Annotated in this window: 45 protein-coding genes; 36 read left to right on the top strand and 9 right to left on the bottom strand. The window is 43.8% G+C overall.

Annotated elements, in window-relative coordinates; all coding sequences use genetic code 11:
* The coding region (locus V7D18_RS23650) for a doubled motif LPXTG anchor domain-containing protein (protein WP_426158080.1) at positions 1 to 1,497 on the top strand (1,497 nt) is incomplete at its 5' end.
* Between the two features lie 138 nt (positions 1,498 to 1,635).
* Here V7D18_RS23650 and V7D18_RS23645 read toward each other — a convergent pair.
* Positions 1,636 to 3,114, bottom strand: coding sequence for a DUF1846 domain-containing protein (locus V7D18_RS23645; RefSeq protein WP_426158078.1), 1,479 nt, complete (start codon positions 3,112 to 3,114; stop codon positions 1,636 to 1,638).
* Positions 3,115 to 3,268: 154 nt separating this feature from the next.
* On the opposite strand from V7D18_RS23645, the gene V7D18_RS23640 reads away from it, so the two are divergent.
* The 13 genes from V7D18_RS23640 to pfkA all read left to right on the top strand — a co-directional run bounded on the left by V7D18_RS23640 (position 3,269) and on the right by pfkA (position 18,221).
* The gene (locus V7D18_RS23640) at positions 3,269 to 4,141 is read left to right on the top strand and encodes a methionyl aminopeptidase (RefSeq protein WP_426158076.1); all 873 of its coding nucleotides are present in this window, start codon (positions 3,269 to 3,271) and stop codon (positions 4,139 to 4,141) included.
* Positions 4,141 to 4,698: a DNA-3-methyladenine glycosylase I gene (locus V7D18_RS23635; RefSeq protein ID WP_426158074.1), complete on the top strand. Its 558-nt coding sequence runs from the start codon at positions 4,141 to 4,143 to the stop codon at positions 4,696 to 4,698. The genes V7D18_RS23640 and V7D18_RS23635 overlap by 1 nt, the downstream gene beginning before the upstream one ends.
* A 15-nt stretch (positions 4,699 to 4,713) precedes the next feature.
* Positions 4,714 to 5,484 (top strand): GNAT family N-acetyltransferase, encoded by a 771-nt coding sequence (locus V7D18_RS23630; RefSeq protein ID WP_426158072.1) that lies wholly within the window; start codon positions 4,714 to 4,716, stop codon positions 5,482 to 5,484.
* A 127-nt stretch (positions 5,485 to 5,611) separates the two neighbouring features.
* Complete coding sequence (locus V7D18_RS23625) at positions 5,612 to 7,060, top strand: putative glycoside hydrolase (protein ID WP_426158070.1); 1,449 nt, start codon at positions 5,612 to 5,614, stop codon at positions 7,058 to 7,060.
* Between the two features lie 15 nt (positions 7,061 to 7,075).
* Entirely contained in the window at positions 7,076 to 7,573 is a 498-nt protein-coding gene (locus V7D18_RS23620; protein WP_426158068.1) for a DUF1653 domain-containing protein, read from the top strand.
* Between the two features lie 10 nt (positions 7,574 to 7,583).
* Positions 7,584 to 9,455: an excinuclease ABC subunit UvrC gene (gene uvrC / locus V7D18_RS23615; protein ID WP_426158066.1), complete on the top strand. Its 1,872-nt coding sequence runs from the start codon at positions 7,584 to 7,586 to the stop codon at positions 9,453 to 9,455.
* 70 nt (positions 9,456 to 9,525) lie between these two features.
* Entirely contained in the window at positions 9,526 to 10,458 is a 933-nt protein-coding gene (gene hprK / locus V7D18_RS23610; RefSeq protein WP_426158064.1) for an HPr(Ser) kinase/phosphatase, read from the top strand.
* 8 nt (positions 10,459 to 10,466) lie between these two features.
* Complete coding sequence (murB, locus tag V7D18_RS23605) at positions 10,467 to 11,378, top strand: UDP-N-acetylmuramate dehydrogenase (RefSeq protein ID WP_426158062.1); 912 nt, start codon at positions 10,467 to 10,469, stop codon at positions 11,376 to 11,378.
* Positions 11,379 to 11,397: 19 nt separating this feature from the next.
* Positions 11,398 to 12,279: an RNase adapter RapZ gene (gene rapZ, locus V7D18_RS23600; protein WP_426158060.1), complete on the top strand. Its 882-nt coding sequence runs from the start codon at positions 11,398 to 11,400 to the stop codon at positions 12,277 to 12,279.
* 2 nt (positions 12,280 to 12,281) lie between these two features.
* A complete protein-coding gene (gene whiA, locus V7D18_RS23595; RefSeq protein ID WP_426158058.1) occupies positions 12,282 to 13,268 on the top strand; it encodes a DNA-binding protein WhiA in 987 nt (328 codons plus the stop codon).
* A gap of 11 nt (positions 13,269 to 13,279) precedes the next feature.
* Positions 13,280 to 13,537 (top strand): HPr family phosphocarrier protein, encoded by a 258-nt coding sequence (locus V7D18_RS23590; RefSeq protein ID WP_426158056.1) that lies wholly within the window; start codon positions 13,280 to 13,282, stop codon positions 13,535 to 13,537.
* A 161-nt stretch (positions 13,538 to 13,698) separates the two neighbouring features.
* The gene (locus V7D18_RS23585; protein WP_426158054.1) at positions 13,699 to 17,181 is read left to right on the top strand and encodes a DNA polymerase III subunit alpha; all 3,483 of its coding nucleotides are present in this window, start codon (positions 13,699 to 13,701) and stop codon (positions 17,179 to 17,181) included.
* A gap of 65 nt (positions 17,182 to 17,246) precedes the next feature.
* The gene (gene pfkA / locus V7D18_RS23580; protein WP_426158052.1) at positions 17,247 to 18,221 is read left to right on the top strand and encodes a 6-phosphofructokinase; all 975 of its coding nucleotides are present in this window, start codon (positions 17,247 to 17,249) and stop codon (positions 18,219 to 18,221) included.
* Positions 18,222 to 18,307: 86 nt separating this feature from the next.
* Here the strand turns inward: pfkA and V7D18_RS23575 are convergent, their stop codons facing one another.
* Both V7D18_RS23575 and V7D18_RS23570 read right to left on the bottom strand, forming a co-directional pair.
* Entirely contained in the window at positions 18,308 to 19,123 is an 816-nt protein-coding gene (locus V7D18_RS23575) for an alpha/beta hydrolase (RefSeq protein ID WP_426158082.1), read from the bottom strand.
* A gap of 47 nt (positions 19,124 to 19,170) precedes the next feature.
* A complete protein-coding gene (locus tag V7D18_RS23570) occupies positions 19,171 to 20,544 on the bottom strand; it encodes an ABC transporter substrate-binding protein (RefSeq protein ID WP_426158050.1) in 1,374 nt (457 codons plus the stop codon).
* A gap of 412 nt (positions 20,545 to 20,956) precedes the next feature.
* Here V7D18_RS23570 and V7D18_RS23565 point away from each other — a divergent pair, with 412 nt between their 5' ends.
* Positions 20,957 to 21,970 carry a LacI family DNA-binding transcriptional regulator gene (locus tag V7D18_RS23565; protein ID WP_426158048.1) on the top strand — a complete coding sequence of 338 codons (1,014 nt, stop codon included), beginning with the start codon at positions 20,957 to 20,959 and terminating at the stop codon, positions 21,968 to 21,970.
* A gap of 20 nt (positions 21,971 to 21,990) precedes the next feature.
* Positions 21,991 to 23,127, top strand: a complete 1,137-nt coding sequence (locus V7D18_RS23560) for a glycoside hydrolase family 88/105 protein (RefSeq protein WP_426158046.1) — start codon at positions 21,991 to 21,993, stop codon at positions 23,125 to 23,127.
* 39 nt (positions 23,128 to 23,166) lie between these two features.
* Here the strand turns inward: V7D18_RS23560 and V7D18_RS23555 are convergent, their stop codons facing one another.
* Entirely contained in the window at positions 23,167 to 24,033 is an 867-nt protein-coding gene (locus tag V7D18_RS23555) for a helix-turn-helix domain-containing protein (protein ID WP_426158044.1), read from the bottom strand.
* 232 nt (positions 24,034 to 24,265) lie between these two features.
* Here V7D18_RS23555 and V7D18_RS23550 point away from each other — a divergent pair, with 232 nt between their 5' ends.
* From V7D18_RS23550 to V7D18_RS23520, 7 genes are all read left to right on the top strand, one after another.
* Positions 24,266 to 25,648 carry an ABC transporter substrate-binding protein gene (locus V7D18_RS23550; RefSeq protein ID WP_426158042.1) on the top strand — a complete coding sequence of 461 codons (1,383 nt, stop codon included), beginning with the start codon at positions 24,266 to 24,268 and terminating at the stop codon, positions 25,646 to 25,648.
* 90 nt (positions 25,649 to 25,738) lie between these two features.
* On the top strand, positions 25,739 to 26,407 hold the full coding sequence (locus tag V7D18_RS23545) for a hypothetical protein (RefSeq protein WP_426158040.1): 669 nt from the start codon (positions 25,739 to 25,741) through the stop codon (positions 26,405 to 26,407).
* A gap of 5 nt (positions 26,408 to 26,412) precedes the next feature.
* Positions 26,413 to 27,312, top strand: a complete 900-nt coding sequence (locus tag V7D18_RS23540; RefSeq protein ID WP_426158038.1) for a carbohydrate ABC transporter permease — start codon at positions 26,413 to 26,415, stop codon at positions 27,310 to 27,312.
* A gap of 5 nt (positions 27,313 to 27,317) precedes the next feature.
* Complete coding sequence (locus V7D18_RS23535; RefSeq protein ID WP_426158037.1) at positions 27,318 to 28,169, top strand: carbohydrate ABC transporter permease; 852 nt, start codon at positions 27,318 to 27,320, stop codon at positions 28,167 to 28,169.
* A gap of 95 nt (positions 28,170 to 28,264) precedes the next feature.
* Positions 28,265 to 29,818 (top strand): glycoside hydrolase family 28 protein, encoded by a 1,554-nt coding sequence (locus V7D18_RS23530; protein WP_426158036.1) that lies wholly within the window; start codon positions 28,265 to 28,267, stop codon positions 29,816 to 29,818.
* Between the two features lie 14 nt (positions 29,819 to 29,832).
* Positions 29,833 to 30,666: a sugar phosphate isomerase/epimerase family protein gene (locus tag V7D18_RS23525; protein ID WP_426158034.1), complete on the top strand. Its 834-nt coding sequence runs from the start codon at positions 29,833 to 29,835 to the stop codon at positions 30,664 to 30,666.
* Positions 30,667 to 30,897: 231 nt separating this feature from the next.
* On the top strand, positions 30,898 to 31,701 hold the full coding sequence (locus V7D18_RS23520; RefSeq protein ID WP_426158033.1) for an alpha/beta fold hydrolase: 804 nt from the start codon (positions 30,898 to 30,900) through the stop codon (positions 31,699 to 31,701).
* A 103-nt stretch (positions 31,702 to 31,804) separates the two neighbouring features.
* Here the strand turns inward: V7D18_RS23520 and V7D18_RS23515 are convergent, their stop codons facing one another.
* Both V7D18_RS23515 and V7D18_RS23510 read right to left on the bottom strand, forming a co-directional pair.
* Positions 31,805 to 33,292 (bottom strand): tagaturonate reductase, encoded by a 1,488-nt coding sequence (locus V7D18_RS23515; RefSeq protein ID WP_426158032.1) that lies wholly within the window; start codon positions 33,290 to 33,292, stop codon positions 31,805 to 31,807.
* A 34-nt stretch (positions 33,293 to 33,326) separates the two neighbouring features.
* Positions 33,327 to 34,808, bottom strand: a complete 1,482-nt coding sequence (locus tag V7D18_RS23510; protein ID WP_426158031.1) for a UxaA family hydrolase — start codon at positions 34,806 to 34,808, stop codon at positions 33,327 to 33,329.
* Between the two features lie 357 nt (positions 34,809 to 35,165).
* Between V7D18_RS23510 and V7D18_RS23505 the strand changes: the two genes are divergently transcribed.
* The 5 genes from V7D18_RS23505 (at position 35,166) to lysS (ending at position 39,755) form a co-directional block, all read left to right on the top strand.
* Positions 35,166 to 36,173: a LacI family DNA-binding transcriptional regulator gene (locus V7D18_RS23505; protein ID WP_426158030.1), complete on the top strand. Its 1,008-nt coding sequence runs from the start codon at positions 35,166 to 35,168 to the stop codon at positions 36,171 to 36,173.
* A gap of 102 nt (positions 36,174 to 36,275) precedes the next feature.
* Positions 36,276 to 36,665, top strand: a complete 390-nt coding sequence (locus V7D18_RS23500; RefSeq protein ID WP_426158029.1) for a DUF6145 family protein — start codon at positions 36,276 to 36,278, stop codon at positions 36,663 to 36,665.
* Positions 36,662 to 37,630, top strand: a complete 969-nt coding sequence (dusB, locus tag V7D18_RS23495; RefSeq protein ID WP_426158028.1) for a tRNA dihydrouridine synthase DusB — start codon at positions 36,662 to 36,664, stop codon at positions 37,628 to 37,630. Before V7D18_RS23500 ends, dusB begins: the two co-directional genes overlap by 4 nt.
* 99 nt (positions 37,631 to 37,729) lie before the next feature.
* Positions 37,730 to 38,212: a transcription elongation factor GreA gene (gene greA / locus V7D18_RS23490; RefSeq protein WP_104436990.1), complete on the top strand. Its 483-nt coding sequence runs from the start codon at positions 37,730 to 37,732 to the stop codon at positions 38,210 to 38,212.
* Between the two features lie 40 nt (positions 38,213 to 38,252).
* Positions 38,253 to 39,755, top strand: coding sequence for a lysine--tRNA ligase (gene lysS, locus V7D18_RS23485; RefSeq protein WP_426158027.1), 1,503 nt, complete (start codon positions 38,253 to 38,255; stop codon positions 39,753 to 39,755).
* A gap of 15 nt (positions 39,756 to 39,770) precedes the next feature.
* Here the strand turns inward: lysS and V7D18_RS23480 are convergent, their stop codons facing one another.
* The 3 genes from V7D18_RS23480 to V7D18_RS23470 all read right to left on the bottom strand — a co-directional run bounded on the left by V7D18_RS23480 (position 39,771) and on the right by V7D18_RS23470 (position 42,598).
* The gene (locus V7D18_RS23480) at positions 39,771 to 41,237 is read right to left on the bottom strand and encodes a recombinase family protein (RefSeq protein WP_426158026.1); all 1,467 of its coding nucleotides are present in this window, start codon (positions 41,235 to 41,237) and stop codon (positions 39,771 to 39,773) included.
* 166 nt (positions 41,238 to 41,403) lie between these two features.
* A complete protein-coding gene (locus tag V7D18_RS23475) occupies positions 41,404 to 42,000 on the bottom strand; it encodes an ImmA/IrrE family metallo-endopeptidase (RefSeq protein ID WP_426158025.1) in 597 nt (198 codons plus the stop codon).
* Positions 41,993 to 42,598, bottom strand: a complete 606-nt coding sequence (locus V7D18_RS23470) for a helix-turn-helix transcriptional regulator (RefSeq protein ID WP_426158024.1) — start codon at positions 42,596 to 42,598, stop codon at positions 41,993 to 41,995. Before V7D18_RS23470 ends, V7D18_RS23475 begins: the two co-directional genes overlap by 8 nt.
* A 236-nt stretch (positions 42,599 to 42,834) precedes the next feature.
* Here V7D18_RS23470 and V7D18_RS23465 point away from each other — a divergent pair, with 236 nt between their 5' ends.
* Genes V7D18_RS23465 through V7D18_RS23430 form a run of 8 tightly spaced genes read left to right on the top strand, consistent with a single transcriptional unit; the run spans position 42,835 to position 45,100 of the window.
* A complete protein-coding gene (locus V7D18_RS23465) occupies positions 42,835 to 43,053 on the top strand; it encodes a helix-turn-helix domain-containing protein (protein ID WP_426158023.1) in 219 nt (72 codons plus the stop codon).
* On the top strand, positions 43,034 to 43,909 hold the full coding sequence (locus tag V7D18_RS23460; protein ID WP_426158022.1) for a ParB N-terminal domain-containing protein: 876 nt from the start codon (positions 43,034 to 43,036) through the stop codon (positions 43,907 to 43,909). Before V7D18_RS23465 ends, V7D18_RS23460 begins: the two co-directional genes overlap by 20 nt.
* Positions 43,881 to 44,297 (top strand): hypothetical protein, encoded by a 417-nt coding sequence (locus V7D18_RS23455; RefSeq protein WP_426158021.1) that lies wholly within the window; start codon positions 43,881 to 43,883, stop codon positions 44,295 to 44,297. Before V7D18_RS23460 ends, V7D18_RS23455 begins: the two co-directional genes overlap by 29 nt.
* Positions 44,297 to 44,455 (top strand): BOW99_gp33 family protein, encoded by a 159-nt coding sequence (locus tag V7D18_RS23450; RefSeq protein WP_426158020.1) that lies wholly within the window; start codon positions 44,297 to 44,299, stop codon positions 44,453 to 44,455. Before V7D18_RS23455 ends, V7D18_RS23450 begins: the two co-directional genes overlap by 1 nt.
* A complete protein-coding gene (locus V7D18_RS23445; RefSeq protein ID WP_426158019.1) occupies positions 44,452 to 44,619 on the top strand; it encodes a hypothetical protein in 168 nt (55 codons plus the stop codon). Before V7D18_RS23450 ends, V7D18_RS23445 begins: the two co-directional genes overlap by 4 nt.
* On the top strand, positions 44,603 to 44,752 hold the full coding sequence (locus V7D18_RS23440) for a hypothetical protein (RefSeq protein ID WP_426158018.1): 150 nt from the start codon (positions 44,603 to 44,605) through the stop codon (positions 44,750 to 44,752). Before V7D18_RS23445 ends, V7D18_RS23440 begins: the two co-directional genes overlap by 17 nt.
* A gap of 16 nt (positions 44,753 to 44,768) precedes the next feature.
* Positions 44,769 to 44,900 (top strand): hypothetical protein, encoded by a 132-nt coding sequence (locus tag V7D18_RS23435; protein WP_426152794.1) that lies wholly within the window; start codon positions 44,769 to 44,771, stop codon positions 44,898 to 44,900.
* Positions 44,901 to 44,935: 35 nt separating this feature from the next.
* Complete coding sequence (locus V7D18_RS23430) at positions 44,936 to 45,100, top strand: hypothetical protein (protein WP_426152796.1); 165 nt, start codon at positions 44,936 to 44,938, stop codon at positions 45,098 to 45,100.
* Positions 45,101 to 45,189: the final 89 nt, after the last annotated feature.

Raw genomic sequence — 45,189 nt, 5'->3', positions numbered from 1 at the left:
AATGCGCCAAAGACAACAACCGGCTACAAGCTAATGACCGGGCAGCCGGAAAGCATGATAATCACAGCAGCTGGCCCCAACGAAAAGACTGTGTATTATGAAATAGATGAGGATCAGACACTGAATTATAAAATCAAATATTTCTATAATAACAGTGAAGATGAAAAGGCAGAGGAAAACAGTAAGGTATTGGTAGCTGATCCTACTGTAAATCAAGTGCCGTTAAAAGCAAAGGCTGGCTATAAATTGTCAGATAAACCATACAATCCGGAACTACCGACGGCTATTACCGAGGAAAACAATGTAATAAACGTTTATTATGATCCGGTGCAGGTTAATTATGTTGTAAACTTGTATTATCAGGTAAATGGCGGATATACTGAGGAGCCATCATATTCGTATACCAGAAGAGGTTATACTGATTCTGAGGCCGAGGTGACGGCTGATGACAGGGAAATAAAGAAACCAGGGTATGTGTTTGATGAAGCTGCCAAAGATAACGTATTGGGTGGAACTGTAGCTGGAGATGGAAGCCTGGTGCTTAAGGCATACTTTAAACAGCAGTTCGCAGTAACTTATGCTCCCGGAACCCAGGGGACCTTTCAGATTCAAAAAGCGGAAGGCCTGGACTATAATACAAAAACTCCGGAATTTGAGGGTACGCCAACAGGAAAGCCGGGATATGTATTTGCAGGCTGGAGTCCAAAGCCTGAACCTTCTGTTACAACAGACACCACTTATACAGCGCAATGGATTTCTTCAACCAGCACGAAATATACGGTGGAATTCTACTACGAAAGTAAAGGAAAATATCCGGCACAGCCCAGTAACTCTTCGTTGAGAGCAGGAACAACAGATGCGTTGGCAGCTGTAACTGATTCTGATAAGACAGCATCAACCGGGTATATACTTGATTCAAATGCAGCCAATGTATTTGAGGCGGCAGTAGCTGGCGATGGCGGGATGGTACTCAAGGTATACTTCAAGCAGCAGTTTATGGTAACCTATAATCCCGGCGAGCATGGTTCATTTAAAGAACAGACTAACACAGGACTCAGCTATGGTGATGAGATTCCTGCATTTAACGGGCAGACCACAGCAAACGGTAACTACAGCTTTAAGGGATGGAACAAAGAAATTGCCAGAACAGTAACAGAAAATGTAGTTTATACCGCATTGTGGAGTTACAACGGCAGTGGCAGCAGTGGCAGCAGTGGAGGAAGCAGCGGAAGCAGCTCCGGCGGCCCAAGAACAACTGGTACCCGCGCACCCGGAGGTCCTGGCGACACAACTGTTACCATTGAGCCAGTACCAGTTCCATTAGCAAACCTGCCGGAAAAAACGAATCTCGTTCTCATCGACGACGGCAACATCCCCTTGGCAGGACTTCCCAAAACTGGTGACAGGGCACCTGTACAGGGCGTTGCAGCAATTGTATCGGGAATCTTATTAGCGGCCTATCTGGCAATCAGTCATAAGCGCAGAGATGAAAGGTAAGAGTCGAAGAACAATGTAGAAATAATAAAAAAGGCCAGTGATCAATATCAAAAACGGAGCTGTTGCAAAAGTAGATCATTACTGAAACAGCAGCTCCGTTTTCATGTCCAAAAACAGAAAAGAACACTTCTTTTTGATTTAATGATAAATTTTCTTCTCCTCATAAATTGGCTCGCAGGTTAATCGGATTCCTAATCTTTTAAAGGTTTTCACATCCACATCAGAAAGCAGGACAGACGTGTGTGCATCGGTTCCTTTTAATTTAGGGAGCTGTTCCAGCGCAATCTGTGCATTCACATCTGTGGCGGCAGAAGCAGACAGCGCGATCAGCACCTCGTCTGTGTGAAGTCTGGGATTTTTGCTTCCCAGATACTTAACCTTTAATTTCTGAATCGGTTCAATGGAAGAAGGAGATATCAAATGGACATCGTGAGGAATATTTCCCAGAACCTTCACTGCATTTAGCAAAAGAGCAGCCGAGGCTCCCAGTAAATTAGTGGTTTTTCCTGTCACAACGGTATCGTCACCCAGCGAAAGTGCAGCTGCAGGAGAGCCGTTTTTCTGCGCAAGCTCATTGGCAGCGACTACGGTTTTTCTCATCTCAGTGTTGATCTTAGCCTGCTTCATCACCAGCTCGATTTTATAGACCTCATCTTTGGAACCCATATCCTTAGCCAGCCGGGACAACGCCTGATAATAGCGTCTGATGATCTCCTGACGGGAGGCTTCCCTGCAGATCTCATCATCCACGATACAGTGGCCAGCCATATTCACGCCCATGTCGGTAGGTGATTTGTACGGACATTCCCCATAGATTCCCTCAAATATTGCGCTTAATACCGGGAAAATTTCCACATCCCGGTTATAATTTACCGTAGTTAACCCATAAGCTTCCAAATGGAAGGGATCGATCATATTCACATCATTTAAATCAGCAGTGGCAGCTTCATAAGCCAGATTCACCGGATGCTTTAACGGAATATTCCAGATAGGGAAGGTCTCAAACTTGGCATAACCGGCTTTTACTCCCCGTTTGTTCTCGTGATAGAGCTGGGATAAGCAGGTTGCCATCTTTCCGCTGCCAGGTCCCGGGGCGGTGATGATCACCAGAGGTTTGGAGGTTTCAATATAGTCATTTCTTCCATAACCTTCATCACTGACAATGAACGAAATGTTGGCAGGATAGCCGTCAATGATATAATGTCGGTATACCTTAATTCCCATTGATTCCAGCTTCCCCTTAAATACATCTGCTGCCTTCTGACCGGAGTACTGGGTGATAACAACACTTCCCACATACAGCCCCTTGTCGGTAAAAGACTGAATGAGGCGGAATACATCCACATCATATGTAATGCCAAGGTCGTGGCGGATCTTGTTCTTTTCAATGTCAGCTGCGCTGATGGCAATCACGATCTCTGCCTGATCAGAAAGCTGCATCAGCATACGAAGCTTGCTGTCCGGTTCAAACCCTGGAAGCACTCTGGAAGCGTGGTAGTCGTCAAACAGTTTTCCCCCGAATTCCAGATAGAGCTTGTCCCCGAACTGGCTGATCCTTTCTTTGATGTGTTCTGACTGCATGGTTAAATATTTGTTGTTATCAAATCCTGGTTTCATTTGTCCCTCCGTAACTTGTTCATTTTCACAATACTTAAGATTGTAACATAGAAGCCTTAAAAATGCCATGGCTTTTATCTGTCCATATTTGGCAGAAACTCTTTACAACAGGCTCTAAACGTGTTAAAACGTTGTAGTAAGAAGGAGGAGAAATATGTTTAAAATAGGAAGAAACGACCCGTGCTGGTGCGGCAGCGGAAAGAAATATAAAACCTGTCATTTAGAGTTTGACAGAAAGCTTGAGAACTATGAAATTATGGGAGACGAGGTGCCCGATCACTCCATGATTAAGACACCGGCCCAGATTGAAGGAATACGCCGTGCAGGCGTTGTTAATAATCAGATTCTTGATCTGGTGGGAGAGAATATCCGAATGGGAATCAGTACGGAGGAGTTAAATACCCTGGTCCACGAAACCACCATTCGTCTGGGCGGAATTCCGGCACCCCTTAATTTTGAGGGATATCCCAAAAGCGTCTGCACCTCCATTAATGAGGTGGTCTGCCATGGAATTCCTGATCCGAAACGGATATTAAAAGAAGGGGACATCATTAATGTGGATGTAACCACCATTGTGGACGGTTATTATGCAGATGCCTCCAGAATGTACTGCATGGGAAACGTATCTCCGGAAGCCGAAAAACTGGTCCGCGTCACGAAAGAAAGTGTGGATCTGGCATTAAAAGAAGCCAGAGCGTGGGGACATTTGGGAGATATCGGAGCCGTGATTTCCGAATACATCTATGCCAATGGATTTACAGTTGTGAGAGAAATCGGCGGTCATGGAGTAGGACTGGATTTTCATGAGGAGCCGTGGGTCAGCCATATCGGAACAAGAGGAACGGATATGCTTTTGGTTCCGGGAATGATTTTTACCATTGAACCAATGGTTAACGCCGGAAAGGCTGATGTGGTGCAGGATGATACCGATGGCTGGACGATCTATACAAAAGATGGAAGCCTGTCGGCACAATGGGAATATACCGTATTAATTACAGAGGAAGGGCCGGAGGTGCTTGCCAGATAATGGAGATGAAACGCTGCTTTTGGGTGGATGAATCATCACCCATTTACGTGAAATATCATGATGAGGAGTGGGGAGTCCCTGTTTACGACGATCAGAAGCTGTATGAGATGTTTCTGTTAGAAACCTTTCAGGCAGGGCTTTCCTGGATTACCGTGTTAAAAAAGCGGGAAGCGTTCCGGGAGGCTTTTGACGGATTTAATCCGGAAAAGGTTTCCGCATATAAGGAAGAAAAGTTAAATGAGCTGATGGAGAACCCAGGCATTATCAGAAACAGAAGAAAAGTCGAGGCAGCCGTAAAAAATACCCGCATATTTATGGAGATACAAACGGAATTCGGATCATTTTCAAACTATTTATGGGGATTCACAGACGGGAAGATTATTGTGAACCAGGATGATAATTTTTCGGTAAAAACAGACCTGTCTGATCAGATATCAAAGAATTTGAAAAAAAGAGGCATGTCATTTGTGGGATCTGTAACCATTTATTCCTATCTTCAGGCAGTAGGAGTTGTCAATGACCATGAGCTTAGGTGTATCTGCAGGCAGCAGTTATAAGGAACAGGCGAAAATATGGGAGTCATTGAAATTGAGGACAAATCCATTTTGCAGCCTTTGTTTTCCGGCTGGGAGGAAACTCTCATCTGGTCCTGTCTGCAAAATGTCATGGGAAGGGCCTTTGCTGACAGGGAGAAAGATCCCCGGTCCGCGCAGCTTGTAATCGGAGATTTCTGCTTTTTTTCAGGGAAGCCAGACGCAGAATTAATTGCAAATAAGCCATCAGGAAGACAATCTGATTTTATCATTATGGTGCCCAGAGATGAGGCGTGGTCAGAAGCCATTGAGAAGGTCTGGAAGTCTTCTGCCAGCAGAAGGAGCCGCTTCGCCATAAAGAAAGAGCCGGATGTTTTTGACATAGATTTGTTAAACAGGGCGGTAGAGAGTCTTTCGCCTCCATTTTCCCTTCGTATGATTGACGAGGGGCTCTACAGTCAGGTGATGGAGCAGGACTGGTGCAGAGATTTATGTTCCCAGTTTGCAGACTATAAAGATTACAGGAAAAGGGGAATCGGAGTCGTCGCTCTTCTGGGCGAAGAGGTGGTTTCCGGTGCATCCTCCTATACGGTCTATCATGGCGGAATCGAAATTGAAATCGATACAAAGAAAGAATACAGGCGTCAGGGACTGGCGTTTTCCTGCGGCGCAAAGCTCATCCTGGAGTGCTTAAACAGAGGACTTTATCCCAGCTGGGATGCCCATAATCCGGGCTCTGTGGCACTTGCCGGGAAGCTTGGATATCATTTTGACCGGGAGTATCCGGTTTACGAAATTACTGGTTTTTAAATCGCGCAGCATGATGCTGCATCCGGAATATTAATTTTTATTTGGAAAATTTTACAAAATGTGGTAAAATGTTAAATAATTATTACAATGAGACACTGAAAACCATAAAGAAAGTGAAAGTGAAACGATGAAAAGATGGCTTTTGGCAGTAATTGTATGCTCAATAGTAGCAGCCGGATGCAGCAGATATAAAGGAATTCCCGAGACTACAGACACCGGTCCTTCCAGTGAAGAAGCAGCTGGAGATTCCAGTGAAAGCGCGAATGAGGACAGGCAGGACGAAACTGCGGAGGCATCGGCGCTTCCAAAGAAAGCTCCGGTGAAAGTGAAGGGGATTTATATCTCCGGATATATGGCAGGATCGGCAGGCTTCCAGGACATCCTTGACAAGATTGAGGGTACGGAGATCAATGCAGTGGTAATTGACGTTAAAAATGATGACGGCAGAATTACGTTTGCAATGGACGATGCCCCCACTGTGAAGGAAATCGGAGCGGAAAAAAAGTATATTCAGGATATGCCTGCCATGATGGCGCAGTTAAAGGCAAAAGGAATCTATACCATTGCGCGGGTGGTTGCATTCAGAGATCCCTATCTGGCGGAACAAAAACCGGAATGGAGCTTAAAAAACAAGGATGGAAGTCTGCACAGAGATAATAAGGGACTTGCCTGGGTCAATCCGTACCGGACAGAAGTCTGGGATTATCTGGTGGAGGTAGGAGAAGCTGCCTCTGAGGCAGGCTTTGATGAGGTCCAGTTTGACTACATCCGGTTTGCAACAGACAGCTCCATGAAGCAGGTGGCTTTTGATGAAAAGGATACCCAGGGACGTTCCAAGACAGATATTATTACAGAATTCATTGAATATGCCTATGGGAAGCTATCTGCCCGGAATATTCCGGTTTCAGCCGATGTGTTTGGAACCATCATCGGCAGTAATGTGGATGCCCAGGCAGTGGGACAGGTTTACAGTGATATGGCAAACCATCTTGACTATATCTGCCCGATGATTTATCCGTCCCACTACGGTGACGGCAATTTTGGAATCGACCATCCGGACACCCAGCCTTATGACACGATTCGGGCAGCTCTGAAGCTTTCCATGGCTGATCTGGAAAAGACAAAACAGGAGGGGGCCAGACAGGCAGTTGTCCGTCCGTGGCTTCAGGACTTTACGGCATCTTATCTGGATCACCACATTTCTTATGGGAAGAAAGAAGTAAGAGACCAGATCCAGGCAGTTTACGATGCTGGTTATGATGAGTGGATTCTTTGGAGCGCTTCCAACCGATATACCTGGGATGCGCTGTTGTCTGAGGAAGAGGCAGAAAAGGAAGCGGTCAGGATTGCCCAGCTAAGAGGCACAAAAGAGGAAGAGACAGAAACTGCGGCTGCCAAGACGGAGCCTGCTTCTGTCAAAGAGCAGAGTCAGGCGGAGAAGAGTCTGGAAGAGTCGGTTGCAAAAGAAGAGACAACCGGGCAGGAATCAGAAACCGGTGAAGCTTCAGAAAAAAAAGAAAAAAAGAATAAACCCCCAGTCGTGATTGTAACGACAGGCGGCTCCAGAAATGAATGAAAAGTGAGGTAAGCGATGGAGAGAACACCAAGACCAGGAGAATTTTACAAACATTTTAAGGATAAGATGTATCAGGTGATAGCAGTTGCGATTCATTCCGAAACCAGAGAAAAGATGGTGGTATATCAGGCTCTGTACGGAACCTTTGATGTTTATGTACGTCCTCTCTCCATGTTTACCAGCGAGGTGGATCATGAGAAATATCCGGATGTTCTTCAAAAGTACCGGTTTGAACGGGTGGATTTAAAGGAAACCGTTGTGCAGGACCAGCCGGTCAGCGAATTGAAAGACGGTCCCAATAAAAATCTGCTTGCATTTCTTGACGCGGAGACGTATCATGAGAAACTGGAGGTCTTAAGAACCTGTAAAGACAAATTTACGGCGGAAGAGCTGCTTGCCATCTGCGAGATCATGGAGATTGGTAGGGCGGATTCCGAGCCGGAAGAAAAGTACTATGCAGTGGAGCGTTATCTGGAACTGCAGATCAAATACGACGGAACAAGATTGAGGTGATTCGTACCAGGTGGACCACATCGAATTTAATATAGAAGAAGAATTAAAAAAACTGCCGTCCCAGCCTGGTGTGTATATCATGCACGACAGGCGGGACGAAATTATCTATGTAGGAAAGGCCATCAGCTTAAAAAACCGGGTCAGGCAGTATTTCCAAAGCAGCAGAAATAAAACGGCAAAGATCGAACAGATGGTGTCGAGAATCGCTCGTTTTGAATACATTATAACAGACTCGGAACTGGAAGCACTTGTGCTGGAATGCAATTTAATCAAGGAGCACCGCCCCCGTTATAACACCATGCTAAAGGATGATAAAACCTATCCTTATATTAAGGTTACGATGTACGAGGAATTTCCGCGGGTCCTGTTTTCCAGAGATATGAAAAAAGATAAAAGCAGATATTTTGGCCCCTATACCAGTGCAGGAGCGGTTAAAGATACCATTGAGCTGATCCATAAGCTGTACCAGATCAGAACCTGCAACCGGAATCTGCCAAGAGATATCGGGAAAGAAAGACCCTGCTTAAACTATCATATCAAGCAGTGCCAGGCGCCATGCCAGGGATATATCAGTCAGGAAGATTATGGAAAGTCCATCAGTCAGGTACTTGATTTTCTTGGAGGAAAATATGCGCCGGTCATTGCCATGCTGGAAGAAAAGATGCAGACTGCATCCGACGAGATGGATTATGAAAAGGCCATTGAATACAGAGATTTATTAACCAGTGTAAAACAGATCGCCCAAAAACAGAAGATTACAGACAGCGGTATGGAAGACCGGGATATTATCGCCATGGCAAAAGATGAAAAAGATGCTGTGGTCCAGGTCTTTTTTGTGCGTGAAGGAAAGCTGATCGGAAGAGAGCATTTCCATGTAAATGTGGCGACTGCGGAAGACAACGGTCAGATTTTAACCAGCTTTGTCAAACAGTTTTATTCAGGAACCCCCTTTGTTCCCAGAGAGATATGGGTTCAGACTCAGCTTGAGGAGGGAGAGGTAATCGGAGAGTGGCTGTCTGCCAGACGGGGTCAGAAGGTAAAACTCATCATACCGAAAAAGGGGCAGAAGGAACGCCTCGTGGAGCTGGCGGAACGGAACGCGGCTCTGGTGCTTTCCCAGGATAAGGAAAAGATCAAGCGTGAGGAGCTTCGCACAGTAGGAGCCATGAATGAGGTGGGAAGTCTGCTTGGACTTTCTGATGTAAAACGGATTGAAGCATTTGATATTTCCAATATAAGCGGTTTTGAGTCGGTAGGGTCCATGATCGTTTACGAAAACGGCAGGCCCAAACGAAATGATTACAGGAAATTTAAGATTAAATGGGTAAAGGGTGCCAATGATTACGCTTCCATGAATGAGGTTCTGACCAGAAGGTTTTCCCATGGATTACAGGAAGCGGAAAGCTTAAGGGAAAAGGGTGTAGAAGAAGAACTTGGAAGCTTTACCCGTTTTCCCGATCTGATCATGATGGATGGAGGCAAGGGCCAGGTGAACATCGCTCTGGAGGTTATGGAGCAGCTGGGGCTTGCTATTCCTGTATGCGGAATGGTGAAAGATGACAATCACCGGACCAGGGGGCTGTACTATAACAATGTGGAAATTCCCATTGACCGGCATTCGGAAGGGTTTAAACTGATCACAAGAATTCAGGATGAAGCCCACCGGTTTGCCATTGAGTATCACAGAAGTTTAAGAAGCAAGGGGCAGGTAAAATCCATTCTGGACGATATTCCCAATATCGGACCGGGGCGGAGAAAGGCTTTGATGCGCCGGTTTAAGGGGCTGGAAGCTGTGAAAGAAGCCACTTTAGAGGAGCTGGAAGCCACTGAGGGCATGAATTCCCGTTCTGCAAAAAGCGTATACGATTTCTTTCATAATTAGTGCCCACTGCTTTTCAAAACACCAAATCTGTGTTAGTATGAAAAAAACAGATGAAAAGGAGCATTTCACCATGCATGGAGTAGCAATCACAGATCTGATTGAAAAAATGAATCTCCGGAATATGACGCCGGAGATCGATGCGGAGAAAATTGTGCTCAGCCATCCGGATGTAAACCGTCCGGCTCTTCAGCTGACCGGTTTTTTTGATCACTTTGACAGTGAGCGGGTTCAGATTATCGGATATGTAGAGCAGGAATATATAAACCAGATGAATCATGATAGAAAGATGGAGATGTACGATAAACTGCTCTCCTATCAGATTCCGTGCCTGGTATACAGCCGCAGCCAGAATCCGGATGAGGATATGCTGGCACTTTGCAATCATTACGGAATCCCATGCCTTGTTTCAGATAAAACCACATCTGATTTAATGGCAGAGGTGATCCGCTGGCTGAAGGTAAAACTGGCACCATGTATCAGCATTCACGGCGTTTTAGTTGACGTTTTCGGTGAAGGTGTGCTGATTATGGGAGAGAGCGGAATCGGTAAAAGCGAGGCGGCTCTGGAACTGATTAAGAGAGGACACCGTCTTGTAACCGATGACGTGGTAGAGATCCGCAAGGTGAGTGATGATACCTTAATCGGAAGTGCGCCGGAGATTACGAGACATTTTATTGAATTACGGGGAATAGGAATTATTGATGTGAAGACATTATTTGGTGTGGAGAGCGTAAAGGACACACAGTCCATCGATATGGTGATTAAGCTGGAAGACTGGGATAAGGATAAAGAGTACGACAGACTGGGGATCGAGGACAATTATACGGAGTTTTTAGGCAATCAGGTTGTATGCCATTCCATTCCCGTTCGTCCGGGCCGTAATCTGGCCATTATCGTTGAGTCAGCTGCCGTCAATTACAGACAGAAGAAGATGGGGTACAACGCGGCACAGGAATTATACAACCGCGTCCAGGCAAACTTATCAAGAAAACAGGATGATTGAGGTGTCTGATGACTGGAATTTATGAAAAACTTCTTGGTGCAGCCGATAAAAACCATATAAAAGCAGGGGAAGAGATGCGAAGGCATACCTCCTTTCGGGTCGGGGGACCGGCAGCCTGCTTTGTAACTCCTGGAGATGAGAACGAGCTTGCAGCAGTTATAAAAATCTGTAAGCAGGAAGAAGTGCCTTATTTCATTTTAGGCAATGGAAGCAATCTTCTGGTAGGGGATCAGGGTTTTGATGGGGTGGTTATCTCTATGGACAGCTTTAACAGCTGTGACGTGAATGAGGAGACGGGGATGATAAAAGCCGGAGCAGGAATTTCTCTGGCGAGAATCGCACAGGAAGCATATAAGGCATCACTGACAGGCTTTGAGTTTGCTGCCGGAATTCCGGGAACTCTGGGGGGAGCCGTAGTCATGAATGCCGGTGCATATGGTTCGGAGATGAAAGAGGTACTTCGCAGTGTGAAAGTGGTCACAGGGGATGGAGTCATCACAGAGATTCCCGCAGGCGAGCTTTCCCTGGGGTACCGGACCAGCTGCATTATACCAAAGCAGTATGTTGTGTTTGAGGCTTCCATCCGCTTAAAAGAAGGCGATCCGGTTTCTATCAAAAGCCGTATGGATGAACTTGCACGCAGAAGAAAAGAAAAACAGCCCTTGGAATTTCCAAGTGCAGGAAGTACCTTTAAACGCCCGGAAGGACATTTTGCCGGGAAGCTGATTGAAGACGCAGGGCTTCGGGGATTTTCCGTAGGAGGAGCCCAGGTTTCAGAGAAACACTGCGGATTCGTGATTAATAAGAATCAGGCAACAGCGGCGGATATTATAGCCTTATGTGAAGAGATAAAAAACAGGGTATACGAAAAAACCGGAGTGATGCTTGAGATGGAAGTAAAGACACTGGGTAAGTTTTAACGGTGCAAAGGAGTATACAGTGAGGCTTGTAATTGTGACAGGCATGTCAGGCGCAGGGAAGACCCAGGCGCTCAAGATGTTGGAGGATATGGGATTTTACTGTGTGGATAATCTGCCCATACCGCTGATCGAGACGTTTGCAGAGCTTACCCTTAAAAATCCGGAAGGAATCCGGAACGCTGCTTTGGGAATTGATATCAGAAGCGGGGAAGATTTGTCGGTTTTAGACCGCATCTTTGATGAATGGTCCAGAAAACGGGTGCCCTTTGAGATTCTTTTCCTGGATGCCGGAGATGAAATACTGATTAAGCGGTATAAAGAAACCAGAAGAGCCCATCCTCTCGCAGCAGGCGGCAGAATTGACAGCGGAATCGAAAAAGAGCGTATGAAGCTTGCATTTTTAAAGGAAGAAGCGGATTATATCATCGATACCAGCAAGCTTCTCACAAAGGAACTGAGACAGGAACTGGAGAAGATTTTCATGAATCATGAGTCTTACCGTAATTTATACATTACAGTTCTTTCCTTTGGATTTAAATATGGAATTCCGTCCGATGCTGATCTGGTATTTGATGTGAGATTTCTGCCCAATCCCTACTATGTAGAGGAGCTGCGTAACAGGACGGGAGAAGAAAAAGCAGTGCGGGACTATGTGATGCAGCATGGAACCGCTGATCTGTTTTTGAACAAGCTTTATGATATGCTGGATTTTCTCCTTCCAAACTATGTTCTGGAGGGCAAAAACCAGCTGGTGATCGCCATTGGCTGCACCGGTGGAAAACACCGTTCCGTAACCGTTGCGAAGGCGGTTTACGATAAGTTTAAGTCCAGGGCTGAATTCGGTATAAAAATCGAACACCGGGATATTGATAAGGATAATACAGAAAAAAGGGTGGTCTAGATATGTCATTTTCTTCCAAATTAAAAGAAGAGCTTTCCAGGCAGATCAGTCCGGCAAGACATTGTCAGATCGCGGAAATGGCTGCGATCATCAGCCTTTGCGGTAAGATAATCATATCGGAAGAAGACCGCTATACGATTAAAATTCATACGGAAAATGTAGCAGTTGCAAGAAAGTACTTTACATTATTGAAAAAAACATTTAATATAAGTACTGATGTCTCTATTAGAAGAAACGCCTACTTAAACAGGAACCGTACCTATACGGTGACCATCCGGGAACATGAGGATGCCATTCGCGTGCTTCATGCGACCAAGCTCCTTGACGAGAACGGAGAGGTAGGAGAGAATTTAAATGTAGTGAAGAACGTGGTGATCCAGCAGTCCTGCTGCAGGAGAGCATTTATACGGGGGGCATTCCTCTCATCAGGATCCATCAGTGATCCGGAGAAGTTTTACCATTATGAAATCGTATGTGCCACAGAAGAAAAAGCAGAGCAGTTGAAATCAATTATTGCAACCTTTGAACTTGATGCAAAGATAGTAAAGAGAAAGCGTTATTTTGTTGTCTATATCAAGGAGGGAAGCCAGATTGTTGATATTTTGAATGTCATGGAGGCGCCGGTCACTTTAATGGAGCTTGAGAATATCAGGATATTAAAGGACATGCGCAACAGCGTGAACAGACAGGTCAACTGTGAGACTGCCAATATTAATAAAACGGTATCAGCTGCGGTAAAGCAGATAGAAGATATAGAATATATCAGAGATACAATCGGACTTGATAATCTTCCGGATAATTTAATGGAGATTGCCAGAGAGAGACTGGAAAGGCCGGACGCAACATTAAAAGAGCTTGGAGAAGCTCTGGACCCTCCTGTGGGCAAATCAGGAGTGAACCACCGACTTAGAAAGCTTTGTGATTTAGCAGGGCGGCTGCGCGGGACAGGCGTGGGCAGCGGAACGGAACAGATCCGTTCAGAGGAATGAGGAGGATAATTATGGTAAGAAAAACAGTCACCGTGGAACTTGCATCAGGTTTGGAAGCGAGACCAGTTGCTATGCTGGTTCAGGTTGCCAGCCAGTATGAAAGCAACATTTATGTTGAAATTGAATCAAAAAGAGTGAATGCCAAAAGTATTATGGGTATGATGACTCTCGGCCTTGCAGCTGGAGAGCAGATTACAATTACGGCTGATGGATCAGATGAAGAGCATGCGGTCAATGAGATCGAGAAATACTTGAGCAATCAGGAATAATAACTGGAATATAACGTGTTTTTGAGGCGGAGACTGCCATTGCCTGACAATGGAAGCTCCGCCTCTTATATATCTCCCTTTTTAATTTGGTGCAAATTATTTTCAGGGGCTGTCTTTTTATGCTATAATGGAAGAAATCAGGATAGAAGGAGAAACGACAGATGGCATTTACACATTTGCATGTCCATACAGAATACAGCCTGCTTGATGGGTCCTGCAAGATTAAGGAGCTGACAGCCAGAGCAAAAGAACTGGGGATGGACAGTATGGCAGTCACTGACCATGGCGTTATGTATGGTGTGATTGATTTTTACAGAGCCGCGAAGGATGCGGGCATCAAACCCATAATCGGCTGTGAGGTGTACGTGACGTCCGGTTCCAGATTTGACAGAGAGCTTGCAGGCGGGGAAGACCGGTACTACCATCTGGTACTTCTTGCTGAGAACAATCAGGGCTATCAGAATTTAATGAAGATTGTTTCCAAAGGATTTGTGGATGGATTTTATTATAAACCAAGAGTGGATTATGAAGTATTGAGAGAATATCATGAGGGCGTGATTGCCCTCAGCGCCTGTCTGGCAGGAGAGGTGCAGCGCTATATCGGCAGAGGCCAGTATGAGCAGGGAAAGGAAGCGGCACTTCGTTATCAGGAGATATTCGGAGAGGGTAATTTCTTCCTTGAGCTTCAGGATCACGGGATCCCCATGCAGAAGACCGTGAATCAGGGCCTGGTGCGTATGAGCGGGGAGACCGGAATTGAACTGGTAGCCACCAATGATATCCACTATACCTATGCGGAGGATGCCACACCCCACGACATTCTTTTGTGCATTCAGACCGGTAAGAAAGTGGCAGATGAGAACCGGATGCGCTATGAGGGCGGACAGTATTACTGCAAATCAGAAGAGGAGATGAAGACTCTCTTTTCCTATGCAACCCAGGCGGTAGAGAACACCCACAGGATTGCAGAGCGGTGTAATGTGGAGATTGAGTTTGGAGTCACAAAGCTTCCGAAGTACGATGTTCCGGAAGGCTTTGATTCCTGGACTTATTTAAATAAACTTTGCACGGAAGGATTTGAGCACCACTATCCGGAGGATGACGGAACATTAAAGGACCGCCTTGCCTATGAACTGGATGTAATACATACCATGGGGTATGTGGACTACTTTCTGATTGTCTGGGATTTCATCCATTACGCCAGATCCAAAGATATCATGGTAGGACCGGGAAGAGGTTCAGCAGCCGGAAGCATCGTTTCCTACTGTCTTGGAATCACGGACATTGATCCCATCCGTTACAACCTTCTTTTTGAACGGTTCTTAAATCCGGAACGTGTATCCATGCCCGATATTGACGTTGACTTTTGCTTCGAACGGCGTCAGGAAGTCATTGACTATGTAGTAGAGAAGTACGGCAAGGATCAGGTGGTTCAGATCGTTACCTTTGGTACCCTGGCAGCCAAGGGTGTGGTGAGAGACGTAGGAAGGGTGCTGGATATGCCTTACGCCCGCTGTGACGCCATTGCCAAGATGATACCGGGTGATCTTGGCATGACATTGGAAAAGGCGCTGAAACAAAGCCCTGACCTGCGCAGCGCGTACAATGACGATCCCGAGGTAAAATACTTAATTGACATGTCCATGCGTCTGGAGGGACTGCCAAGGCACACTTCCATGCACGCGGCGGGAGTTGTAATCAGTCGGACTTCCGTGGATGAATATGTACCGTTGTCCAGAGCTGCGGACGGAACCATTACCACTCAGTTTACCATGACTACACTGGAGGAACTGGGACTTTTAAAGATGGACTTCTTGGGACTTCGGACTCTTACGGTCATTCAGAATGCCGTTGCAGCAGTGGAGAAGAACCGGGATATTCTTCTTGATATGGACCAGATCGATTACAATGATAAGGCAGTGCTTGATTCCATCGGTTCCGGTAAGGATGATGGGGTCTTCCAGCTGGAAAGTTCGGGGATGAAGAGCTTCATGAAGGAATTAAAGCCGGAGAATCTGGAAGATATTATCGCCGGAATTTCCCTTTACCGTCCGGGTCCCATGGATTTTATTCCCAAATACTTAAAAGGCAAGAATGACCGGAATTCCATTACCTATGACTGTCCTCAGCTGGAACACATTTTAGGCCCCACCCACGGATGTATCGTATATCAGGAACAGGTTATGCAGATCGTCCGCGACCTTGCCGGATATACCATGGGCCGAAGCGATCTGGTGCGCCGTGCCATGTCAAAGAAAAAGACCTCAGTCATGGAGAAGGAACGCCAGAACTTCGTATACGGCAACATGGCAGAAGGCGTATCCGGATGTATTTCCAATGGAATTGATGAAAAGACAGCCAATCAAATCTATGATGAGATGATTGATTTTGCAAAATATGCCTTTAATAAATCCCACGCTGCGGCATATGCAGTGGTATCCTATCAGACTGCATTTTTAAAATACTATTATCCCCAGGAGTTTATGGCGGCTTTGCTGACCTCTGTTATGGACAATGTGTCTAAGGTTTCAGAGTATATTCTAAGCTGCAGGCAGATGGGAATATCCATACTCCCGCCGGATATCAATGAGGGAGAAAGCGGATTCTCCGTTTCCGGCAAGTCCATCCGGTACGGGCTTTCCGCCATTAAAAGCGTGGGCAAATCCGTTGTGGAACAGATTGTGGAGGAGCGGACGCGAAACGGTCTTTATCACGATATGGAAGATTTTATTGACCGGATGAGCAACAAGGAGGTTAATAAGCGGACGCTGGAGAATTTCATCAAATCAGGTGCACTTGATACACTTCCCGGCACCAGGAAGCAGAAGCTTTTAATCGCTCCCGAGCTTCTTGACCAGAGAAGCAAGGAGCGAAAAAATACCATGGAAGGGCAGATCACCCTGTTTGATCTTGCCGGTGAGGAAGAGAAAAGCAACTACCAGATCACATTTCCTGAGGTGGGAGAGTTTGAGAAGGAAGACCTTCTGGCCTTTGAAAAAGAAACTCTTGGGATCTACGTAAGCGGCCACCCTCTGGAGGCATATGAGGAGACATGGAGAAATCACATTACGGCAGTCACTGTGGATTTTATTGTTGATGAGGAGACCCAGAAAACCAATGTACAGGACGGGTCTTATGTGACCATTGGTGGTATGATTACAGGTAAAACCGTAAAAACTACCAGAAACAACAAGATGATGGCATTCATAACCCTGGAAGATCTGGTTGGTTCCGTGGAGGTCATTGTATTTCCAAAGGACTATGAGAGTAAAAGAGAGCTGTTTGTAGAAGATTCCAAGGTATTTATCCAGGGAAGGGCATCTATTGGAGATGATCCGGTTGGCAAGCTGATCTGCGAGAGAGTGATCCCATTTTCAGCAGTACCCAAAGAGCTGTGGCTGAAATTCCCTGATAAGGATACGTATGTGAAGTCAGAGCGGGAGATTCTTGAGCTGTTAAGAGAATCCGAAGGCAGCGATTCCGTAATCATCTATCTGGAGAGTGAACGGGCAAAAAAAGTGCTCCCGGCTAACTGGAATGTAAACGCTTCCGATGGACTTATTGATATTTTAACCAAAAAACTTGGTGAAATAAATGTCAGACTTGTAGAAAAAAAACTTGAAAAGATTGGCAAAATGAATTAGAATACAACATGTATGAAATGTAAAACTTACAAATACAGATATCCGTGAATCAGGAGGAAGTTACTATGGCAAAACAAGTGAAAACCATTGGCGTATTAACCAGCGGCGGCGACGCACCAGGTATGAATGCTGCGATCCGTGCCGTTGTCAGAACTGCAATCCATAAGGGATTGGTAGTAAAGGGAATTATGAGGGGATACGCGGGCCTTCTGCAGGAAGAGATTGTCGATATGAACAGCACCAGTGTATCGGACATCATTCATAGGGGCGGTACCATTCTTTATACAGCCAGATGTCAGGAATTTACCACAGCTGCAGGCCAGCAAAAGGGTGCTGAGATCTGTAAGAGACATAACATTGACGGAATCGTAGTAATCGGCGGAGACGGTTCATTCCGCGGTGCCGGTAAGCTTTCTGCACTTGGAATCAATACCATCGGACTTCCTGGAACCATTGATTTGGATATCGCATGTACTGATTACACCATTGGCTTTGATACGGCGGTGAACACTGCCATGGAAGCCATTGATAAAGTCCGGGATACATCCACTTCCCATGAGCGCTGCAGCATTATCGAAGTAATGGGAAGAAATGCCGGATATATTGCACTCTGGTGCGGATTTGCAAACGGAGCAGAGGATATCCTTCTGCCGGAGCGGTATGACGGAGACGAGCAGGCATTGATTAACCGCATTATTGAGAACAGAAAGCGCGGTAAGAAGCATCATATCATCATCAATGCAGAAGGAATTGGTCATTCCTCTTCCATGGCAAAGAGAATTGAAGCAGCTACCGGTATTGAGACAAGAGCTACCATTCTGGGCCACATGCAGAGAGGCGGAGCACCTACCTGTAAAGACCGCGTGTATGCCTCCATCATGGGAGCCAGAGCAGTGGAACTGCTTTGCGAAGGAAAGAGCAACCGTGTTGTAGGCTATAAGCACGGAGAATTTGTTGATTTTGATATTCAGGAAGCATTGGGAATGACCAAGGATATTCCGGAAGATCAGTATCAGATCAGTAAGATGCTGGTTCGTTAATAAGAATCGGAAATTCATAGAACAGGCGGGACCGCCGGAAGTAGAAATACTCCGGCGGCCCCGCCTTTTTTGATAGTTACCTATGTTTACAGATGCTCCAGCCATGTTTTAGCCAGAGAGATCCAGTTCTGGCACTGGGGTACAATACAGCGGCCGTCATCGCCGGAAACTTCACTGTTTGCCAGAGACAGTCCGTGGCAGCCAGTGGGGTAGATGTGCATTTCCACACTGACCCCGTTCTCCGTGAGTGCCTCCGCCAATAAGTAACTGTTTTTCACCGGTACGGCGTCGTCGGTAGAGGTGTGCCACAAAAATACAGGCGGTGTGTGGGATCCGACCTGATGTTCCAGAGAGACCAGGCGGCGCAGGGTTTCGTCTTCTGCGTCTGCACCTAATAAATTAAGGAAGGAACCCTTGTGGCAGAAGGGACCGGAAGTGATCACCGGATACGCCAGAATCATGCCGTCTGGTTTTATATTCTCCGGAGTAAGCTCTAACGGCCCGTATAAAAACTTCTGATTCCAGAATGCTCCCAGGCTGCAGGCAAGGTGGCCTCCTGCAGAGAATCCGCAGACAATAATCTTCTCCGGATCAACCAGCCACTTGGCTGCATGGGAACGGACCAGAGAGACTGCATAAGCCAGTTCCATCTGGGGATAAGGAAACGAATCAGGAGCAATGCTGTATCGGAGAACAAATGCATGGCAGCCCATGGATAAAAACTGCATGGCTATGGGTTCGCTTTCCCTGTCGGATAAGTGCTCATAACCGCCTCCCGGACAGATGATAACAGCCGGACGAAGACGCTTTGGAGCGACGGATACAGGATCTAACAGGTAGGCGTTTAAAGTTGCATTGGCAGCTTTTTTTTCTTTTCCTGCCTGTTTTGCTGTTATGATAATCTGTTTTGTAAACTGATTCACAGACACCACACTCCTTTTTTTGTAGTTTAGTTTTCAAGAACCTCGTTAATTCCATCAAATAAGGTCTTTGCTCCCTCGTCAGAGGTAATTTCCTGCGCACTCAATTTTCCGAATACTTTATAGTATAATCCGTCAGGATTTGCCTTTAATTCGCTGTTGTCAAACTGGGGATCCTGTGTGAATTTGCAGTAGTCAAGAACTTTTGCATTGGCCTCTTTTGTCATTTTATCACCAATGTTTTTTTCATTCAATACTTTTAACGCTGCAGCAGAGCATGGAACACCGCGTTCGGTAGAGCAGATTTCAACACCTTCCGGATCATTTAACAGGAAGTTAACTAACATGGCAGCTTCCTTTGGATGCTGGGTAGATGCCTTTACTGCAAAGTCCATGGAAACCTTTGTGGAACCACCCTGGTAATCACCGAATTTTAAGAATTCGCCTACTACAAATTCCTGACCAGGCTTATTAACACTGCCGTCTAAAGCAGCTTTTACCTTGGAAACACCGGAATCCCACTCCATAAGACCTGCATATTTGCCATCGATCCATTTTGCGTTTTTATCAAGGGAGTCAGCCATATCTCCATTGATAGTCGCAATCGATGGGATTACATGCTCGCTTTCCAGCTTGTTCATGAAATCCAGACCTTCTTTGATTTCGGCTTCTGTATAGTTTAATTTGCCGTCTGTAATCCAGTCCTTTCCGTACTTTGATTCCAGATAGTATACTAAAAAGATAGCGCGGTCATACTCACCCAGAGCCAGAGGATAATAGTCATTGTTGTAAGCCTTGAAAGCTGCACCGGCAGCCAGTAAGGAAGCCTCATCTGTAGGAATGGCACAACCAACTTCATCAAAGGTTGTTTTGTTCCAGTAGTACAGACGTCCGGTTAAGGAAATGGGAATGGCCATCAGCTTTCCGTTTACTTCATTTGCTTTTAATTTATCTTCTGGAAACTGTGTTAAATCAATGATATCAGAATACTGGTTTAAATCAAGATAGGATTCACCGCCTTTGCTGTAATCCGTCACCCAGTTTGATCCGATCTGTATCACGTCAGCACATTCTCCGCTTAAAATCCCCAGAGACTGTTTCTCTTCCCAGCCGGTCCAGGCACCGTATTCTGTTTCAACTTTGATGTTGGGGTATTTTGCCATAAAAGCATCTACAGCTTTTTCTGTTGCAGCATGTCTGGAATCGCCGCCCCACCAGGAAATACGAATGCTTACAGGTTCCCCTGATGCGCCTTCTGAAGCAGCACCTTCTGATTTGGACTCTGAAACAGAAGTGGTATCAGAGGGGGCATTGTTTTTTTGTGCACTGCCGCACGCTGCCAGTGATAAGCCCATGGCAGCTGACAAAGTGAGAGCCATAATTCTGGCAATCTTTTTTTTCATATAATTTCCTCTCTTTCTTTTCTCCCATTGGGAAAATGATAAAAATACATGATGCCGGTAGTTTGGTGTGTAAGCACTTACACACCAGATTATCTTATCATATGTTTAAAAATAAGAAAGATTAATAATTAATAAAAATAGCATATATAAATTAGACATAATATACAATTATAAATAGTTAATTTACATGAAAAAAATAAAGTAATAGCATAATAACTAAAAGTTAATAATATAGTACTGGTATTAGATAAAAAATGTAGTTAAAATATATAAAAATAAAAAACATAATTGCAAACCTTTGCAGTGCAAGGACCGAGGACTTTTAAATCAAACGATCTCAGCAGTGACAAGGAAGAGAAACCATGCTATTATTTAAAATATGGGGTTACTGAGGTAATGGAGGAGAATATATATGGCTGTAACAATAAAAGATATTGCAGCAAGTGCGGGTGTATCTTACTCAATGGTTTCAAGAGCGTTAAACGGTACGGGGGCAGTGGAACAAAAGAAAAAAGAGCAGATCCTTGAAATTGCACGGAGAATGGGATATATGCCAAACCAGGCAGCGGTTACCCTGAAAAAGTCAAAATCAGGTATGATTGGCCTTTGCTTTTCAACAATCAGCAAGTCGACATCGCCTTTCGTGCTCCACGATGTTCTTACAGCAGTATATCAGGAACTGGGAAGTAAGTATCAGGTTGTGGTAAAGGGAATTGATATGCATCAGCCGGGGACTTTGAATCCTTCTTATTTTGACGGACTGCTGATCATGTCTCAGGGAGACTGGGATCAGGAATTTCTGGAGGAGGCCTGGGAAAAAGATATTCCTATGGTGGCTATCAGCAGGAAAGTACCAGTCAATATACCTGCTGTGGTTACAGATGAAATGGGTGGCATGGAACAGGCGATGAACTACCTTTTAAAAAATGGTCATCGAAGAATAGGAGTGATTGAAGGTTCCACCTATTTAGAGGCTACCCTGTTAAGGCGTGAGGGATGGCAGAAGGCGGTAAGGGAGTATGGGCTTAATGCGGAACAGATTCCGGTGGATTACGGCAATTACCGTTTTAACAGCGGAAGACTGGCAGCCGGCAGACTGCTTGATGCCCATAAAGATTTAACTGCTTTGTTATGCTTTAATGATGAGATGGCTTTTGGAGCCAGAAGTGCGGCAGCGGAACGGGGATTAAAGGTTCCGGAAGATATTTCACTGACAGGGTTTGACAACTGGGATCTTTCCAGTTATGCTGATATGAGACTGACAACCGTGGAGCGGAGCGCTGCAAAGATCGCCATGGAAGGAAGCAGGATGCTGCTTGCATGTATGGAGGAAGGAGTACGTCCGGCCGATGTCTGGCTGGAAAACCGCCTGATTGTAAGAGACAGCGTAAAAAATTTAGAATCTGATAAAACAGCAGATAAATGAGTAAAGAGAGGAAACGAAACATGGATGTAATTGAAAGGTATATCAATGAACTGATGGAAAAAAGTACACCGGACCGTCCGGTCTGGAACATTGAGAAGATTCTTCAGGGAGAGAAAGCCGGCTGGAATTACATTGACGGCTGCATGATCAAGGCAATCCTCGAGATGTATTCCATTACAAAGGATTCGAAATATCTGGAATTTGCAGATACGTTTATTGACTACCGTGTAAAGGAAGACGGATCCATTGATGGATATGATGTAGAAGAACTGAACATTGATAATGTGAATGCAGGCAAAACCCTGTTTGAACTTTATGATCTGACCGGTAAGGAAAAGTACAGAAAGGCAATCGATCTGGTTTATAGCCAGATTGAAAAGATGCCCAGAACAAAAGAAGGAAATTTCTGGCATAAAAATATTTACCCCAATCAGGTGTGGCTTGACGGTCTCTATATGTGCCAGCCATTTTATATGGAATACGAAGCCAGGTTTAATGACAGAAAAAACTGCGAAGATATTTACAGCCAGTTTGCCAATATAACAAAGCATATGCGGGATTCTGAAACAGGACTTTACTATCATGCCTATGATTCCTCCAGAGAGATGTTCTGGTGTGATAAAGTGACCGGACTTTCCCAGAATTTCTGGCTGAGGGCACTGGGCTGGTATTCCATGGCGCTTCTTGATACCATGGATAAAGATAATCATAAGGAGCAGGAAGCATTGCATCAGATGAATGATGCATTTCAGTCACTGATTGATGCCATGTTAAAATATCAGGACCCAAGCGGCATGTGGTATCAGGTGGTTAACTTAGGCGGCATGGAGAAGAACTATTTAGAAACCAGCGGCAGCGCGATCTTTTCCTATGCAATCTTAAAAGGCGTGCGCCTCGGCTATCTGCCTGAAGCATATGCAGAATACGGAAAGAAAGCATTTGAAGGAATCTGCAAAACCTATCTTCATATGGAAGAAGGAAATATGAGTTTAGGCGGAATCTGCCTGGTGGCAGGTCTGGGAGGCAAAGACAGAAGAGACGGAACATTCCAGTATTATATGTCCGAGCCGGTGGTAAAAGATGATGCAAAGGGAGTAGGACCGTTCCTTCTTGCATATACAGAGATGAAACGGTGCGGATGGCAGTATCAGTCATAGTAAATAAAAGGGAATGGGGCAGCCTGCCTCATTCCCTTTTTAACTTAAGCTGTTCTGGGCGAATTTCTTCGGTGAAATTCCCGTCTTCTTTGTAAATGCTTTAAAGAAGTTGCTGTAATCATTAAAGCCGCACATGCTGTATACCTCATTCACGCTGTACCCGCCTGCCAGCAGCGTCTGAGCCAGCTCAATTCTTCTGGTTGTAATATAGGAGTTAATGGTGGTTCCCGTTCCTTTTTTAAAAAGCCTGCAAAGGTAGGAGGTGCTTAAATAAAAATGAGCCGCAATCTCCCCGATGCTTAAGGAAGAATCAATGTTATGATGGATATAGGTTATAATATCTGCCACCTTGCTGTTAAAATACTGTCTCTGTTCTTCTGACTGTTCGCCCAGATCTGCTTCCACTGCACACTTCGTTAAAAAAACCATGAATTCTGCAAAGGCCGAACGTTCTTCCACGTCATGTCCAAAACCATCTTCTACAGCCAGCTTATTAAAATAATAAGTAAACCTCCGCTGCTGTCCCTGGCTTAAATGGACCCGGTGGGAAAAATTATCCGGCCGGTGGGTAAAACAGTAGGTCAAATCCGTAAGACCGGTGGAAATGGTCTTTAAATACTCCGGATCAATAAAAACGGCATACCGTTCATGAGGAATTGACGAATCCATCTGAAGGATCTGGTGCTTTTCCCGGGGATTAATCATGAATAAATCGCCAGGTTCTATGCGGTAATTGTTGTCTTCAATTAAAAAAGTACGGCCGCCGCTGATGGAAAAATAAAACTCGCAGCAGCGGTGGCTGTGCATGCTTAAAACACTGCTTTCTTTGTGCAGATGTGCAATCGAAAAATAATGGCTTTCAAAACAGCGGTCAATTCCTTCCGAATATGAAGTAAGTACTTTCATTATTGGCATTCTCCTTGGCTAATACTACTAAAATAATATCATAGGATGTCAAAATATGCAATGTTTTGTGCTGAATTTGAAATGAATTATAAGGTAATAGGTGCTATAATAATAAAAAAGTGTTGTGTAAGCGCTTACGCAAAATACATAATTCTATCTTCAGAATGCGAAAACATTTACACGGAACTTTTAAAGAACTCATTTATGAGGGAGAGAAAAAGGAGAGAAAAAGATGAGAAAAATCAAACAGTGGACAGCAATGGGGTTAGCGACTGTTATGGCAATGTCTCTATCTGCCTGCGGGTCTGGCAAAAGCAATACTGCTGAGACAACCACTGCTGCACCTGCAGAAACTACTACTGCAGCAGCAGAAACCACAGCTGCAGGAGCTACAACTTCCGGAGAGCCGGTAGAACTGAAGTTTTCCTGGTGGGGCGGCGACACAAGACATGCTGCAACAGAAGAAGCAATCAAAGCTTTCCAGGCAAAATACCCGAACATTACTGTAACTCCAGAATATGGTGCATGGACAGGTTGGGAAGAGAAGCAGTCCTTAAATATTTTAGGCGGCAATGCAGCTGATGTTATGCAGATCAACTGGAACTGGATTGATTCCTACAGCCAGGGCGGAAAGTCTTTCGCAAACCTGGAGGATTACTCCGATGTTCTTGATTTAAAACAGTTCACACCAGAGAGCCTTGACCTTTGCAAGGTAGATAATAAATTAATGGCAGTTCCGATTTCCTTAACAGGCCGTCTGTTCTACTGGAACAAGACAGCATTTGATGAGGTTGGTGTTGCACTTCCTACTGATCTTGATTCCTTATACAAAGCAGGAGAGGCATTCAAGGCAAAAGATCCTGATATGTATCCGCTGGCAGTTGGACAATATGACCGTATGATTTTGATGGTATACTATCTGGAATCCAAGTACGGAAAGAACTGGGTAGAGGACGGAACAGTTAACTACACAGAAGAAGAAGTAAAAGATGGTATGGACTTTATCAATAATTTGGAAGAGAAACATGTAATTCCTGCTCAGGCAACAATTGACGGTGATATGGCTGACTCTCTTGATAAGAATGCAAAATGGATCGACGGCAAATATGCTGGTATCTTTGAGTGGGATTCCTCTGCTTCCAAGTTCAAAAAAGCTCTGGAAGGCAGCGTTAACAAACCTGGTCAGGAATTCGTAGTTGGCGAGTTCATTAAGATGGGCGACAACAACGGTGGATTTACAAAGATCTCCATGGCATTTGCAGTTGCTGCAAACTCCAAGCATCCGAAAGAAGCAGCTATGCTGATCAACTTCCTGTTAAATGATGAAGAAGGCGTTAAGATCTGTTCTACTGAAAGAGGTATTCCTTGTTCCGCAGCAGGCTTAAAGATCCTTCAGGATAACAAACTTGGCGATCCTCTTACCATTGAAGCAAATACAAAGGTTATGGATTACAGCAAGTTCACTCTGGACAGCAAATTTGAGCACAATGACTTAAAAGCTAACCCAGACGGTGTTTATTACAAAGTATTTGGTAAGTTAAGCTCAAAAGAACTGGATTCTGCTGCAGCTGCAAAAGAACTGATCAAGGGTGTAACTGATACACTTGAGAACTAATAGTCTTTAAAAAGATAAGATATTCATATTTCATACGAGCCGCCATAGTTCTATGGCGGCTCCCATAAAGAAAAGGGCAGACAAAACGTCATGGAATGCAGAAATGAGACATTAAAACCATACCAGCTTATGGGAGCAGTACAAATGTATGAAGCAACTGGAGAAGATGCGTTTAAAGAGTTTGTAATGGCTCAGTTAAGCAGGAGGGAAGCCCCGGAAGGGACGGCAGGCAGTCTGCCGGCACAGGATTATTCCGCTTATTTTTTCGCTTTGGAACAAACCGGTAATGAGAAATACAGACAAAAGATAGAAGATGTCATGAAAGCCCCGGAGTGGACTTTGGAGCTTATGCCGTTTATAACAGCATATGACACAAAGTATAAAAGTAAAGAGCATTATAATGAGATTGCGGCCATGTTTCGGGAGAAACAGCAGTTTACAGGAGATGATCTGGTGTCACTGATTGATACGATTGCTCAGATGTCAGAAGAGATCTATGAATATTATAGGGAATTAAGGGATTTATTTAAGGTTATAGTCAAGGAGAAGATGAAAGACCTCCCCAATTCTTCTGAAATTATGGAAATTGGTTATTCCATTCTGAAGGCATGCAACACTGGTGTGCTTCAAAAAGAAAAATACGGTAATTTCGGGGAATTTGTATGGAGAACTATTGCGGGGAATGATAATAATACATGTACAGGTTTAAAAGATATGATCTGTGCGCAGCATATAATTTTTAATAAACAGGAGGTATGAGCACTATGAAGTCAAAGGGTATGCGTAAGTTCCTGGCTGACAATGCGGGATTCTTCTTTGTCCTGCCATGGCTGATTGGATTTATACTTTTTAAAGTTTATCCATTCGCCTCTTCATTGTACTATAGCTTTACAAATTACGATCTGTTTAATGGCGTAACGAAAACAGGTATGATGAACTATAATAAGATTTTCACGGATTCTGATATTACAAGAGCATTTCTGGTAACTTTTAAATATGCGATTTTTGACGTTCCTTTAAAGCTGACCTTCGCATTATTTATTGCTTATATTCTGAACTTCAAATTAAAGGGAGTTAATTTTTTCAGAACTGCTTATTACATTCCCTCCATTCTGGGAGGTTCCATCGCCATCGCCATATTGTGGAGAGCTGTATTTAATACAGATGGTCTGATCAATGCTGTTGTTGTTGCGTTTGGCGGAGAAAAAATCAACTGGATGGCATCTGCCAACGGTGCTTTATTCGTTATTATTATGTTAAGAGTATGGCAGTTTGGTTCAGCCATGGTAATTTTCCTTGCAGCTTTAAAAGGTGTATCGGAAGATTTATATGAAGCTGCATCCATTGACGGAGCAGGAAAATGGACCCAGTTCTTTAAAATTACAGTTCCTTTAATTACACCGGTTATTTTCTACAACCTGATCACTCAGTTATGTCAGGCATTTCAGGAATTCAACGGACCATTCCTTGTAACAAAGGGCGGACCAAACGGTGCAACCACACTGATTTCCATTCTTATTTACAACAATGCGTTCCTTCGTCATAAGATGGGTATGGCAAGTGCCCAGGCCTGGATTCTGTTCCTGATTGTCATGACCTTTACGGCAGTCGCATTTGTAAGCCAGAAGAAATGGGTATATTACTCAGATGAAGACGGGAGGTAGATGACATGACGAAAGAGACTAAAAGTAAAATAAGCACAGTGATCCGTTACACCCTTCTCGTCGTAATCGGGTTCATTATGGTATATCCCCTGATCTGGATGGTAGGTGCGACGTTTAAGACCAACTCAGAGATTTTTACCAGCGCATGGTTCTGGCCTAAAAATCCGGTTACTGACGGTTATGCCAATGCCTTCGTAGATTACGGCGGTAAAATCAACCTGATTAAATCGCTTTTAAACACTTATAAAATCGTAGTTCCAAAAGTTATTTTCACTGTAATTTCAGCTACGATTACTGCTTACGGCTTCGGACGGTTTGAGTTCAAGGGAAAAGCAATCCTTTTTTCTCTTATGATTTCCACCCTGTTCCTTCCCCAGGTAGTTTTAAATGCACCTCAGTACATTATGTTCAATAAATGGGGCTGGACAAATTCCTACCTTCCACTTGTAATTCCTTCTTTATTTGCAGGTGACACATACTTCTTATTCATGCTGGTTCAGTTTTTAAGAGGTGTGCCGAGAGAGCTGGAAGAGGCAGCCAAAATCGATGGCTGTAATTCACTTAAAACATTATGGTATGTAATTGTTCCCATGTTAAAGCCGTCACTGGTATCTGTTGCGCTGTTCCAGTTTATGTGGACTACCAATGACTTTATGGGACCCCTTATTTATGTTTCCGACATGCCGAAATATACAAACTCCATTTACTTACGTATGTCAATGGACGGCGATGTAGGATTTCAGTGGAACAGAATTCTGGCGATGTCACTCATCTCCATTATTCCTTCTCTGATTGTATTCTTCTGTGCGCAGGATTCCTTCATTGATGGTATCGCTGCAGGCGGAGTAAAAGGTTAATGATCAAAAAGAGGGCGTGGTATGCAATTGCTGCGCTCTTTTTCAATAGAAAAAACAAATAACACAGGAAAACTTGACAGGTGAGGTTTAACAGTATGGAATTAAGAGTTGCATTTCAGACAGCGCGTTCTGTAACCATAGAGACAATCACGGAAACAATTTATGAATTCGACATTCCGGGCCAGATTCTGGTAAACGGAGAGAGCCGGGGAGAGACAAAGCAGGTTGTGTTTACTTTGTTTGACTTAAAGCCGGATATGGATTATAATATTTCTCTGGAAAGAAATGGAGAAAAGGCAGAAGTAAACTTCCATACGGATTATGAATTTGTCACAATCAATGTCAGGGAAGCTGGTGCTCTTGGAGATGGAATCCAGAACGACACCGCTTTCATTCAGGCTGCGATCATGGCATGTCCAAAAGACGGAAGAGTGCTGATTCCCGCAGGAAAATACAGAATTACCAGTCTCTTTTTAAAGAGCCATATAAAGATTGAACTTTCCGAAGGAGCAGAACTCCTTGCAGTGACTGACCGGTATCAGTTTCCAAAGTTCCCCGGAATGATCGAAAGCTATGATGAAAAAGAAGACTATAATCTGGGAACCTGGGAGGGGAATCCCCTGCCCATGTTTGCAGGTATCATAACCGGCATTGATGTGGAAGATGTTGTAATCTATGGCAGAGGGACCATCAACGGACAGGCTTCCTTTGACAACTGGTGGGACAATGTAAGAGTGATGAAGGGAGCATTCCGCCCCCGCATGGTTTTCCTGGAGAGATGCAGGAAGATCACTCTTCAGGGTTTTTCTTTGAAAAACAGTCCGACCTGGGTTCTTCATCCCTACTTCAGTGAAGACTTAAAGTTTTTAAATTTAAGCATCAGCAATCCGGCAGATTCTCCCAATACAGACGGTCTGGATCCGGAATCCTGTAAGGACGTGGAGATACTTGGACTTCATTTTTCACTGGGTGATGACTGTATTGCCATCAAGTCAGGTAAAATTTATATGGGACGCAGATATAAGAAACCTTCTGAGAACATCACCATTCGTCAGTGCCTGATGGAAAACGGTCACGGAGCTGTTACCATAGGAAGTGAAGTGGGAGCCGGTGTGAAAAACATCCGGGTAGAACGCTGTCTGTTCCGTCACACGGACAGAGGCCTGCGGATCAAGACCAGAAGAGGAAGAGGAAAGGACTCCGTTCTTACGGATATTACCTTTGACCACATTGACATGGATCATGTGATGACTCCCTTTGTAGTCAACGGATTTTATTTCTGTGATCCCGATGGCAAATCAGAATACGTTCAGTGCAGGGAGCCGCTTCCGGTTGACGACAGAACGCCTGAGATCGGCAGATTCAGCTTTACCAATATAAAGGCAGTTAACTGTCACGTAGCAGCATCCTTTCTCTATGGACTTCCAGAAAAGAAGATTGAACGCATTGAGTTTAAGAACGTTGACATCTCCTTTGCAAAAGAGGCGAAGTCAGGAGCTCCCGCCATGTTAAACGGAGTGGGAGAGTGCACCAGAAAAGGCTTTTGTATCAGCAATGTGGACACCCTGATCTGTGAAAATGTTCATATTTCCGGACAGGAAGGGGAAGCATTTGAATTAAGCAATATCAATCATTACGAAATGATCTAAAGGAGAAGAGTATCATGCAGATTGGAATTCGATTACACGATGTGGCACCAGGTACCATAGAGGAACGTATAAAAATAGCCAGCGAACAGGGGTTTTCCTGTGTACACCTGGCACTGACAAAGACAATTAAGGATCATTCGGTGGATAATTCCGCCCTGACACCGGGATTTGCTTCCTATCTGCGCAGCAAATTTGCGGAGTATCATATGGACATCGCTGTTCTGGGCTGCTATTTAAACCTGGCACATCCCGATCCGGAAGAGATTAAGAAGATCCAGGAGCGTTATTTTGCCCACCTTCGTTTTGCCTCCATCTTAGGCTGCAGCGTGGTGGGAACAGAGACAGGCAACCCCAATGCAGAATACCGTTTTGAGCCTGCATCCCACACAGAAGAAGCGCTTCAGACATTTATTACCAATCTTCGTCCGGTAGTGGAATGTGCAGAGAAATTCGGTGTAATCATGGCAATCGAACCGGTATGGAGCCATATCGTATATAATTCCAAACAGGCTCTTAAAGTGTTAAAAGCTATTAATTCCCCGAATTTAAGAATCATTCTTGATCCGGTCAATTTACTGTCTGTGGAGAACAGCAGTGAATATGACAAGGTAATAAAAGAAGCCATTGAGGATCTGGGAGAGTATACCGATGTTCTCCATATGAAGGATTTTGTAATTGAAGGCGATAAGGTGGTTTCCGGAGCACCTGGAACCGGAGTCATGAAATATGATACAATCCTGAATTTTGCAAAGAAAGACAAGCCTTATATTCAGATGACAATCGAGGACAGCACGCCGGATAATGCAGAATGGTCAAGAAAGTTTCTTGAAAATTACAGCTGCAGCTAAGCTGAATTTCCTGATAGAAACGTTATCAACATATTGAAATATAAAAAAGAGCTTTGACTGGTTTTCATGTTGAACCATATCAAAGCTCTTTTATTTTCCCCGATATGAGCGGGCATTAACGGGTGCAAATCATCTCAAACCCTCCATTATCCCACCACTGTTAAAAGTGATGATAAAATGATTTTGTAACAATGCAAAGTAATGATACATCATCATCAGGAGGAGATATTTATGGAAACTAAATTCCTAAACTATATGGATCATAAAATCCATTACGAGATCCGAGGCAGCGCACCCAGGAGTGTGTTTTTGATTCATGGCTGGACTGGCAGCATCCGAACATGGAAATACCAGCTTGACGCTTTTGCTGATTACAAAGTAGTCGCGATTGACTTACCAGGGAATGGGAACAGCAGTAAAGATGAAAAGAAAGACTATTCTATGGAATTATTTGCGGATTGCATTTATCAGGTAATGAAAGAGGAGGAGATTTCGGAAGGATTTTTAGTCGGACATAGTATGGGGTTTGCAATATGTGAAATTTTTATACAAAAATATCCGCATATGTGTACCGGTATTTGCAGTATGGATGGAGCGCATTTTGAATTGCCTGAAGATTTGCAGGAAAAAGAAGACTGGTTAAAATACAATCGGGATTTCGCCCGGAGTATGGATGAAGAGACTGGACGTGAAGCGTTTTTAAATATGCTGTTTCTGTCGGACACACCGCAAATGCTGAAAAATGAAGTATTACAAATCAGCAAAGAGGTACCATTGGCAATTGGAAAATCAATTATATCAAGCGTTGAAAAAGATCAGAAGTATTGGGCAAAAAACCGGCAGACCGCCCTGCCATGTCTGGCAATTTATTCACCTGCCTATCAATTACCGCCTGATTATGAATTAGAATTAAAAAGAATATATCCGGCCATTGAATATCATTCCATTGCAGACGTATGCCACTATTTAATGATGGAGATTCCCTATCGGATTAATCAGATTATCCTGGATTTCCTAACCAAAAACTACAGATGATCAGAATAAGACAACCAGCACACCACTGCCTTGAATCAGCAATGGTATACTGGTTTGTTTTATGAAAGAGAAACAAATTTGCATGCAGGGACAGTTTTCCTGATTATAAACATTCCTTCATGACTTGGTAAGCGCCTTTTTCTTCGATATCTTTTAAATAACCGGATACAGCTTTTTCAAAGCCTGCAATTGCGGTTAAATCTTCGCCCCAGAACTCTGTATTTGTGCAGACAGAGTGGGTGAGAGCAGCAGCGTCCTCATCCTTGTGGTCATAGAAGAACTGAAGAATCTGCCTGTCATCTTTTACTGTATAAGTATCACCGGCAGGGCGCACAGCGGTCAGACCGTCTTCTGTCAGTGCTGTTCCGTGGTAGAATGCAATATAGAATGCAAAGGAAGCGGTAATGCAGCTTGGAAGTGCATGATTCTTCTCTACATATCCCTTTAAAGACGGCATAACACGGGCTTTCCACTTGGAGGTGGAGTTTAAGGAAATAGCTAACAGCGCATGATCAATAAATGGGTTTTTGAAACGCTCTGTCACGGAAGCTGCAAAGCTCTTTAATTCTTCCTCCGGAAGAGTTAAGGTAGGAATAATTTCATCGTAAATGGTCTTATTCATGAATCCGCAGATCACTTCGTCATCCATACAGTTGCGGACAATATCCTGACCAGCCAGATAAGCGCCTAATACAAAAGAGGTATGGGCACCGTTTAAGATACGAACCTTTCTCTGCTTGTATGGCTTGTGATCTCCACAGATAATAACAGGAAGACCTGCTTCTTCAAATGGAAGTTCTTTCTTTAAGCTGTCCGGTCCTTCGATTACCCAGAAGCCAAATACTTCACCGGTATCGATGATGTTATCCTGATATCCTAATTCTTCACAGATCGCAGCAGCTTCATTTCTTGGATATCCGGTTACGATCCGGTCAACCAGTGTGGAGCAGAAGATGTTCTCTGCCTTAATCCAGTTTAAGAACTCGTCGCCTAAATTCCACTGTTTTGCATAGCTTAATACGCATTTTTCCAGTTCTTTTCCGTTGTTGTCAATGAGCTCGCAGGAAAGAATGACAAACCCTTTTCCAGCTTCCTTACCGAACTTTTCAAAACGTCTGTATAAGAACTGAGTCAGCTTTCCAGGATAGCTGTCAGCCGGTACATCTGTAAACTGGCAGGAAGGATCATAGGCAATTCCGGCCTCTGTTGTGTTGCAGGCAATAAACCTGAGATCCGGGTTTTCTGCGCAGGCAAGAACAGTTTCATACTCTTTGTATGGATTTAAACATCTGCTTACGCAGGAAATGACGCGCTTTGCATTCACTTTTTGGCCATTTTCAAAGCCGCGGAGGAAGAGGGTATAAAGACCTTCCTGATCATTGATCATATCGGCAAGACCAGGAGCGATCGGCTGACATAAAACAACCTTGGAATTAAATCCGGTCTTTTCATTAAGAACATCAATAAAATAATCAACAAAAGCTCTTAAGAAGTTTCCTTCGCCGAACTGCAGTACACGTTCCGGTGCTTCTTTTAATAAATATCCGTCATAACCCAGCTTTTCCAGTGTTTGGTAGCTTAACTTTTCCATTCCGTTTGTCTCCTTATATGTTGTCAGAAATATTTTATAATGTTACGCCCTGCTTGAAGATGGCCATGTCGTGGAAACCTGCTTCTTCCGATTTTACCATTTTGCCGGAGGCAACTTCAATTACAAAGTCAAAGAACTGATTCTTTAAAGTGTCCATATCGGTTCCTTCCACTAATACTCCGCAGTTGAAATCAATCCAGTTATTCTTTTTCTGGCTGAGAGCGGAATTGGTGGAAATCTTCATGGTTGGTACGGGACATGCAAATGGAGTTCCCCGTCCGGTTGTAAATAAAACGATATGGGCGCCTGAAGCAGCAAGGGCTGTGGAAGCTACCAGATCGTTGCCCGGAGCGCTTAAAAGGTTCAGTCCCTTATTGCGTACCGGTTCTCCGTATTTTAATACATCGACCACAGGCATTCTGCCGGACTTCTGAACGCACCCCAAAGACTTGTCCTCAAGAGTGGAAATACCGCCTTTTTTATTGCCTGGAGAGGGGTTCTCGTAAATGGTCTGGTTGTGGCTGGTAAAATAATTCTTAAAGTCATTTATTAAATCAACAGTTTTTCCGAAGGTTTCTTCGTTCTGGCACCGGTTCATAAGAAGTGTTTCCGCACCGAACATCTCAGGAACTTCTGTGAGGATGGTAGTTCCTCCCTTTGAAACCAGCATATCTGAAAATTCACCAACAGTAGGATTGGCTGTAATTCCGGATAATCCGTCTGAACCGCCGCACTTCATTCCGATCACCAGCTCGCTGCAGCTGATTGGCTCTCTGTGAAATGTTCCCGCATATTCTGCCAGTTGATCGATTAATTCAAGAGAATCCGATATTTCATCATCTGACTCCTGAGCCACTAAGAATTTCACTCTGCGCTCATCGTAGTCGCCGATATAGCGTTTTAATTCGGTAACATTGCTGTTCTCACAGCCAAGTCCCAGCACCAGAACGCCGCCTGCATTTGGATGATTGATTAAATCTGCCAGAATGGTTCTTGTATATTCCTGATCATCACCCATCTGGGAACAGCCGTAAGGGTGAGGGAAAGCAGCAACCGCATCGATGCTTCCTTTTACATATTTTAAAGACGCACGTTCAATGGCTGTTGCAATTTTATTCACGCAGCCAACGGTTGGAATAATCCAGATTTCGTTGCGCACGCCCACACGTCCGTCGGGTCTGCGGTATCCGTTGAAAAAGCGTTCTTCTGTCGGAGTAACTTCGATTTCCTGTTTGTTGTACGTGTAAGTCAGTAAATCCCCTAAACCTGTTTTTAAATTGTGTGTGTGAATCCAGGCCCCTGTCCCAATATTCTCCTTTGCTATGCCGATGGCACAGCCGTATTTGATGACGGATGAGCCGGCAGGTATATCTGTCAGGGCGAATTTATGACCCTGCGGGATATCTTCCAGAAGAGTAACCGCTGTGCCGTCTACGTCTAAGGCACTGCCGGAAGCAAGCGGCTTTAATGCGACTGCCACGTTGTCTTCGGAATTGATTTTGATAAAGTCCTGCATAAGCTTCCTTTCCTTTCTTAGTACCAGTTTCAATATTCAGATGCAATGTAAGTACTTACATAAAACATACACCATTTTTTTCTCTTAGTCAATAGGGAAACATAAAAGAAACATATTTCTTTTAATTATGGGAACAATACAGAAAAAACATACATGATTTTTCGTGATTCCCTTGCATTAACAGTTGCGCAATACAAAAATATTATGTATAATGAATCGAGATAAGTGTAAGCGCTTACGCTCCCCGCTGTAATAGCTATACAGAGCGGCTGAAAACGCAGACACAGGAAAAGGGGAAACGTCTGTCTGAATCCGTATTCAGGCGGTGAATAATGAAGACGTCAGAGGGACACCAGGATGAACATATATGATATCGCAGAGCTTGCAGGAGTTTCCATTGCTACCGTATCCAGGGTGGTAAACGACAGCCCCCGCGTAAGTGAAAAGACAAAACAGAAAGTCAGGGCAATTATGGAGGAAAACGGTTATACCCCCAACGTGTTTGCCAGGGGATTAGGCCTTGATTCCATGAAAACCATCGGAATTTTATGTCCGGATGTTTCCGATGCCTATATGGCAACTGCAGTTGCCCATTTAGAGAGCCTTATGCATGAGCATGGTTACGACTGTATCCTGTGCTGCAGCGGTTTTGAACAGTCAATAAAGGAGAAGTACGTAAGTCTTCTCTTAGCCAAACGCATTGACGCGTTAATTATGGTTGGTTCCACCTATGCAGGTGCCGAGGGAGAGGAAAGCCGTGTGCAGTATGTATTTGATGCAGCCAGACAGGTCCCACTATTTTTAATTAACGGATATTTAGACGGTGAGAATATATACTGTGCATATGGAGACGATTATCAGGCTACGTATGACGTGACCAGCCAGATGATCGAATCAGGCCGCCGCAGAATCCTTTTTCTGTGCGATTCCCATTCCTACAGTGCCGCAAGGAAGCTTGCCGGTTACGAGTCAGCCTTAAAAAGCCACGGTCTGCCGGTGCTTGGCGACTTAAAGCTGTATGTGAAAAACCGGATTCATACCGTGCGTGATATTCTTCTGGAACGAAGGGATTTACGGTTTGACAGCGTGATTGCCACAGACGACGGTCTTGCAGTAGGTGCGATTAAATATGCAAATGCCAAGCTTTTAAAGATACCGGAGGATTTATGCATTACAGGCTTTAACAATTCCGCCCTGTCAATCTGCAGCGATCCGGAGCTGTCTTCCGTGGATAACCGGGTAGAAGAACTTTGTAATATCACCATCAGCAACATGATGAAGATCCTTCAGGAGAAGGATCCGGATATCAGCCGGAACTGTAAGGTACCCTGCAGGCTGGTAAAACGCTGTACAACTGATTTTTAGGCTATTGTCATTTCTTTTTTTGTATGGTACAATTAGAATCCGATAAACATAACGACATCAGAAAGCATGCTCTGTATCCGAAGGGGGACAGAACATGCTTGAATGCGTGGTCGGGCAGAAAGAACGGTGACAGATATGGAGCTGGCTGAAGAAAAAGTGGTGCTGTGCGGTGCCAATTCTTATGAACAGAAATATTATTTTAATGAACAGTTTAAAAGTCTCCCGGAAAGCATCCGGCAGGAGCTTCAAATCATGTGCGTACTCTACACCGAAGACATTGGCGGAGTTCTGGTTCTGGAGTTTGACGAGGATGGAACCCTGGAATTTAAAGTAACGGCATCCGAAGAGGACTACTTATTTGATGAAATCGGAAGTGTGTTAAAGATAAAGCAGTACCAGCGGGAAAAACGGGAGCTTTTGGAGTCCCTTGAGATGTACTACCGTGTTTTTTATCTGGGAGAAGAATTAGAAGACGGAGAAAAAGACAGTTGAAACTTAGAATAGGAAATGTAACGTTTGACAATAATCTGATACTGGCGCCGATGGCAGGGGTTACGGACCTGCCATTTCGTTTTCTATGCAGGGAGCAGGGCTGCGGACTGTCGGTCACAGAGATGGTCAGTGCCAAAGCCATTTTATATAAGAACAAGAACACCAATGAGCTGTTAAGCATATCTGATCAGGAGGGGCCGGTGAGTGTACAGCTTTTCGGTTCCGATCCGGCGATCATGGCAGATATGGCAGCAGCCATAGAATCCCGGCCATTTGCCCTGATCGATGTGAACATGGGCTGTCCGGTGCCGAAGATTGTAAATAACGGCGAAGGCTCCGCGCTGATGAAGGATATAAAGCTGGCGGAGAAGATCCTGACTGCCATGGTAAAGGCAGTGAAAAAGCCGGTCACTGTAAAATTCAGAAAAGGATTTACACAGGAAGACTGCAATGCAGTGGAATTCGCCCGTATGGCGGAAAGCTGCGGCGTGGCAGCGGTTGCTGTCCACGGCAGAACCAGGGAGCAGTACTATTCCGGGACTGCTGACTGGAATATCATCAGGCAGGTGAAGGAAGCTGTCTCCATTCCTGTCATCGGCAACGGCGATGTTTTTAAGCCGGAAGATGCCAAAGCCTTAATCGATCAGACCGGCTGTGACGGAGTCATGATCGCCCGTGGCGCAAAAGGAAATCCCTGGATCTTTTCCAGGACGCTGCATTACCTGGAAACAGGCGAACTGCAAAAACCGCCGTCTCCGGCTGAGATCAGCGAGATGATTCTGCGTCATGGGACCATGCAGGCGGAGCACAAAGGCGAGACGGTTGCCATGCGTGAGATGAGAAAGCATATGGCATGGTATACTGCCGGACTTCCCCATTCGGCCAAATTGAGAAACGATATCAATCAGGTTGAAACCATGGAAGAATTAAGGCAGTTTGTAAGAGAAAGAATTGGCGCATTGTAACCAGAAAAAGGGACTCGAATCTTGACAATTACAGATGTTTAAGCTATAATATCTGGAATGTGATTTAGCGAGTAAGAAACCAGGAGGAAGTAAAAAACCATGGTAGACAAGAAGAATATTTTAACCTATGAAGGTCTTAAGAGATACGAAGATGAGCTTCAGAACTTAAAAGTAGTGAAAAGAAAAGAAGTTGCCCAGAAAATTAAGGAAGCCAGAGAACAGGGCGACTTATCCGAGAATGCAGAGTACGATGCTGCCAAAGATGAGCAGAGAGACATCGAGCTGCGTATCGAAGAGCTGGAGAAGCTGCTTAAGAATGCAGAAGTAGTCGTAGAAGATGAGATAGACTTAGATAAGATTAATATTGGCTGTAAAGTAAAAGTCTACGATGTGGATGAAGACGAAGAGATGGAATTCAAGATTGTTGGTTCCACCGAAGCAAACAGCCTTCAGAACAAGATTTCCAATGAATCTCCGGTAGGTCAGGCGCTGATTGGCAAAAAAGTGGGAGACGTTGTTGATGTTGAAACACAGTCGGGAGTCATTCAGTATAAGGTACTTGAGATCCAGAGAGTGTCTTAAGAGTACTTCCTTAATATAGTTCACAAAGGAGTGGAAACAAGTGGCAGAACAGCAGAATCAAAACCAGAATCAGGTTGTAGAAGAGGATTTAAACCATTTACTTAAGGTTCGCCGGGAGAAGCTGGCTGAACTTCAGGAATCAGGAAAAGATCCGTTTAAGGTTACAAAGTACGATGTTACCGTACACAGCAGTGAGATCAAAGAAAATTATGAAGTCTGGGAAGGCAAAGAAGTCTCCATCGCAGGACGTCTGATGTCCAAGCGGGTTATGGGAAAGGCCTCTTTTTGTAATGTCCAGGATTTAAAGGGTAATATTCAGTCCTATGTAGCAAGAGACAGCATTGGCGAAGAATCCTATAAAGAATTTAAAAAGCTTGATATCGGTGATATCGTTGGAATCAAGGGAACCGCATTTACAACTAAGACAGGAGAGGTTTCCATCCATGCGGAAAGCGTGGAGCTGCTGACCAAGAGTCTGCAGATTCTGCCTGAGAAGTTCCATGGCCTTACCAATACCGATCTTCGGTACAGACAGAGATATGTTGATTTGATTATGAATCCGGAAGTACGCGATACGTTTGTAAAGCGTTCCCAGATTATAAAAGAGATCCGCAACCATTTGGATGCCCAGGGCTTTATGGAGGTTGAGACTCCTATGCTGGTGGCCAATGCAGGCGGAGCAGCAGCAAGACCTTTTGATACCCATTATAATGCCCTTGATGAGGACGTAAAGCTGCGTATTTCTCTGGAACTTTATTTAAAGAGACTGATTGTCGGCGGTTTAGAGCGGGTTTATGAAATTGGACGTGTTTTCCGTAACGAAGGCGTGGATACCAGACATAATCCTGAATTTACACTGATGGAGCTTTATCAGGCATATACCGATTACCACGGCATGATGGATCTGGTGGAGAATTTATTCCGTGAGGTTGCATTAAAGGTGCTTGGCACAGCGGTTGTGACCTATGATGGAGTGGAGATTGATTTAAGCAAACCATTCGAGCGTATTTCCATGGTTGACGCTCTGAAGAAATATAAGGATATTGATTTTACTACTATTCATACAGATGAAGAAGCGAAAGCTCTTGCAGATCAGTACCACGTAGCTTATGAAGCAAGACATAAAAAGGGTGATATTTTAAGCCTTCTGTTTGAAGAGTTTGTAGAGGAGCATTTGATCCAGCCTACGTTTATTATTGATCATCCGGTTGAGATTTCACCTCTTACAAAGAAAAAGCCGAGTGATCCGGAATATACAGAGCGTTTTGAGCTGTTTATTACAAAGCGTGAGATGGCAAATGCGTATTCAGAATTGAATGATCCGCTGGATCAGATTGAGAGATTTAAGGCTCAGGAAGCACTTCTGGCAGCGGGGGATGATGAAGCGAACTCGATGGATGATGATTTCGTCAATGCGCTGATGATCGGTATGCCTCCTACGGGCGGTATTGGTATTGGGATTGACCGGTTTGTGATGCTGCTTACGGATAGTTATGCGATCAGGGATGTGTTGTTGTTCCCGACGATGAAGAGTCTGGGATAGTTTAAGAACGCATTATTATAAGCAAAAAGTCCAGTGGATTTCTATATTATCATTATCTATAATGATTTTGTTTATGAGTGATCTGACGAGCGCTTGTTGTTCATCTGGGGAACCATATTGAAATACATCGGCTGCGCTTTGGATTATTTCAAGTGCTTGCTTCACATTAACCTGTGGGGCGGGCACTTTTTTGAATTCAAGATCAGATTGCAATTTGTCGCGTTCTGCGTTAAGTTCCTCCATTCTGGAAGAAATTTTTTCAATATCAAATAAACCATGCTGATATAAATCCAGGAGTTTTTCTGCCTGCTTTTCAATTTCAGATATTCTGTTCTGTATAATTTCTGAGGTGTTATCAGTTTCGGGGATGGAAACCTCACGAAGTCGCATTACCTCCTCCGGGTTTAGCTGAAGACCACATATTTCATCAATAATTCTTTGATTCAGAACGTCCCTTTTGTATGTTAGATTTTGACAACTATCCGCTTTTTTCATTTTGGGAACGTTATATTTAGAGTAACATGCATAATAAGCATAGCGCGCTTTTTCACCAGATTTTCTAGTTCTGGTTGATAATGCTGTATAGTATCTGGCGCCACAATGACCGCAATATAATAAACCGGATAGTAAGTTACGACCTTGGAACGGATTCCGCTGGCTTTTAGAAAAATTTTTTATATAGGTATCATATTTTTTTTGTGCTATTTCAAAAGTTTCATTTGATACGATCGGCTCGTGTTTCCCTGGGTAAAATACACCTCCATATTTTATCATACCAGTATATAGCGGATTTTTTAGGATCAGACCTATGGCCGCTTTTTTATTCCAGGAGGAATAACGATTAGTATACCTCTCTTGCATGTGTTTTGCGATAGTATTCATAGAAACTTGTTCACCGTCTAGGCCATTGATAAATAAATCAAAGATAAGTCGTACTTGCATAGCTTCATATTCATTTATAATTAATTCACCATCTTTGTAATCATATCCAATAGGCGGCTTCTGCCCACCATTCCACAGACCTGTCTTAGCTCTACCCACATGTCCCATCATAAGTCGTTCTTTGATTTGGTCGCGTTCCAGCTGTGCAAATACACTTAAGATTCCGATCATGGCCCTGCCGAACGGTGTGGAAGTATCAAAGTTTTCATTCATGGATATGAAGTCAATTCCATTTTTCAAAAATAGGTCTTCAATTATGTACATGGTATCTTTTTGGGATCGTGAAAGCCTATCAAGCTTATACACCAGTATAGTATTAAAGGAGCCTTTTTGTATATCGGAAAAAAGCTGTTTGAGTGCAGGGCGGTCCATATTTGCCCCGCTGAATCCGGGATCGGTATATACTTTTACTACGGTCCAGTCGTGAGCTTCGCAGTATTTTTTTAATCGTTCGGTTTGCTCCTGTATGGAATATCCTTCTGTGGCCTGCTCCTGTGTTGATACTCTGATATAAATTGCGCATCTCGTGTTGTTTGACATAATATCATTTCCTTTCTATTTTGGGGTATAAAAATAACGCTCCTCTTGCCAGCGCGTTCTGAAAATGATATAATTCTTATGAAGAGTAGAACATATCTTTCCGGAGCGTCCGGTAAGAAAAAATCTATGTTAAGCCGTTCGGTGTTGGTAGCACTGGGCGGTTTTTTTAATTGTAGTAACTATATCCATAAGCCGAAGCCAACGATTCTCCAGTCATGTATGTATAAATTAAACTGTCTACAATACTGTAAAGGCGATCTTTGATATAATAGCGATCAGAAGATATGTTTTTTATACAGTTCTCCGCCATTAAATCACTGATGTGAAACCATCCCATGTAATCATTAATATCGGTTATATTGAAGCCGTTAATCACAGGTACTGGGCAGAGGAGATTCCTTGCAAAACAATTTGCCTCTCTTTCCGCAACTGAATCGTCTGTTTTGTGCCCTAGCATGATATGACCAATTTCATGAGCAATGGTAAACCTATTGGTGCAATAGCCTTTTTCCTCATTGTAGAGAATGTAATTCCTGTTACCCATTTTCATTGTAAAACCTAGCTCACTCGGTACGAGGTCTTTATAATCACTAACTGTCATTGAAAATCTCGCCGCCATTTGCGAGTATGTCATAAGGTGTATGCTATGGCGGCGAAGGTAAATAAGTTTACTTAAATTAACTGGAAGTTCCAACATATCCTGCTCAATGAGTAACTCATATGCTGCGTTCGTAGCAACATGGTAGTCTGGTGCATTAATCATCAAAATCCTCCGCAAACATAATTTTAGCCATATCTATTAGCTTTTTTCTATTTTCTGGTTTCATGTTTTTTGCTAAGCGACTTATTAATAAGACATCTTCATCTTCTGAATGCTCAGCCATCGCATCAATATCCCGAGCTTTTTTAAAAGCTTCATACTGAAGAACATCTCCATTAAAGTAAGGAGGGATGTATTCATCGTATAAATCATATTTATACAACAATTCCAAATACGAGGTCCCTAAAGTTGATGCTATGTCATCAAAAATATCTTCTCTTACGGGTTTATCGTCCTCTTCGTAGGATTTCAAGTCATCAATAGGAATATTAGCCACATTGGCTAATTCCTCCTGTGACAAACCTTGTTGGATGCGTTCCTCCTGGATAATATGCCCCATTTCTTCAATAAATCTATTTCCCATTAAATAATCAATAGGAACTTTAAAATAATCGGCTATTTTTTTACCGTTTTCTGAGCTTATTAAATTTCTGCGACTTTTCCAGTTGCTGAATGTCGATTGTGTTATGCCTGTTGCTTTTGATACCTGGTAGGTAGTAACACCATGCTTTTGTAATAATTTCTCAAAAATATCGTACATTTTTTGTACTCCTTTCACAAAAAATGCATACTTCAAAAAAAGGTACTAAAATCGGCTTGACTATTTCACAAGATGGTAGTATAGTACAAGTATACTTCACATGAGGGTTGCAAAATGCCGAACATAGTTCCAATAAGAAATGCATTAACGATGTGATGCTTTAAACGACAATTGAAGTATATCACAAATATGAAGTATATGCAATAGAAGAATTCTAAAAAGGTGGTGAAAAGAAAATGTATCAAAGGCTTCGTGAACTTATGAAGAAGACAGGCGAAACAGCGTACCAGGTTTCTAAGGCGACAGGACTTAGCCAAAATGCCTTTTCTAACTGGAAAGCCGGAATCGCAAAGCCCGGAATCAAAAGTCTTGCTGCGCTCGCAAAGCATTTCAACGTTTCAGTGGACTATTTTATTGTTAGTGAGGAGGAAGAGCATGATCCTAAAAATCAATGATGTTAAGATAGGTCAACGCGTCCGCGATGAATATGGTGATATGGAATCTTTGACCAATAGCATCAGAGATTATGGCTTGCTTCACCCAATTGTGATTGATGCTAATTACAACCTGATAGCCGGATGTAGGCGATTGCTGGCATGTGAGCGGATCGGTATGAAAGAGATTGAAGCTAAGATGTTAGGAGAAATTTCAGAACGGGAGCTACGTGTCTTAGAATTGGAAGAGAATATCAGACGCAAGGACCTCACAGAACTTGAAAAGTCAAAAAACTTGGTGGAACTCGCAGGGCTTAAAGAGCAAGAGTTAAAGGAAAAAGCAGCTAATGAATTATTGTCGGAGTCCGACACAAATTCAAGAAGCGTTGGGAGACCCAAGGAAATTGTATCATTAAAATCGGTTGCGGAAGAACTGAACGTGCCTAGAGTCAGCCTTATTGATGCCAAACAGCATGTCACTGCTGTAAGCGAGTTCCCGGAATTAGAAGAGTTTCCTAAGTATAAGGCCATTGAAACCGCAAAGGAGCTGAGACAAGCACCTGAAGAGGAGCGGGAAAAGATTCTGGACTTTGCTCAGAGGAAAACGCAAACCGTGTCATCTCAGAAGGACGCGGATTATGGTTCCTATATCGACGAGTGTTGGAAGCTAATTAAGAAGTATCATAAGGCAATGAGCGCCTACATGTGGATTAAAGCCGATGAAAAGGAATTTAAAATGCTGAGTGAGATAATTGACGCAGATACTGCCGGAACCCACTTAAGAAATGTAGAAGATGCAATATCCAAACTTGCGCGAGTAAGAACTTTTATGAAAGGAGTAATAGACCATGGCGAAAACAAGAACTTTAGAATCTAAGGCCAGAGAGATGATCCAGCAGAAGATGATGGAATCTGGAGAAATGGAAACAGAAGAAATTATGGACCTGATCCGGCCACACTATTTATTTGACCCGGCTGTTGCAAGAGAACAAGCCATCAGGCGCAAAGCGCATCAATTAGCGGCTCAAATCAGGGATGAAAAAGGCGTGCGCTCAGTATTTGCCTGTAAAGTCGACGGGATTTCAATGTATGTAAATATTGACGAAAGTCACAATACTCAGAATTTGCGCGGTGTTGAAACGCAACTGGCTGAAAAGCTTGAGGGCTTAAAACGATCCAGTTATAAGGCTTCCAAACGAAGAATGGAAGTGGAAGGTCAAATGCACATGGATCTGGACAAAATGGCACAGGGGGAGGGGAATTGATGGAAATCACAGTGACCCACGTAATGGCTAATGGGAACAGGCTTAAAAATATAAGAGGCGCAGTGATTCCTCCGGACAATTCTGTTTATAGAATCATTGCAAAGATGATTGAAGTAAGGAGCGCAGAGACGAACAATCCCAGAGAGGGGGACGCATGAAGGGATTTAAGAAGAAGTACGCTAATTACAACCGGCCTGAAGTGTATGCAGTGATATATAGCGATTTTCGCCTTGTTTTCTACAACACCAGCTTCACGGGTGGGACAAAACTCTTTGTAATGGCCCCAAGAGAAAAGGAGGTATCCCATGCAGAAGTACTATAACAACTTAGACGATTACACCGACACCCGCCCATCGAAGCTGATGGAGTTCACAAAGCGGATTATGCCGACAGTGATCTTTGTCGGTGCAATGGCTTTGATGTTTTTTGCGGTAGGTGCGCTGGAAGTGTTGTGAGAAGAGGTGAGAGAGAATGTATGACTGGGAAAAGGATTTGGAGCAGGCGCGAAAACGAAGCCGTCAGTCAAAGTACTTATCAGTGGCGGCCTTTATTTTAAGCATGATTGCTGTAATTATCAGAATTGTAGTTGCGGCACAATTGTAGTTATAACGGTTTCATTCAATTAATAGGAAGAGGAGGTGAGAGGAACGGACAGGGAATATATGGAACTATATACAGCGTTTCGTATTGCAATGTATACGAATGAACAGTTAATGAACCTAGTTGATTTTCTTCTGGCAGAAATTGAAAAAGAGTATAAGCCACAAAGCCTTACATTCGAACAATTAATGTTCGGAGAATAATGCAGACTTCCGCCGAATTTACGGAGTGCAAACCGTATGTTACCACATGGCAGGGCGATAGTTCACCTCGCTTAATGGACTTGTGAGAC

It is taken from the genome of Lacrimispora sp. 38-1, assembly GCF_049890855.1.
In the GTDB taxonomy this organism is placed as follows: domain Bacteria; phylum Bacillota; class Clostridia; order Lachnospirales; family Lachnospiraceae; genus Lacrimispora.
Note: the sequence above shows the minus strand (reverse complement) of the source record. Positions and strands in the feature narration are given on the sequence as shown.

What these genes read in the sequence shown, in the direction of transcription:
- V7D18_RS23505 (WP_426158030.1), top strand. Translation starts at nt 35,166, where the DNA reads ATGAACATATATGATATCGCAGAGCTTGCAGGAGTTTCCATTGCTACC.
- V7D18_RS23450 (WP_426158020.1), top strand. Translation starts at nt 44,297, where the DNA reads ATGGAAATCACAGTGACCCACGTAATGGCTAATGGGAACAGGCTTAAA.
- murB (WP_426158062.1), top strand. Translation starts at nt 10,467, where the DNA reads ATGACTGGAATTTATGAAAAACTTCTTGGTGCAGCCGATAAAAACCAT.
- V7D18_RS23475 (WP_426158025.1), bottom strand. Translation starts at nt 42,000, where the DNA reads ATGATTAATGCACCAGACTACCATGTTGCTACGAACGCAGCATATGAG.
- V7D18_RS23440 (WP_426158018.1), top strand. Translation starts at nt 44,603, where the DNA reads ATGCAGAAGTACTATAACAACTTAGACGATTACACCGACACCCGCCCA.
- V7D18_RS23545 (WP_426158040.1), top strand. Translation starts at nt 25,739, where the DNA reads ATGGAATGCAGAAATGAGACATTAAAACCATACCAGCTTATGGGAGCA.
- pfkA (WP_426158052.1), top strand. Translation starts at nt 17,247, where the DNA reads ATGGCAAAACAAGTGAAAACCATTGGCGTATTAACCAGCGGCGGCGAC.
- V7D18_RS23590 (WP_426158056.1), top strand. Translation starts at nt 13,280, where the DNA reads ATGGTAAGAAAAACAGTCACCGTGGAACTTGCATCAGGTTTGGAAGCG.
- V7D18_RS23510 (WP_426158031.1), bottom strand. Translation starts at nt 34,808, where the DNA reads ATGCAGGACTTTATCAAAATCAATTCCGAAGACAACGTGGCAGTCGCA.
- V7D18_RS23435 (WP_426152794.1), top strand. Translation starts at nt 44,769, where the DNA reads ATGTATGACTGGGAAAAGGATTTGGAGCAGGCGCGAAAACGAAGCCGT.
- V7D18_RS23525 (WP_426158034.1), top strand. Translation starts at nt 29,833, where the DNA reads ATGCAGATTGGAATTCGATTACACGATGTGGCACCAGGTACCATAGAG.
- V7D18_RS23565 (WP_426158048.1), top strand. Translation starts at nt 20,957, where the DNA reads ATGGCTGTAACAATAAAAGATATTGCAGCAAGTGCGGGTGTATCTTAC.
- V7D18_RS23470 (WP_426158024.1), bottom strand. Translation starts at nt 42,598, where the DNA reads ATGTACGATATTTTTGAGAAATTATTACAAAAGCATGGTGTTACTACC.
- V7D18_RS23645 (WP_426158078.1), bottom strand. Translation starts at nt 3,114, where the DNA reads ATGAAACCAGGATTTGATAACAACAAATATTTAACCATGCAGTCAGAA.
- V7D18_RS23445 (WP_426158019.1), top strand. Translation starts at nt 44,452, where the DNA reads ATGAAGGGATTTAAGAAGAAGTACGCTAATTACAACCGGCCTGAAGTG.
- V7D18_RS23535 (WP_426158037.1), top strand. Translation starts at nt 27,318, where the DNA reads ATGACGAAAGAGACTAAAAGTAAAATAAGCACAGTGATCCGTTACACC.
- V7D18_RS23560 (WP_426158046.1), top strand. Translation starts at nt 21,991, where the DNA reads ATGGATGTAATTGAAAGGTATATCAATGAACTGATGGAAAAAAGTACA.
- V7D18_RS23635 (WP_426158074.1), top strand. Translation starts at nt 4,141, where the DNA reads ATGGAGATGAAACGCTGCTTTTGGGTGGATGAATCATCACCCATTTAC.
- hprK (WP_426158064.1), top strand. Translation starts at nt 9,526, where the DNA reads ATGCATGGAGTAGCAATCACAGATCTGATTGAAAAAATGAATCTCCGG.
- V7D18_RS23625 (WP_426158070.1), top strand. Translation starts at nt 5,612, where the DNA reads ATGAAAAGATGGCTTTTGGCAGTAATTGTATGCTCAATAGTAGCAGCC.
- V7D18_RS23500 (WP_426158029.1), top strand. Translation starts at nt 36,276, where the DNA reads ATGCGTGGTCGGGCAGAAAGAACGGTGACAGATATGGAGCTGGCTGAA.
- greA (WP_104436990.1), top strand. Translation starts at nt 37,730, where the DNA reads ATGGTAGACAAGAAGAATATTTTAACCTATGAAGGTCTTAAGAGATAC.
- V7D18_RS23515 (WP_426158032.1), bottom strand. Translation starts at nt 33,292, where the DNA reads ATGGAAAAGTTAAGCTACCAAACACTGGAAAAGCTGGGTTATGACGGA.
- V7D18_RS23530 (WP_426158036.1), top strand. Translation starts at nt 28,265, where the DNA reads ATGGAATTAAGAGTTGCATTTCAGACAGCGCGTTCTGTAACCATAGAG.
- V7D18_RS23460 (WP_426158022.1), top strand. Translation starts at nt 43,034, where the DNA reads ATGATCCTAAAAATCAATGATGTTAAGATAGGTCAACGCGTCCGCGAT.
- V7D18_RS23520 (WP_426158033.1), top strand. Translation starts at nt 30,898, where the DNA reads ATGGAAACTAAATTCCTAAACTATATGGATCATAAAATCCATTACGAG.
- V7D18_RS23540 (WP_426158038.1), top strand. Translation starts at nt 26,413, where the DNA reads ATGAAGTCAAAGGGTATGCGTAAGTTCCTGGCTGACAATGCGGGATTC.
- whiA (WP_426158058.1), top strand. Translation starts at nt 12,282, where the DNA reads ATGTCATTTTCTTCCAAATTAAAAGAAGAGCTTTCCAGGCAGATCAGT.
- V7D18_RS23465 (WP_426158023.1), top strand. Translation starts at nt 42,835, where the DNA reads ATGTATCAAAGGCTTCGTGAACTTATGAAGAAGACAGGCGAAACAGCG.
- V7D18_RS23630 (WP_426158072.1), top strand. Translation starts at nt 4,714, where the DNA reads ATGGGAGTCATTGAAATTGAGGACAAATCCATTTTGCAGCCTTTGTTT.
- V7D18_RS23620 (WP_426158068.1), top strand. Translation starts at nt 7,076, where the DNA reads ATGGAGAGAACACCAAGACCAGGAGAATTTTACAAACATTTTAAGGAT.
- V7D18_RS23555 (WP_426158044.1), bottom strand. Translation starts at nt 24,033, where the DNA reads ATGAAAGTACTTACTTCATATTCGGAAGGAATTGACCGCTGTTTTGAA.
- V7D18_RS23570 (WP_426158050.1), bottom strand. Translation starts at nt 20,544, where the DNA reads ATGAAAAAAAAGATTGCCAGAATTATGGCTCTCACTTTGTCAGCTGCC.
- V7D18_RS23550 (WP_426158042.1), top strand. Translation starts at nt 24,266, where the DNA reads ATGAGAAAAATCAAACAGTGGACAGCAATGGGGTTAGCGACTGTTATG.
- V7D18_RS23585 (WP_426158054.1), top strand. Translation starts at nt 13,699, where the DNA reads ATGGCATTTACACATTTGCATGTCCATACAGAATACAGCCTGCTTGAT.
- V7D18_RS23455 (WP_426158021.1), top strand. Translation starts at nt 43,881, where the DNA reads ATGGCGAAAACAAGAACTTTAGAATCTAAGGCCAGAGAGATGATCCAG.
- V7D18_RS23640 (WP_426158076.1), top strand. Translation starts at nt 3,269, where the DNA reads ATGTTTAAAATAGGAAGAAACGACCCGTGCTGGTGCGGCAGCGGAAAG.
- V7D18_RS23480 (WP_426158026.1), bottom strand. Translation starts at nt 41,237, where the DNA reads ATGTCAAACAACACGAGATGCGCAATTTATATCAGAGTATCAACACAG.